Genomic DNA, 40,382 nt, shown 5'->3' on the forward strand with positions numbered 1-40,382 from the left:
CACCGCCACCACCTCCGGATCTACCCCAACAACGTCCCGAGCCGCTCCAGGCCCTCGGCGAGGAGCGCCTCGGCGCGGTCCTGGCTGTCGGCCTCGACGTAGAGGCGGCATTCGGGGGCGTTGCCGGAGGGGCGCAGGTGGAGGATCGTGGTGTCGGCGAGGGTCATGCGCAGGCCGTCGGTCTCGTCGAGGCCGGTCTCTTCCCCGGCAAAGGCGAGGAAGGCGGCGCGGGCGGCGGGGTCGGCGCGGAGCGTCTCTATCGCGGCCCGGGAGCGCTCGGTGGGGATGCCCTGGAGCCGGTCGGCGGCGGTGAAGCGGGGCGGCTCGGCGGCGACGAGGGCGGCGAGCCCGGCGGTGCCGGCGGCGGCGAGGGGGGCGAGGATCGGCAGGAACGCGTCGCGGGTGGCGAGCGGGGGCAGGGGGCCGGCGGAGCCCTGGGCGGGGAAGCCGAGCAGGAAGCCGCCGTTGGCCTCGTAGCCGGCCACGTCGCCGCCGGCGTCTTCCATCGCGGCGATCACGTAGGGCGAGCCGATGCGGGTGTGGATCACTTCGCCGAAGCCCTTCGCCGTCACCCCCGAATTGGACGAGATCGGCGTCACCACCACCGACGCCTCGAGCGCGGCGGCGGTGATCTGGCCGAGCACGTCGCCGGGGATCACCCGGCCGGTCTCGTCGGTGAGCATCGGGCGGTCGCTGTCGCCGTCGGTGGAGGCGATGGCGTCGAGCCGGTGCTCGGCGGCCCAGGCGGCGAGGCGGGTGCGGGTGGCGGGGTCGACGGCCTCGGTGTCGACGGGGATGAAGTCCTCGGAGCGGGCGAGCTCCACCACCTCGGCGCCGCAGCCCGACAGCACCCCGGCGAGCAGGTCGCGCCCGACGGCGGAGTGGCTGTAGACCCCGACGCGCCGCCCGGCGAGCGCGCCGCGATAGGCGGTGACGTAGCGCGCGCCGAAGCGGGCGGCGGCCTCCGGATCCGTCTCTGATTCACCCGAAGCGCCCTCGGGCGCGGTGCCAAGGGCGGCGGTGATGGCGGCCTCGTCGGCCTTGGTGATCTCGCCGGCGCGGGTGTAGAACTTGAGCCCGTTGCGGTCGGCCGGGATGTGGCTGCCGGTGACCATCACCGCGCCCGCGCCGTGGGCCTGGGCGGCGAGCGCCAGTGCCGGGGTCGGCAGGGCGCCGCACTCGATGGCGGTGGCCCCGGCGGCGCGCAGGGCGGCGACGACGGTGGCGGCGATGGCGGGCGAGGAGGGCCGCAGGTCGCGCCCGACGCAGACCCGGCCGCCGGTGTCGCAGGCCGCGAGAAACGCGGTGACGTGGTCGGCCACCAGCGCGTCGGTCATCTCCACCACGAGGCCGCGCAGCCCGCTCGTGCCGAATTTCGGTGCCATGCCGCTCTCCCCTCGCCTCGGTGGCCGTTGTGCTAACGCGGCATCGCGCCGCCGTCCATCGCACGCCCCTTGCGCCGGCGCGACGGATCGCGAAAAGAGGGCCGAACCAGCCGGCAGGAGATGTTTTCATGCGTATCGCGATGATCGGAACGGGCTATGTGGGCCTCGTCTCCGGGGTCTGTTTCTCGGATTTCGGCCATGACGTGGTCTGCGTTGACAAGGACCCGCGCAAGATCGAGCGGCTCAACAACGGCGAGGTGCCGATCTACGAGCCGGGCCTCGACGAGCTGATGGCCAGGAACGTCGCTGCCGGGCGGCTGTCGTTCACGCTCGATCTCGAGGAGGCGCTCGCGGGCGCCGAGGCGGTGTTCATCGCCGTGGGCACCCCGACCCGGCGCGGCGACGGGCATGCCGACCTGTCCTTCGTGATGGCCGCCGCCGAGGAGATCGCGAAGACGGCGACGGATTACGTGGTGGTGGTCACCAAGTCGACGGTGCCGGTCGGCACCAACCGCAAGGTCGCCGAGACCATCCGCGCCGCCAATCCCGATCTCGCCTTCGACGTCGCCTCCAACCCCGAATTCCTGCGCGAGGGCGCGGCGATCGACGATTTCATGCGCCCCGACCGGGTGGTCGTGGGGGTGCAGTCCGACCGCGCCGCCGAGGTGATGGCCGAGATCTACCGCCCGCTGTTCCTGCGCGAATTCCCGATCATCACCACCGACCTCGAGAGCGCGGAGATGATCAAGTACGCCGCCAACGCGTTCCTGGCCGTCAAGATCACCTTCATCAACGAGATCGCCGCGCTCTGCGAGAAGGTCGGCGCGGACGTGAAGGAAGTGAGCCGGGGCATGGGCCTCGACGGGCGCATCGGCAACAAGTTCCTCCATGCCGGGCCGGGCTACGGCGGCTCGTGCTTCCCCAAGGACACCAAGGCGCTGGCCCGCATCGGCCAGGAGTTCGCCGCGCCGATGCAGATCACCGAGACCGTGATCAAGGTGAACGAGGAGGTGAAGCGGCGGATGATCGACAAGCTGCTCGACCTCTGCGGCGGCAGCTTCAACGGCCGCACGGTCACGGTGCTCGGCGTGACCTTCAAGCCCAACACCGACGACATGCGCGACGCCCCGGCGCTGACCATCGTGCCCGCCCTGGTGGGCGGCGGCGCGAAGGTGCGGGTGGTCGATCCCCAGGGCCGCCACGAGGGCGAGCAGATGCTGCCCGGCGTGACCTGGCAGGACGACCCCTATGCCGCCGCCGAGGGTGCCGACCTGCTGGTGATCCTCACCGAGTGGAACGAGTTCCGCGGCCTCGACCTCGGCCGGCTGTCGGGCGCGATGGCGCGGCCCCGGATGGCCGACCTGCGCAACATCTACTCGGCGGGCGACGCCGAGAAGGGCGGGTTCGAGGCCTATGTCTCGATCGGCCGGTCGCCGTTCATGGTGATGTGAGGGGCCGGCGGGGATTGTCCGTAGGTCGGGCTTCAGCCCGGCCCCCCGACCCCCTCAGCCGGCGCGTTCGGCCCGGGCGAGGGCGGTGAACAGGGCGGCGGCGGTGCCGGACTCGAGGCCGGCGCCGGCGGCGTCGAGCAGGCGGCGCAGGGCGTCGGTCTCGGCGGCGGCGTCCTCGGCGACCGCGGCCATGCGCCAGCGGATCAGCCGCCAGCCCGCGGCGCGGTAGGCGTCGGCGAGGATCTCGCTGGGGATCAGCTCCACCAGCGCCGCCAGCAGCCGGGCGCGCAGCTCGAAATATTCCTCGGCCCCGAGCGCCGGGCGCTGGTCCAGCATCCCGCCGAAGCCGGCGAAGGTGAGCGTGGCGCGCGCCGGCAGCGGCGCCGGGCCGGCGCAGGCGGCGGCGGCGTCGAGCAGCGCCGCGGCGACGGCGATGTCATCGTCGCGCTGTTCGGGCTGCAGCCGCACCACCATCGTGCCGACCCCGGACTTCACCGTCACCATCCGCTCGTAGGCCAGCCGCTGCAGCGCCTGGCGCACCGGGGTGCGCGACACGCCGAACCGCTCGGCGAGCTCGCCCTCGTGCAGCAGCGCGCCCGCCCGCCCGGCGCAGATCTCGGCGCGGAGCGCCGTGGCGATGTCGGTACTGCTGCGGGCGCGTTGCAAGGTCAGGGACATTTCATCTTCGCTCGTCGGGAGTTCATCTGTATACAGGTACTATAGGTAACGACAGCCTGTCCAGCAGGGAGGACCGAGGTATGCCGCAGGGCGAGAGCGAGACGAGCATGGAGGCGGGGCCGCGAACGGGACCGGAGCCGGTGACATCGGTACGGGCCTCGATCCCGGCGCCGGGGGGCGGCTGGCTGGTGATGACGGGCTTTCCCGGCCTCGAGAGCGGCATCGACGGCACGCCCTACATCGACCCGGAAAGCCTCGACGCGACGCTGACCGCCGTGCGCGCCTTCGAGGCGGGCCTGCTGGTGGTGCTGGCGGAGGAGGGGGAACTGCCCGCGGGCAGCTTCGGCCACCTCGCCGTCGCCGCCGCCCGCCACGGCATCGAGCTCGCGCCCGCGCCGATCGCGGATTTCTCCACCCCCGGCCCGGCCTTCGAGGCGACCTGGGCAAGCCTCGGCGGGCGCGTCCACGGCCGGCTCGCGGAGGGCGGGGCGGTCGGGCTCTGCTGCCAGTACGGCGCCGGGCGCAGCGGGATGATCGCCGCGCGGGTGCTGATCGAGCGGGATCTGCCGGCGGACGAAGCGATTGCTGCAGTCAGGATTCGGTTCGGCGAGGCCATCGAGAACCGTCTCCAGGAGGAGTGGCTGAAGAATTTCTCGGATGCAGGGCAAAAAATCACCTCCTGATCCGGGCCGCCGGACGCGGCGGTTCTCGCCCGAGATCAGGTTTAACTATATAAAAATACATGACAAAATGCTTCTCTCGCCGGCCCGGTACGGCGCGCCTGCCCAAGGTTCGCCGCGAGTCCGGCCGGATTGGGGCCCGAGCCCGCCCCAATCGCGCCACATTTCTCCGCTGTATCTGTATACAGGTTAACCGGACCCGACCCCCGATTGCCTCACTCGAGCAGCAAACGGCCTCCAGAGCCGGAACAGGAGACAGAAGATGATCGAGACCCCCAACGCCTTCCAGACGTGCCATCCCGTTCCCCAGCGGGACAACCTGCTCCGGGCCCCCGTCGCCCTGGCAGCGGCACGCGCGCCCCGCAGCGGCGCTCCCCGGGTGGTCACGGCCAGCTTCTCGGAGGTGCGCCGGCAGTGCGGCGGGCAGCGGGTGGAGGCGATCGTCGAGATGATGATCCAGGTCCACCCGATGCTGCCGCTGCGCACCGAGCGGCTGCGGGTCAGCGCCCCGGCCCGCTCCAGCGATCCCGCCAGCCTGCGCCAGCGGCTGATCGCCAACGGCCTGCGGCTCTCGACGACGATGCTGCGCAGCGCCGCCTGACGGCCCCGTCCATTCCCGACTTCGAGGCGCCCCCCGGGGCGCCTCTTCTTCGTTCGCTCAGTTGGTGGTGGCGATGATCTGCACCTGCCGGCCGATGCCGAGCCCCGCGCCGAGCACGTTCATGATCGACTGCGCGTTCGAGAGCGGGCTCTCGGTGACGTAGACCAGGTCGCCGGGGCGGATGGCGAACTGGCCGGCCGAGAACAACCCGTCGGCGGTGGTCAGGTCGATGGTGAAGACCGTGCGCTCGTGGTCCGGGCCGCTGCGGTCGGGGCGCACGGCGCTGGCGGGGTAGGTGCGCAGCACCAGGATGCCCTCGGGATTGGCGCGGTCGTCGTCGACGCCGCCGATGATCGACAGCGCGTCGAGCGCGGTGACGTGGGCCTTGGGGAACGGGTGCAGCGATTCCGAGCCGGCCGAGCCCAGCGACAGGAAGTAGCGCTCGTCCTCCTCGACGAAGACCTTGTCGCCGCCCTCGAGGGTGGTGTCGAGCGTCGGGTTGTCGAGCAGCCGCTGGACCGAGGTGCCGTAGAGCCGCGTGCCGCGCTGCAGCCGGATCTGGGGGTTCTCGAATTCAGCGGGGATGCCGCCGCCGAGGGCGATCAGGTTCATCACGGTGAAGTCGCGGTCGGGCATCGGGTAGGTGCCGGGCGCGCGCACGCCGGAGACGAGGCTCACGGTGTTGGCGCGGCCCTCGACCATCTCGAGCTGCACCTGCGCCGAGGGGGTGACGGAGAGGTACTGCTCCTCGATGCGCGCCCGCGCCGTCTCGGGGGCCATGCCGGAGACGCGGATGGTGCCGATATAGGGCAGGAACACCGAGCCCGACGACGAGACCTGCATCTCGGGCAGCGAAGTGAAGCGCTCGCCGTTGCGGGTCAAGAGGCCGTTCTCCTCGGTCGACCAGATCGTCACCGAGATCCGGTCGCCCGGCGCCAGGATGCGGGTGTTGGGCTGGTCGACGCGCTGGATCCAGCTCAGCGCCTCCTCGCCCACGGCGGGCCAGTCGGCGAAGACGGGGAGGTTCTCGCGGATCACCGCCTCGACGGCGAACTCGGGCGGCACGCCCTCCTCCCCGGAGACCGCGAGCACCTCGCGCTGCAGCCCCGCCCCGCGCGGCAGCGGCCCGCAGGCGGCGAGCAGCGCCAGCATCCCCAACAGGGCGATCCGCATCGGCATGATCATGTGCCTCCCAGGCAGAAACCTTGCAGAAGTCTTAACCAGTGCGGCGACGGTGTGAAACCGCTCTCGTGGGCCGCACGCGCGAAGATGCCGCTCCCGTGGCCCCCGGAGCGCGCTCGGCGAGGCTCTATATCTGGTAGTAGTCGCGGTACCAGCCCACGAACTGCGCCACCCCCTCGGCCACCTTCGTCTCCGGCCCGTACCCCGTCAGCGCCCGCAGCAACGTCGAATCGGCCCAGGTGGCGGGGACGTCGCCGGGCTGCATGTCCATCAGGTTGCGGATCGCGCGGCGCCCGGTGGCGGCCTCGATGGCCTCGACGAAGTCGAGCAGCCGGACGCTCTCGGAATTGCCGATGTTGACCACCCGCCAGGGCGCCGCGTCGGACAGGGTGTCGCCGGCGATGTCGGGGCGGGGCGCCCCGGGCGGCGGCGGCGGCGTGTCGATCAGCAGCGCGATGCCGCGCACGAGGTCGTCGACGTAGGTGAAGTCGCGCCACATGTCGCCGTGGTTGTAGATGTCGATCGGCGTGCCCTCGAGGATGCCGCGGGTGAACTTGAACAGCGCCATGTCGGGCCGCCCCCAGGGCCCGTAGACCGTGAAGAAGCGGAACATCGTCACCGGGATCCGGTGCAGGTGCGCCCAGGCGTGGCCCATCGCCTCGTTCGCCTTCTTGGTGGCGGCGTAGATGGTGAGCGGGCGGTCGGCCTTGTGGGTCTCGGCGTAGGGCAGCTCGGTGTTGGCGCCGTAGACCGACGAGGTCGAGGCCATCAGCAGGTGCGCGACCCCGTGCCGCCGCGCCGCCTCCATCACGGTGAAGGTGCCCATGACGTTGGCCTCGAGGTAGGCGCGCGGGTTCTCCAGGCTGTAGCGCACCCCCGCCTGCGCGGCGAGGTGGACGATCACGTCGGGCGCGGCGGCGTCGGCGACGGCGTCGAAGCGGGCGCTGTCCTCGAGCATCCCCTCGTGGGCGGCGAAGCCCTCCGACTGCAGCAGCACCTGGTGGCGCCGCCGCTTCAGGGCGACGTCGTAATAGTCCGTCATCCCGTCATACCCGGTCACCCGCCAGCCCTCTGCCAGCAACCGCCGGGCGAGGTGGAACCCGATGAACCCGGCAGTCCCGGTGATGAGCGCATGACGCATGTACGGCCTCCCTGTCGCCGCCAGCTAGCCCGACGGACGGGGGAATGGCCAGCGATGGGGGGCTGCCGGGGAGGCGCTGTCGTCGAGCGGGGCGACCTCGTCGAAGAAGGCGGTGCTCGCGGCGTCGAACTCCAGCCAGGAGCGGGACCAGCTGACACCCTCGCGCAGGACCCGGGCCGGCGAGCCGGCGGCGGCGGTGCAGGGGGGGACGTCGCGGGTGACGACGGCGCCGGTTCCAATGATGGCGCCCTGTCCGATCCGGGTAGCGGGCATCAACGTCGCCCGACGTCCGATCCAGGCATGGCGGCCGACCAGCACGTTCTTGCGGTCGCGGTTGATGATCTCGCGGGTGGCGAGGTCGACGATGCCGTGCTGGTCGAAGCCCTGGACGAGGATCTCGTCGGACCAAAGCCCGTCGCGCCCCACGAGGATGGCGGAATTGACGGCGATGATCCGGGCCTGGTTGACGGTGGTTCCATCGCCGATCAGCAGCACGCCCTGGTGGCCGAGCCGCACGTCGAGCCGGACCTGGCCGAGCCGGCCCAGCATCACCGTGCCGGCACTGCCGATCAGGATCTGCACGTGCCCGGAGAAGTCGTCGATGGCGATGCGCACGCCGTCGATCTCGGCCTGCGGGCGCATCGAGCCGATCTGCAGCCGGGCTCGGCCGGTCTCCAGCGCCTCCCGGGCCCCCGCTCCGAGCGCGAGCGTGAAGGTCGCGCCGAACCGGCCGCCGGTCACGAGCTTCTTCCCGAGTGCCTTCTCGACGTCCCGCACCGGTCGCTCGGGAAGGGGCGGGGCCGACGGATCTTCGAGGAAGTCTCCCATGGAGGCGCCTGCCGCCGCCACGGCGGTCTCGACCCGGTCGCGCGTGAGGTTGGTGGGCGGGGCGGGGGCGTCAGCCTCGCTGCGCCAAAGCCCCAGCGCGGCGAGGCGCGCGCGGGTTCCGGCCCCGGTCTTCTCGGAGAAAGGATGGGCGACCACGACCTCCCGCGTCACCTCCTCGAGCCGGCGCGGGAAGGCATGGTGGGGCAGGACCGCGACCAGAGACGGGTCGGGGCGTGCGTGGATCGGCCGGCGCGAGGCGCGGAAAGTGGTGTCGCGGAAGGCGATCTCGTAGGGCTCCTCCACGTCCCAGCCCCCGATCGTCTCGGCGACCACCCGGTTCACCGCCTCCTGATCCTCGCCACCGTCCGTATCGAGCCGCTGCAGGACCTGGTCCATGAGGGTGCGTACCCGGGAGGTGGGGGCGAGGTAGAAGAAGCCGCAGCACAGCACGAGCCGGAGACGCTCGTGGATGTCGTACGGCCAGACGGTGCCTTGCGAGAACACCATCTCGCTGCCGCAGGCCGCGATCCGGGGCCGGGGATCGTCGAGCCAGATCGCGTCGGCATCGGAGTGGATCAGGGCCTCGCCGGCCTCCAGGATCTCCTGGCAGACCGCCATCCGGTGTTTCCAGAGCCCGGCCAGGCCGGGCTCGGGAGCCGGACGGTGCAGCACCTGCTCGACCGGGAAAGCGGTGCGGGCCCCGGAATCGAGGGTCACCACCGTCGCCTGCTCCGCGAGGCCGAGGGTGGCGAGATGCGCGAGCCAGTTGCGGGTGACCGGGACGTAGGCGGCGTTGCTGAAGGTCAGGATGCGGGGGGTCATGTCCGCCACCCGTAGCAGGTATAGTCGATCTTCTCGCCCGGAAAGACCGTGCCCCGCTCGGCGAAGAAGCGATCCACAGCCTCGGCGCAGCCTTTCCAGTGGCCGTAATCGTCGACGATGACGTAGCCGCCCGGCTCGACCAGGTCGAACATGTGCCGCAGCGCGGCGTAGGTGGGGTCGAACAGGTCGGCATCGAGCCGGAGAACGGCGATCTTCGGGGGCACGAGGCGGGGGATCGTCTCTTCTGCCGGCCCCTCGAGCAGGAACAGCCGCTCCGACGGCTGGCCTGCCGCCTCGACCCGGGCGCGCACGGCGGCGGCGGTACAGGGCGTCTGGCGGTACTTCGCGAGGTCGTAGTCACGGATCGACACGCCGTGCATGTCGACCTCGTCGGGCAGATCTCCGGCGAATCCGCTGAAGGTGTCGTAGAGGTAGAAATCGCGCGGGAAGTGTCGGGAGGCGGCAAGGGCCGCGATGACGCTGGAGTGACCGGCGGCCACCCCGACCTCGACGAAGGCGCCCTCGAGACCGCGCGCCTCCACCTCGTGCATCGCCTGCACCAGGTAGGCTGCCCGGGCACGGCCGGGCTTGCCGCCGTCGTTGGTGTAGATCGAAGGGTGGTCGACCTCGCGATACTGCGCGCCCACCCGGGACAGGATCGCATCGAGCTGCGGCTCCGGAGCCTGTCCATAGCGGGCGATGCAGTGCGTCCAGCGGCTTTGTCGTGAGGCCGCGATGCGTGCCTCGAAGCCGGCGGTATCGAGCCGGCCCTCGGCGATCCAGCGTTCGACCACTGCGTTCAGGCCGGGATTCTGGGTGTCGTCGATGCAGAGCACGTGATCCTCCCGCACCAGCGACCGCAGCATGTTCAGATCGCTCTCGATCGTCTTGTCCTTGCCGCCATCGAGGTGGACGAGGTCGTACTGCCCTCGCGGCAGGGTTGGGAGCACATCGCCCGAATAGCCCTCGACCAGGTCGAGCCGGCCGGGAAACATCGCGGCGAGGTAGTCGAAACAGGCTCTGCCATGGGCGAATTGCAGCGGATCGACGATGGTCATCCGCAAGGTGGGATTGGCCAGCAGGCAGAGCAGGGCGGAGTGCCCGGCGGCGAAGCCGATCTCGAGGCAATGGTCCGCGCGGGCGGCGAGGTGGCGCAGGTTCTCCCGTTTCCAGTGCAGCGAATGGTCTGGCCGGCCCCCGCAGGCCCCGTCGAGATCGACGTGGAACAGGTTGCCGGTGAAGCCACTCCCGGCCCGGGTCACGAGGGTCAGCAGGTCCTGCAGGTAGGGGCGCGCGCAACGCTCGAGCGCCAGAAGCTCCGGTGTCCGCTCGGGTGCGTGGAAGACCTGGAGGTTGCGGCGGTGGTTGATGTTGCGCGGGTTGCTCATGGTCCGCGCGCGCATCGTCAGGGCCGGGTCGAAGCGGCAGCCGCGGTCGGTGAATTCCCGCCGCCACTCCAGCTCCGGCCGCTCGGAGACGTGGCCGTGCCCGCCCTGGCCGGGCCGGGCGGCGGAGAACACGATCAGCCGCCCGGCACGGGAGACGAGGAAGTCGAACAGCGCTTCGTGGCGGTCACGCGGAACATGCTCGGCCACCTCGATCGACAGCACCATGTCGAACAGAGCGTCGAGCACCCGGGGGGCGGGGGCGGCGAGCACGTCGACGTTCAGCAGCGCGAGGTCGGGATGCACGTCCGAAACGATCTCGGGCTCGATGCAGTAGGACGGGGCGAGGGGCAGCCGCTCGGCAACGTAGTTGGCAAGGCCGCAGAGCCCCGACCCGAACTCCATGAAATCAGCCGGCCGGACCTGCTCGACGATGAAATCGCCCAGCCCGGTATTGAGGTTGTGCCCGTAAAGCGTTTCGTGGGCCTGGCGATCCCAGCTGCCGCCGGTGTGGCCCCGCAGGGGGGGAGCGTCCGTCATACGGGGTCCTCCCGTGTCCAGAACCGTTCCAGCACGCCGGTGGTGTCGACCGCGCGCAGCCGCGTGCAGGCCTGTTCGAAGCGCGTCCGGCTGAGCGCCAGGGTCTTGCTGACCTGCCGGGTCCGGGCGCGGTACGGATCCTTGCGCGGACGGAAGTCCGCCAGCAGACCCGCGGAAAGGTCCGTCAGCGCCTGCCGTTCGGCTGCCGACAGCCCGCCGCTCCGGGCTTCGAAGAAACGCGACACGAAACCGGGCAGGTCGTCGTAATCGAGCACGTCGGTCTGCGGCGCCGGAACGCGGGCCCATTTCTCGGCGAAGGCGAGCAGGAAGGCCGTGCGTTTCTCCAGCCAGGCGTCGAGGTGGCCGGAGGGCAGCGGGCGGAACTGCGCCTCGACGAGGGCATGCGCCCGGCGCAGCACCTCCGACTCGTGGCGGTAGTAGATCTTCTGGGGATAGATGCCTTCGGCGCGCAGCAGGTCGCCGTGGCGCTCGAGCTCGTCGAGCTCCCACCAGGAGGTCAGGATCATCAGCGGGTCGCGCAGCAGCACCAACCGGTGGAGGCCCGGGGGCGGCGGATAGGCTGGGTCGACGAGGCTGAAATCGTGCGACTTGATCATCCGGAGCACCGCGTCCTCGGGGGCGGTGCTCCCAAGGGCGAAACCGGAGAGCGCGCAGGGAAACTGCCGGCAGCAGCCGGGTTCGTTGTACCACTCGCAGAATTCGAACCGCGGCCCGAGCACGGCGGCGAAACACGCCTGGAGGAAGTGCAGCCCCGAGCGGGGCAGGGACTTGGTCTCGATCACGCGGGGCAGGTCGCGCTCCGCGTACCAGTCGTGCAGGTGACGATGGAAGAGCCGCAAGGTCGCCGGGGTGGGCGCTTCCGGGTTGAGGGCCTTGCGCCGGGCCGCAGCCTCGGTGCGGGCACGCTCCCGGGCACGCTGCAACTCGGCGAGCCGACGCGCCCGGGACCGGGCGGCGGGGCTGGTGCGGGCGAGGAGCCAGGGGCGGTCGGGATCGGCCGGCGCGGGTTCGGGCACGCAAAGGTAGCCTTCGTCCTCGAGCCGCGCCCGGATATCCGCCAGTGCCGCGGCGCCCTCGTAGAGCGGCTCCTGCCCGTCGCGCAGCAGCACTGCCTCGAACCGCTCGAGAAGCCCCGTCTCGGCGAGATTGGCCAGCACCCCGAGGCTCTCGCCCGGCGTCTCGAGGCACAGGACCCGCAGCCCGCTACTCTCCGGCGAGGCAGCAGCCAGCCCCGGCAGGGTCGCGGGCGCGAGCGGCATCGTGTGGTAGCGCGAGCGGATCCGGAGGCCGGGGAAGCGGTCGAGCAGGGCAGGGGAGGCCGGACGCAGGCTGTCGAGCGACGGAAAGTTGGTGCGCAGGAACAGGCGCGGCGTGGTATCGCCCGACACGGCAGCGTGGTGGACGGTGTAGCGTTGGTCATCGGCGAGGGCCGCCCGCCGGCGGAGAGCCCGCTGGGGATCCGCTTCGACGATCAGCACCCGGGCGGCGTCGGCGGCGGGCGCCTCGGCCACGTCGCTGGCGCCGGTGCCGACGATGTGGACCAGCATCTCGGCCGGAGCGGCCTGGGCGAGGTCCGCGAAGACACGGCGCAGGCGGTCGAGCGGCGTCGGGATCATCGGCGGGCGAGGCGGGACGGCATCGGCGTCACCCCGGGCGCTTCAGCATCGTGCGTAGCCGGCGCAGCGGCGCGGTGACACGGTAGGAGTGGGAGCCGAGGAGGTGGGCGATCTCCGCATCGCGGTCCTGCAGCGTCTCCCGGGCCTTCTTCAGCGAGGCTTTGGTCTTCTCCAGCGCCTGCCGCTGTCGATCCAGCCGCTCCTGCTTGTGGCGCAGATCGGCCTTGTCGGCATCGGTGGCGGCGGCCAGCGCCAGCGCCTGCTCGTCGAGCGCCGAGATTTGCCGGTCCCGCGCGGCGAGATCGGCCTCGAGGGTCTCGATTCGGCGCTGCAGGGCGCTCCGTTCCCGGTGCCCCTCGCCCTTGGAGGAGGCGCTGTAGGCGGCATGGACCGCCTTGGCATCGACCGCCTCGCCCGCAGGCGCGGGCATGGGCAAGGACGCGGCCTCGAGTTCTTCGAGTAGGGCGCGCGCCTCGTCAGTTCGCAGCAAATGGTCGGCCAGCAGCACCAGCACCGGGTCCGGCGCGGTGCCGGCGGGCTCGGCGGGCTGCGCGTCCGCGGCATCGGCGCCACCGAGTTGGCGAGCCAGGGCGCCAGGGCGCGCGGCCGTCGCCTCGAGCGACGCCAGCCGGATCCGCCGCCGGTCCTGGCGGTGCAATTCCAGCAGCGCGACCGTCTTCCGCCGCCAATCCTCGAGCGCTGCCTCGGGGCCTGTGTCTCTCATCGCCTGCGCGAGGGCACTGCGCGGCGCGGGATAGAGCAACAGCACGGGCTCCGGGCCCGAGACTTGCTCCTGGTCGGGCAACGGACCGCGCAGGACCCGCCCCTCGGCCGGCGCGAGCGCTGCCAGGGCCGTGTCGGCCGCGGGAGTCTCGGGGGCCCAGACGAGCCATTGGGGCGGGAAGTGAGCGTTATCGGTCATTTGCGGCCAAAAGAACGATCGGGAACATTTAGGCGTTCTACAGGCCTCCGGCAGGATCACAAGCCGCCTGTCCGAGCGCTCTTCTCTTGCAGGGGGTGTCTCTGCTAGGGACGGCCAAAAGAGCGCTGCCGCGGCCGGTGGTGCCGCCGGACAGCAGAAAGCCGAGACCCCATTCCCGTGCCTCCTCGCTCCCAAGACGCCACTCCCCCCCGCCGCCTGCTGGTCAGCGGCATCGGGCGGTCCGGCACCACGCTGATCTTCCAGCAACTCGCCAAGCTGCTGCTGCTCGAGACGGAGGCGGTGAACTTCCGCTACGAGCCCTACCTGTGGGACATCCAGAGCGCCGCCGGCACCAACAACCGCTACGGCATCGCCCAGCTGCACCATTTCGGACTGCACACCCACCGCACCGTGCCGCTGTTCCTGGATGGACCCGACCCGGTGCACGACCCGTTCCTCGACGGGTTGTTCGATGCCCCTCTTGACAGCGATCGGGAGCGCCGCCCGGACGCCTGCCTCGTCAAGGTGATCCGCGGATCGGGCCGGCTCAGAGCCTATCTGAAGCGCTTCCCCGACCTGAAGGTCGTCGTGTGCCAGCGCAATCCGCTCGATACGATCAACTCCAGCCTCGGGATGTTCTCCTTCTTCGGCGAGGAATTCCACGCCGACGACCGTGACCGCTTCGTGGCCGAGCTCACGGCTCGGGGCCGGATGGACTGGGACCTGCCGGCGGCGCGACAGGCGGTGGAGTGGTACGGTGCCTGGTGGCGGGTCTTCACCGAGGAGACCCTCGCCGTCGCGCGCGATTTTCCCGACAATGTCTTCCTGTTCTGCCACGAGGCCTTCCAGGCCGACCGCGATGGCGTGCTCGAGGCGCTGCAGGACTTCGTGGGGCTGCACAATATCGGCATCCGTGCCGGGCTCGGCCGTTCCGCCGGCCTCTCGATCAAGACCGCCAGCCTCACCAGTCACGACCTCGCCGCGCTCTCCGGGCATGCGCGCTACTACCGCCATGCGGTGCTCGAGCCGGCGCTCGGCCTGGAGGCCGCCTACAGGCTCGGGGCGGAGCAGCTGCACAAGTTCGCCGCCCGTCCCTACACGCTGCCGCTGGCGGGCTCGGACCTCGGCCAGAAGAACACGATCCAGCTGCGCGACATGATGCTGCGCGGCCGCACCAGCCCCTGGCTGCGTACGATCACCGGGCCACAGAGCCCGATCGACCTGCACGCGCTGCTCGAGGAACATGCCGGCGACGACACGCCGCTGCGCCAGCTCGCTCCCGAGACCGCGCCTGCCGCCTTGCGCCACGGCAAGCGCTACGGGGTGGTGATCACCTGCCACAACAACAAGGACACCATCGTCGGCGCGGTGCTGTCGTGCCTGTCCCAGACCCTGCCGTTCGACCGGGTGCTGGTCGTGGACGACGCGTCCAAAGACGGCTCGCGCGATCGGCTGGCGGTGCTGGCCGAGCATTTCAGCAGCCTTCAGGTGGAATATCTCGACAGCCGCGTCGGCCCGGCCGCCGCGCGCGAGATCGGGATCCGCCGTCTCGACACCGACTTCTTCACCCAGCTCGACGGCGACGACCTGTTCTGGCCCACCAAGAACGCCGAGGAGGCGCGGGTGCTGGCGGGCGACGAGACCGCGATCGCCTTCAGCGATATCCTGCTGGTGCTACCCGAGACGTCGCTGCTGCGCGACACCAGTGCCTACGAGGGGGCGGCCGGCTCCGGCCTGGCACTGCGGATGGCCTCGCGCGCGCCCCAGATCCCGCGCGACATGACCCTGTCGCGGGCGCGTTATTTCGCGGCCGGCGGCTACCACCTCGCCTCGCACCTCTACGAGGACTGGGATCTCAAGCTGCGGCTGGCGGCGCTGGAGGGGGGCGAGTGGCGCCGGTCGGCGGCGCTCGCGGGAACGGTCTACAACCGTCTCAAGCCGGGGCTGTCGGGCGCCGACCCCGGACACCACGCCCGGGCGCTGAGCATCATCCTGATGCGCAACCTGCGCCATCTCGGCCTGCCGCCCGAGCATGTCCTTGAGGCCTACAGGGCCGCACTGCAACCGTTCTCCAAGCTGCACCTCACCCGCACCACCCGCGCCTGGCTGAAGCGTCGCCTGGCGCAAGAGGACGGAACCGCCGCGGTATCCGACCTCGCGGCCGGCCGCGCCTGGCAGGCGCTGAGCAACGCCGAACTGATCGAAACGATGGAGCGGGAGATCGCCCAGGACAAGGCCGCCAGGTCCGAGGAGCGCGCATGAGCCCGACCTTCTCGATCATCACCGTGGTGCGCAACGACCCCGCCGGGGCGGTGCGCACCCTGCAGAGCGTCTTCGCCCAGACCTGCGCCGACTACGAGCTGATCGTGCAGGACGGCGCCTCCACTGACGAGACCTCCGACCTGCTGCGCCGCTTCGCCCCCTGGATCGACAGCCTGGTGATCGAGCCCGACGGCGGCATCTACGACGCGATGAACCGCGCCCTCGCCCGGGCCACCGGCGATTGGCTGCTGTTCCTGAACGCGGGCGATTTCTTCCGAGACAAGGAGGTGCTGGCCGAGGTCGCCGGGGAGATCGGCGGCGAGGGAGAGGATATCTTCGCGGGCCGGGTGAAGCGGGACGAGGACGGCAAGGTCCATGGCTTCCGCCCGCCCGACAAGTTCTGGGCGGGCAACACCTGCGATCACCAGGCGACCTTCATCGCCCGCGACTGGATGCAGCGGTTCGGTTACCGCGAGGAGTTCCGGGTCTGCGGCGACCTCGATTTCTTCACGCGGGCCCGGCAGGAGGGCGCGCGCTTCCGCTATCATCCGGTGATCGTCGCGCGGAGGCCGATGGCCGTGGGCGCGTCCTCGGGGTTCGTCGACCGGCTGCAGGACCGGTTCGCGATGCTCGAGCAGGTTTACGGGGCGGAGTACCCGGTGCGCGAGACGCTCACGCAGGAGATGGTCGTCGACACTGCCCGGGCCACCGGTTTCGAGCCGGAAGACCTTGCGCCACTGAGCCTCGAGGAGTTGTTCACCTTCCGCGAACGCTGGGAGCGGCGCGTTCAGTCGCGTCTGCCGCGCCGCTGAGGCTTTCCGGAGTTTGACACCCCCGCACCCCTGTGCTCGAAGCGGGCGACGGGGCAGCGTTTCCGGCCCCTACCGCAGGAGATTTCATGACGCGCAAGGCTCTCATCACCGGCATCACCGGCCAGGACGGCAGCTACCTCGCGGAGTTCCTGCTCGAAAAGGGCTACGAGGTGCACGGCATCAAGCGCCGGGCGTCGCAGTTCAACACGCAGCGGGTCGATCACATCTACGAGGACCCCCACGAGAGCGGGCGGCACTTCAAGCTCCATTACGGCGATCTCACCGACAGCTCCAACCTGACCCGGATCCTGTCGGAGGTGCAACCCGACGAGGTCTACAACCTCGGCGCCCAGAGCCACGTGGCGGTGAGCTTCGAGGCGCCCGAATACACCGCCGACGTCGACGCGATCGGCACCCTGCGGCTGCTCGAGGCGATCCGCTTCCTCGGCCTCGAGAAGAAGACCCGCTTCTACCAGGCCTCCACCTCCGAGCTCTACGGGCTGGTGCAGGAGGTGCCGCAGACCGAGACCACCCCGTTCCACCCGCGCAGCCCTTACGCGGTGGCCAAGATGTACGCCTACTGGATCTGCGTGAATTACCGCGAGGCCTACGGGATGTATGCCTGCAACGGGATCCTGTTCAACCACGAGTCCCCGCGCCGCGGCGAGACCTTCGTGACCCGCAAGATCACCCGCGGCCTCGCCAATATCGCGATGGGGCTGGAGCCATGTCTCTACATGGGCAACATCGACGCCCTGCGCGACTGGGGCCACGCGAAGGACTACGTGCGGATGCAGTGGATGATGCTGCAGCAGGAGCGGGCGGAGGATTTCGTCATCGCCACCGGCAAGCAATACTCGGTGCGCGAGTTCATCACCTGGAGCGCCGCCGAGCTCGGCATCACGCTCGAGTTCTCCGGCACGGGCGTCGACGAGATCGCGACCGTCGTCGAGGTCAAAGGCGAGCGGGCGCCGATGCTCAAGGCGGGCGACGTGATCCTGCGCATCGACCCGCGCTACTTCCGCCCCGCCGAGGTCGAGACCCTGCTCGGCGACCCCTCCCGCGCCAAGGCCAAGCTCGGCTGGGAGCCGCAGATCACCGCCCGCGAGATGTGCGCCGAGATGGTCGCCGAAGACTACAAGTCCGCCCGCCGCCACGCCCTGCTCAAGAGCCACGGGCTGGACGTGCCGGTGAGCGTGGAGGGGTGAGCCTGTAACATCTGAGGGATCAGACCATGCTCCTGTCGCACGCGAAGAAGTTCATCTACATCAAAACGGTCAAGACTGCGGGTACTTCGGTCGAGGTCGCTCTTCAGGAACATTGTCTTCCGCCAGATCGGCAGATCGTCTCCCACGAGCCGTACGAGAGCGACTACGGCATCGTCGGCGCGCGCGGGCAAGGCGCCCGAGCCCATACCTGGTTCAACCACATGCCGGCCCGCGCGATCCGCAAGCTGATCCCCGAGGATACGTGGGAGAGCTACACCAAGATCTGCAATATCCGAAACCCATGGGACAAGACGGTTTCCTGGTTCCACTTTGCGCAGCCGGAGATGAAATCCCGCCCTCGCAACGAGGTCATTTCCGCGTTCCGCCGGACGCTGTACGAACGTCTCGAAGCTAATCTTAATTTCGGACGGGACACGAACCTTTATTTTATCGACGGACAGCCCGTGTGTAACGAATACATCCGCTATGACCGCTTACAGGACGACTACGCTCGGATTTGCCGGAAGCTGGACATCAAAAATGCGGACCTTCCTCAGCTGAAGCGCACCGAGCGCGGCTCTGGGATCACCTACAGGGAATACTACGATAACGATCTTCGAGATCATGTCGCCGAAGCCTATTCAATGGAAATCAACGTATTTGGCTGGAGCTTCTGACATCTATACTGCTTTAGGTATGTCGCTATGATCGCATATGATCCGTCGCAGCCACTCATGTTCATCCACGTCCCAAAGACAGGCGGCACATCCGTGCGACGTGTCTTCAGGAACTGGTTTCGGGACCGGCTACTGTTGAACTACCGTGTACCAGGGGGTGATCTGCCGGTTCGAAATCCTATGGTAGACGAGCATTCCGTGGATGAGCCGGTCTGCGTGTACGGGCATTTTAATAGAGACGCCGGCTTCTCGATAAATAGTCTCTATCCCGACATTAGGCAATTTATTTGCATTCTTAGAGATCCTTTCGATACAGCGCTCTCTTACTATTTTTTCATGGAGAGAAAAGGAAAAGGTCTAGGGAGGCTCGATGAATATCTCAGCAGCACGAAGCTGAACCAGCTGTCTCATTTCCCGGAAGTCGTCACCGAAGAAAACTACATCGACCTGATCGAAAACCGCTTCATCTGGATTGGCACCACCGAGACGTTAGCTACCTCGATGGAGATCATCGCCGATCGCCTGAACAGATTCGTTCCTACTAGGCTCGACCGTTTGAACGTGAGCGACCGGAGCGTCGACGAGAAGCGGCTCGACGATTACCGGGAGGTGTTCCAGAAGAACAATCCGCTAGAGTACAAGGTCTACCGGTACGTGGCCGAGAAGAACGAAGCGTATCAGCGAAACGCTAGTGCTGGGTATTCTGCCCCGGCGTCCCCGCCATCTGTTTCCACCGACGCCAAGAAGATCACGTTCCACACTGGGCTTCCGAAAGCAGGTACGACATCGATCCAGATGGCGTTGATGGATACGGAGCAGCAGCATCGCGCCGAGGGCCTCTTCTTTCCTTTCGATAAGACGTTCTTTGGTACGAATCTTCCATCTGATAGACGGATAGACCTTCCTCCGCAGACGGATGCCCTCGCCTACCTCTATCATAACTTTCGTCCGGTCAGCTCGAGTGAGTTCGACTGGCAGAAGATCTTCGAGGACTTCCTGCAATCACCGGACCTGGATCACGCCATCATCTCGCACGAGCTCCTGTCACTGGAATCACGCAACCTTCGTCCAGGAGTGTTCAACGTGCTCGCGAGGCGCGCTCAGCTCACCTTCCTCCTCTACCTGCGCGAGCCTGCAATTTGGCTCACGTCGCTCTATGCCCAGATCATCCACGACCCTAGCGTACCTGCATCGACAGGGCGGACGTTCCGTCCATATGCGCGATACATAGATAAGGGTTTCGAGGGGGTCGTGGCGCCATTCATTCCGCACGGTCGAATAGATGTGCGAAGCTATGATCGGCTGACCTCCGAGAATAGGCTTATCGAGGATTTCTTCGAGGCCGTCGGGGCTCCGGGGCTCGCGCCGATTTCGCGCGCGCACCTGCACAATTCCCGACGCGCCGGGCGCAACTCGATTGTCTTCCTGCTCTCCCTGAAGGAAGTCGTGCCTCCCGACCACATTGCGAAACTGTTTCATAAGGTTCTGGGGCCTGCGGATCGCCTTGACATGACCCCGCGCAGCCTTTTCTCAGCCGATATGGTGCAGGCCGTTGCACAGCGGTGGGAGCGAGACCGGGAGTACTTTCGAGAAGTCCACCATGTGGATCTACCCCCCGCAACACCTTCCGAAGCCGGACCTGCGCATCTGTGTGTAGACGAGGCCTACGTCGCAGAACTGAGGGAGGAGGTACACGACGATCTCTCGGAGCTAGAGCGGACCTGGTTTGACTTGGCCGCTCGCAACGCAATCGGGGGGTGGGAAAACTCCTTTTCCTAGGACTTTGCTGACTATGTCGACTCCGAATCCTTCCGAACCGTTGCCGTCCCCAGTGGCTAACCGATGACGAGCCGGCGACCTCTCACTGCAAGCTGTGTTCGTACCATTATCGTGCCGTGCTTGGCTCGGGACCTCGCTGCTCTCCAAACGATGTTGGATATGTGGGAGGCGTTGCCGCCGCTCTTGGCAGCCGACGGTAAGCCGCGTGGGCTGCTGGTTCTAATCAACAATGCTGATGCTGCACTGCGCCAATCTTTTCTTGAGGTACTTGACGCTAGCGTTGTTGTGCAGCGAACTTTTTCGCGCGTTCGCGTGGAGAGTGCGGGCCTGAGCGGCGACAGCGATCTCTATATTCGTGGGCAGATGTCTTCCATGGGCACACAGGGTAACGTTGCGGGCCCGAACAACTTGTTTTTTAAAGCGATCGAATTGGCCAAAGACGATGGCGGCTTTGCATTTCAGTGCGAGCTAGACTGCTTCCCCTTGGTTTCAGGATGGTTGACGAAGCTTGACGAGTGCGTCTCCTCCTTCCCCCAATCTTGGGTCATCGGCTCAAACTATACGGGCTATCGGCCCATTCACCCTTCGGTGATGTTCCACATTAACGGAAACGCTCTCTACCAAGTCGGAGATCCGCAGTTTCAAGCATTTGCTCGGCAGATCTGGCGCGGCCGGATTCTCAAGATTGTCAATACTCGACCGAATATCGCCTATGATTGCTGGTGGCAAATGGAACTGGCCTCGGCTGAACCTAGCAGGAATAGCGGTTGGTTTAACTGGGTAGCGTTCAGCCACCGGTTCACAGCCCTTCCTCTGATCCTGAACCTGCTGCACAGGAACGATTTTAGGGAAGATCTCGAGATCGCAAAGCAAATCGAACTCTTGAGTGGCCGCCGGAATATCTTTCTGCATGCACACTTTCTGCGGCCCGTCATCCAAAATTACCTACGAGACGAGAACAAGATGCGCGAGGACCTGTTGACTGTGCTTGCCCGAGAGGTTCCGGACCATGCAGGCTCGCTCTCGGACGAAAGGAAATGATATGCGGGCGAGTTCTGCTCCTCAAGAAGTGCTGTCGGTGAAGGTGTGGGACAACCGTCCCGACGCGGATTACTTAGCGGACCTGCCGGGGCTCGTCGTGTGGCCGCAGGTCAATACTTATCTCGCGGATGCTCTGCATGCCGGGCTCCCTCCCGTTGCCGCTCTCAAAGAGTGGCAGACGCGAAGCGAGGCTCTGCTGACGGTGGCCGCCGAGGCGCCTCTGTCGTTGTTTCTGGCCGTCGGCGACATCGCTTGCCTGGATGAAGCACATCTTCGAGATGTCCTGTCTCATGAGTTGGGGGCAACGGTGCGTTTGGACATGAGCTCATGTCAGAGCGTGCTCCCTGGATCGCGCGCCTTGCGTGATCTCCTCGCCGTCTTCGCCGCGGCGGAAACAGGTCAAAATGCTGAGATCGAGGAGCTCAGCGGCGCTCTGGCGGCAGCGAGCATCCTCAGACCCCCGGAGGAGGTTGTGCCTCGCGAAATGGCCGTCAGGCACGCGGTGGAGGCGCTCCGGCGCGAGATTGCTGAAAAGGACGAGAAGCTGCTTCGACAGGATCTGGAGAACAGAAACCTGACAGAGACGATCGCGCAGCAGACCTTCAAGGTGTTCACCGACCGGTGGGATGCACTTTCCGTGCGAGAGGTGGAAATGCTGAAACGGGAGCGCAACGATTATCAGCAACGAGCCGTCAGACGACTAGCCGCATTGCACAGGGCGGACGAAGCTCTCGAAGCCCTACGGGGAGCGCGGAAAAAGCAAGAGGCGCGCGTGGAACAACTCCTTGCGGAGGTCGAGATGCTTCAGAATGCTGTGGCACAGCAAGACAAACGCATTGTAGGCAAGGAGGCTGCTCTGAAGACGCAACGCGAACGTCTCGCGGCCACAAATGATCAACTGGCGGCCCTGCAAGCTTCGACCTCATGGCGTATAACGGCTCCTTTGCGGATGCTCTCCCTCCGCATGAGGCACCTTCTCAAACACTAGCCCGAAAGAGCCAACAAATGAGCGGCTGGCGCTCGCCAGAAAGAGGACGAACACCGATGAAAATCCACATCGCAGGCCACAGGGGCATGGTCGGGGGCGCGATCCTGCGCAAGCTGGAGGCGCGGCGCGCGGCGGGGGAGGAGCTGGAGTTGCTCACTCGCACCCATGCCGAACTCGACCTCACCGACCAGCAGGCGGTGCGCGCTTTCATGGAGGCCGAGCGGCCCGACGCGGTGATCCTGGCCGCCGCGAAGGTGGGCGGCATCCACGCCAACAACACCTACCCGGCCGACTTCATCCACGACAACCTGCTGATCCAGGCCAACGTCATCGGCCAGGCCCATGCCGCCGGGGTGCGGCGGCTGCTGTTCCTCGGCTCGTCCTGCATCTACCCCAAGCTCGCCCCCCAGCCGATGCGCGAGGACGCGCTGCTGACCGGCACGCTCGAGCCCACCAACGAGCCCTATGCCATCGCCAAGATCGCCGGCATCAAGCTCTGCGAGAGCTTCAACCGCCAGCACGGAACCGACTACCGCTCTGTGATGCCCACCAACCTCTACGGCCCCGGCGACAACTTCCATCCCGAGAACTCCCACGTCGTCCCCGCCCTGATCCGCCGCTTCCACGAGGCGGTGCAAGGCGGCGCCGACGAGGTGGTGATCTGGGGCACCGGCACGCCCTACCGCGAGTTCCTTCACGTCGACGACATGGCCGAGGCCTCGCTGTTCGTGTTCGACCTGCCGCGCGACGTCTATAAGGCCAACACGGAGCCCATGCTGAGCCACATCAACGTCGGCACCGGGCAGGACGTCACCATCGCCGAGCTCGCCCGGGCGATCGCGAAGATCACCGGCTTCGAGGGCCGCATCACCTTCGACACCACCAAGCCCGACGGCACCCCGCGCAAGCTGATGGACGTCTCCCGCCTCGCCGCCATGGGCTGGCGCGCCAGCACCGGCCTCGAGGACGGGCTGGCCGACGCGTACAGGTGGTTCCGGGAGACGGAGACGGCGCGGGTCTGAACCGATGGACCCTGCCGCCCGCCCGCTGACGCTGTTCGTGCCGTTCTACACGCCGCGCGATCCGGAACGGGCGGCCGAGCTGCAGACCTGTCTCGAGACCAACCTCGCCAGCGGTCTCTTCGAGCGGATCGTGCTGCTGCAGGACGACGACACCCCCCGGCCCGGCGACGACCCGCGGCTGGTGCAGGTCCGGCTCGAGTCCCGCCCGACCTACCGCGACTGGCTACGCCAGGCACGCGCGCTCTGCCCGGGCGGCATCGCGGTGCTCGCCAACAGCGACATCCTCTTCGACACCACGATCCGCCGGCTGCGGGAGCTGTTCGCGGCCGACCCCGGCGCCTTCGTCGCGCTCTCCCGCCACGAGCGACGCGGGGAGGAGACGTGGCCGCACCCGAACCCCCGGCGCTCGCAGGACACCTGGGCCATGCTGCCGGAGGCGGAGGTTGACGAGACGATGGCGCACCAGCTCGAGATCCCGCTTGGCACGGTGCGGTGCGACAACAAGGTCGCCTACCTCTTCGCGATCAACGGCTTCCGGCTCCACAACCCCATGCACCAGATCCGCTCGGTGCACCTGCACGAGTCCGAGATCCGCTACTACGACCGCACCGGCGACCACACCCTCAAGGGCGGCATGGCGCTGGTTCATCCCGCGCCTGCACTCGGGGTGCCTTCGAAGGTCGAGACGGAGGTCTGGGTGGTGGACTCCGCCCAGCTCCGCCGGCCGACCCTGAACCGGGCGCTGGAAAAGTGGCGGCTCGGAGGGCGGCCGCGGGCGCCCGCCCTGTTCGCCCACGTGGACGGCTGGACCCATCCCGAACCCACCGAGGCGCACGCGCTGGCGCAGATGCGCGCGCTGATGCCCGCGGCGGGGGACCAGGTCGCCTATCTCGGCTTTCCCTGGGCGGCGCTGATCGAGCGGCGCGAGGCGGGCGGAGATCTCTCGGAGGACGAGACCGTCCTGGCTGGATTCCGCGGACTGCTCCAGCCTTGGCCCCGGCGGGTCACGGTCTGCCAGCACCCCCGAATGCGCGATCACGGCGCTCTGTTCGCCGCCGCGGGCATCACCGATATCTTCTGGAGCCACCGCCGCCCCGGCGACCCGCCCCTGCCGGAAGCTGCCAAGACGGTGGTCCGCGCGTTTCCCCGCCACCCGCGCCTGCTGGCGCCGGTGGGGCCCGAGACTGCCGACGCGCCGCGCCCGCACCTCGTCTCCGACCTCGGCGCGGGGCCGGGCGCGGCGCATCCCGCCCGGGGGCGGCTGCGGGCCTGCCTCGGAGAGGATGCCCGCGCCGTCGTCGCCACGGGGGGCGGGCGCAGGCGCAAGGCGGCGCTGCTGGCGGCGTCCGACTTCTCGATCTGCCTGCCCGAGGCGGGCGCGGGAGTGCCGCTGCGGCTGTGGGAGGCGGTGGCGGCGCTGTCGGTGCCGGTGCTGTTCGACGATCTGCGCCTGCCGGGCGATCCCGACCTGTGGCGCGCCGCGACGGTGCGGGCCGGCCGCGGCCCGGAAGCCATCGCCGCGTTGCCCGACCGGCTCGCCGCCCTCGCGGCGACGCCGGGGCTGATGCGTCGCAAGCGGAGCGCCCTGCACGTCCTCGCCGAGCGCTACGGTCCGCAGCGCTTCGTCCACGACGTCCTCGATTTCGTCAGGCGCCACGACGACCAACGTCCCCTGCCACAGGAGCCTGAGGCCCATGCCTGATCCCGCCCTCGACCTCGTCGCCCCCGGGGAGGCGCTCGCCGAAGAATTCCTCGGCCTCGACCTAGTGGCGCGCGACCGGGTCCGGCTCTGCACGGAGCCCGCGGCCTGGCGGCCCGGGTCGGCACCAGGTCCGCTGCTGCTGCTCTACGAAGATCCGGTGAGCCACGTGCTTCGCACCGGCGGGTCGGTGAGGCAGGAGGCACCGGCAAGCCTCGCCGGCTGGCGCGAGGGAGCCGAGGCGCTGGTGGCGATCCTGCGCGACCACCCGGCGCACGCGACGACGCTCGATCTCGCCGCCGCGCGCCAGGCCGCCGCCCTGCAGGCGTGCCTCGCCGGGGCCGCGCCTGGCCCGGCAGAGCCACGCGAGCCCGATCTTCACGATACCGCCCTCGCCGGCGAGGCGGCGCGGGCGCTGGCCCCGCTCTGCCGGCTGCTCGCGGAACTCGAGGCGCACGGGCCGTTGCGTCCACCGGCCGGCACCGCCCCGCTCGAGGAACGGATCCGCTGGCTCGAGACTGCGCTCGCCGACAGCCTCGCCGCCGAGGCCCGCTGTGCCGATCGCCTCGCCGCCTGCGAGGCAAGGCTGCAGGGCCTCCACGCCTCCACCTCCTGGAAGCTCACCCGCCCGGTGCGCGGACTGCGTCGGCTGTTTGCCCGCGACTAACCCCGCGTTGCCATCCCCCCCCGATTGCGGCACATCGCGGGGGGACGGGACGAGGCGAGGATCATCCGTGCTGCAACGTAGCTATCTCTTCCTGCGCGCCGCCGCGCTGCGGCTCGGGGTGCGGCCCGAGATCTACCAGGGCGCGGGGCGGATGTTGCGCTCGGTGTCGGGGCTGTCGGAGACGCTGGTCGAGGACGTGCGGAGCGCCGACGATCGCCGCTTCGCCGCGCGCTTCCTCGCGCCGTGGCAGGACGAGGGGCCCGGAACGGAAGCGGAGAGCCGGGCCGCGCTCGCGGCGGCGCTGGCCGAGCGGCCGGCGGGGCAGCTTGCCGACCGGCTGGTGCGCGGGCTGCGGCGCATCGATTCGCGCCCCGAGCTGCGCTTCGCCCGGTTCCTCGCCGGCTCCGAGACGCCCGCGCTGGCCCAGGCGGGGCGGCTGCTGCTCGCCGACCGGGCGATCTTCTGGCGCGATTTCCACACCGCCGAGGCCGAGGCCGAGGCCTACCTCGCCGATCCCGACAGCGCCACCGAGGCCGGCACCGATATGGCGCTCGGCCTGCTGGTCTCCGCCAAGCGCCGGCTCGGCAAGCTCGACGAGGCGCTCGCCCTCAACCGCACCCAGATGCAGCGCGCGCCCCTCGACAAGGAGCACCTGGTACGCCGCGCCCGGATGCTGGCGCTCGAGGACCCGAGCGAGATGCTGCGCCTGCTCAAGCGCTGCGACGCCGAGTACGCCGATGCCGGCCTGTCGGGCAACACGCTCTGGTGCGCCCACCTGCTCGCGCAGGGCGAGGTCGACGAGGTCGAGCGGCTGGCGCGGGTGCTCGAGATGCGGCTGCCGGGCAACCGGCTGGCGCGGGCGCTGCTGGTCAACGCCCAGGTCCAGCGCGACGGCGAGCAGGCGGCCATCGTGCCCGTGTTCGAGACGCTCGGGCTCGAGTGCACCCGCGACGGGCCGGGCTTCGACGGGCTGCGCCTGGCGCGGCCCCACGAGGTGCCCGACGCGGGGCCGCTGGTCTCGATCGTGATGACCGCCTACAACGCGGAGGCCCATATCGGCACCGCCATCGGCGCGATCCTCGCCCAGAGCTACCGCCGCTTCGAACTGATCGTCGTCGACGATTGCTCGGGCGACGCCACCGCCGAGCGGGTGCGCGAGATCGCCGCGCGCGACGGGCGGGTGCGGCTGATGTCGACCAAGGTCAACGGCGGCACCTACCTCGCCAAGAACGCCGGCATCCGCACCGCGAAGGGCGCCTTCGTCACCCTGTGCGACAGCGACGACATGTGGACGACCGACCACCTCGCCGCCCACCTCGCCGCGATGCAGGCCGACGCGGGGCGGACGGTGTCGACCTCCGACTGGCTGCGGCTGTTCGACGATTGCCGCGTCGACATCAACCCGACCGGCACCATCGTCGAGGTCTGCCCGCACTCGACCTTCTTCCGCCGCGAGGTGTTCGACCGGGTCGGCCTGTTCGACAGCGTCCGCTTCGGCGCCGACCGCGAGTTCATCGCCCGCATCACCCTCGAATGGGGCCAGCCGGCGGTCCACCACATCCCCCGGGTGCTGACAATCGGCCGCCGCCACGACGCCTCGCTCACCACCTCGGGGGCGGGGATGCTGGGGCCGGACCAGAAGTCCGACACAAGGCTCGAATACTGGCGGATCTGGAACGCCTGGCACGCCGCGCGGGTGGCCGAGGCGGCTCCGCTGTACAATTCCGGTACCCCCGACGAGCGGCCCTACGAGGTGCCCGCCGAGATGATTGGGACGCGGTGAGGGACCGGGAGTCGTAGGCCGGGCTTCAGCCCGGCTGCCTCGGCTGGCCTTTGCGGCCGTAGACATGCGCATAAATCGTTTCATGGATAGATCGTCGAGCGATGCCTGCCGAGTTCGGCCGCGATCTTCGTCACCGGTAGCTTTGCGCTCAACATCTCCTCGTTGGTGCGCCTCTCGCAAATCCAGCTCTATATGGGCCACTGTCCATTCTCCCTGCTTTCCAGGGAATTGTCGCAGCCCAGTTAGGCTCAGGACCATTGATTGCAGCGGAGGGGCATGATTCACCGCACGAAAACAGAGCGGTGAGTCATGTCTGATCTCTTCTGGCTGAGCGATGCGCAGATGGCGCGTTTGCAGCCTTACTTCCCGAAGCCCCATGGCAAGCCGCGCGTCGACGACCGTCGCGTCTTAAGCGGGATTATCTTCGTCAATCGCAATGGGATGCGCTGGCGCGACGCGCCGAAGGAGTGAATAGCCCCGTGTCTTGTGGACGCCTTCTTCGCTAATTTTGAGGCAAGGAGGCCATGATGAGCAGCAGCAAGTTCAGCGACGAGTTCAAGCGGGATGCCGTCGCGCAGATCACCGAGCGGGGCTATCCGGTCAGGGAGGTGTCGAAGCGCCTCGGGGTCAGCCCGTATTCGCTCTACGCCTGGAATAAGAAGTTCGCGCAGGCGTCGTCCGGTGAGGCGGAGAAGGACACCGAGATCCGGCGCCTGAAGAAGGAGCTGGCGCGGGTCTCGGAGGAGCGTGACATCCTAAAAAAGGGTCGCCATTGGTGCGCCATTGGTCCGAGCGACAATGGCGACGCGTATTTCGCCAGGGATGCAAAGTGAGATACGCGTTCGTGGCCGAGCATCGCGGGCAGTTCTCTGTCCGGGCGATGTGCCGGTGTCTGCGCATCCAACCGAGCGGCTTCTATGCGTGGTTGAAGGCGCCGGTGAGCAAGCGTGCCCAGGAAGACGCCCGCCAGACCGAACTGCTGAAGGAAGCCTGGGTCGAAAGCGGCAAGGTCTATGGGCACCGCAAGCTTCACGACGATCTTCTCGAACAGGGCGAAGACGTCTGCCTGAACCGCGTCGCGCGCCTGACCAGGCTGGCCGGGATCACGGCACAGATCGGCTACAAGCGCCGCCCAGGCAAGTATGGTGGCAAACCCTCGGTCGTGGTCGACAACACGCTCGATCGGCAGTTCGACGTGGAGGCGCCGGACAGGGTCTGGGTGACCGACATCACCTACATCCGCACCCAGGAAGGCTTCGCCTACCTCGCTGTGGTCATCGACCTGTTCTCTCGGCGCGTGGTCGGATGGTCCATGCAGTCGCGCCAGACGACCGACGTCGTGCTCCAGGCTCTGCTCATGGCCACATGGCGGAGGAAGCCGAAGGCCAAGGTGCTGATCCACTCCGATCAGGGAAGTCAGTTCACCAGCATGGACTGGGCCGCGTTCCTGAAAGCCCACGACCTCGAGCATTCCATGAGCCGTCGAGGCAACTGCCACGATAACGCCGTCGCCGAGAGCTTCTTCAACCTGCTGAAGCGCGAGAGGATCAGGCGTCGCACCTACCGCACCCGAAAGGAAGCCAGGCGAGACGTGTTCGACTACATCGAGATGTTCTACAACCCGAAGCGCAAGCACGCGCGAAACGGAATGCTGTCGCCACTCGAGTTCGTGCGGCAGCAGAAACTGAGGCACGAGGGCGTCTAAGAAACGCGGGGCTATTCAGACACCGACTGGTTCCGGGAATCTTTGAAAGACAGGGGGATACGTGCCTGCATCCCCGGACGGAAACAACGGAAGATGCCGGTGAAGTATGACAAGCGACGCTACAAACGCCGAAACCGGATCGAGATCATGTTCGGCAGGCTCAAGGACTGGCGGCGCGTTGCCACGCGCTACGACCGATCCCCAAAGGTCTTCCTCTCAGCCATCGCTCTCGCCGCTATCGTCATCTACTGGCTATGAGCCTGAGCCTAAGAATGGCCCCAGAAGGTCTGTGTCGCAGAAGTAATATTATGATAAGCGATAGCGTTACTGGCGCGTTATCTGCTGGATCGGCCTCCGGGAAACCGGGGCGGTTTCGCGAGTTGATCAGCAGGACGAGACGATCCGGCAACCGGTTCGCCACGCGGGCGGGCACGCTTGCGCAGTTCGAGAGCGCATCGCGCCCGCCCGCTCTGAACCTGGCCACCCATTTGCGGACCGTGCGGACCGAGACACCGAAGGCATCGGCCACCTCGGCGGCGGAGCGCCCGGCCGCGATGCGGGCGACGATCTGTTCTCGACTGTAGACGCTTCGGGGACCTCGGCTGGAGTTTGGCGATTGCAGCCTAACCCCGATCCGGGTGAACAACCTCCCGAGACTTCACACCTAGAGCCCCGAAAACGGGGACGAGACGAGGAGCCCGGCCATCGCGCCGGGCTTTTTCATGCGAACCGTATGGGAATACCGGGAACAGTGGGAAGCGTTTTCCCAGATCGAGGGTGGCGCGAACAACCGTGACAACCGAGCGGATTCCCACGGTTGCCGCTACGGTTGCTAAATCGGGCCTTATGAATAAGGGGTCTGAGGGCAAAACAACCGAAACACCCCAAAAAACACCCTCTCCCATAGAGTTGTCGTCCCGGGCGTTTGCCAGACCCCCTTTCAAAAACGGCTTCTCCTTTTTTCCTCCTTACAAATAAACTCTCACATCTACGGTTGTTTTGGTTGTTATGGTTGGAAGCCTTTAGGGACAAGGGGTTATCGGGCAACCGTGGTGCTACCGCCCGGTTGTCTCGGTTACTAAATTAGGTAAACCCTTGTGTCCTATCCTGATCGCAGGGAAATAACGGGAATAGCGGTAAAAAATAGGTGATGTATCCCAATACCCTAGCAAAAATCCGCAGCACCGGGGCTCAGCGCACCCCCCAGGCGGTAATAACGGTAACGGGGGACCCGAGCGGCACGGTAGTGGGTCGTCGGGAGTGCAGGAGGGCTGCAAAGTAGGAACCTCTCGTAGCCCGCCACCTTCGAGCGCGGGGACTAAATCTCGCGGGCGCGAAGCTTGGCATCAGCGATGCATCCCCCTCGAATCAGTAGCCAAACCGTGGCGGCGTGATGTCTACTCGCCTCGATGGGGGCAGGAATGTTCAGAAACGCTCATCGCCGCACCGGCCGCTCGGGGCCGGGGGCGGGGGGTGGGGCTTCGGCGCAGCGGCCGGGGGTGCGGGCGATCACGCCCCTGTTAGACAATACCACATCAAGTTCACGAGCGCGTTATCGCTTAGCGGCGGCGCAAGACGCGTCATCCGAGGTGACCCGGCGTCCAACAGGCCGGCACATTTCCATCAGGGAGAATACCGTTGAAAAGACAATACTTTGACCGGGGCGTCCTTGCGTCCTTCCTGGCGCTCGCCGCCAGCGGCGTGCTGGCCCAGGAGGCCGCGACCCTGCCCGTGGGCACGGTGATGCAGGCCGACGGCTCGGCGGTGCTGCCCGACGGGCGCGCGCTGACGCCGGCGGGCGCCGAGACCGGCGTCTGGTACGGCAACGACGTCGCCACCTGTCCCACCGGCCCGACCGTCGGGCGCATCACCCTCGGCTTCCCCGAGCACGTCGCCGCCAACCCCGAGGAGCGCCACTACGCCGATTATTGCGCGGTGTTCTCCAACGGCGAGACCTACTCGGGCGGCGCCTACCGGAGCACCGCGCTCCAGGCGCACGAGGACGCGCGGCTCGATTGCGAGGCGGCGGTCGAGGAAAGCTCGATGGGCTTCGACGGGCTCGAGATCCCCTGCCACCGGGTGCAGGTGGCCGAGTACGTGGCCGTCGCCTCCGGCCCCGACATGCTCGCCTGCGGCACCGGCCCCGAGGGCGGCGGCGGCGGCTTCGGCGAGGGCCCGGTGCCGACCAACTCCCACGGCGACGTCCATATCTTCACCCCCGACGGGCTCGCCTACGACTTCCAGGAGGGCGGCGAGTACCTGCTGGTGCGGTCCGCCGACCAGCGCATCGTGGTGCAGACCCGCCAGCGCATCCACCCCGACAACCCGGCGGTCTCGTCGAATTCCGGCGCGGCGATGCGGATCGGCGACGATGTGCTCGAGGTCTACACCGACCCCGAGGACGGCGCCCGCCTCTACATCAACGGCACGCTGACGGACCTGCCCGGCGCGGCGCTCCAGCTCCCGGGCGGCGGCGAGATCGCGCCCGACCCGGACGCCGGCGACCGGCCCTTCTTCCTGATCGGCTGGCCCGACGGCAGCTTCACCGCGCGGATCAACCTCTACGAGGGCTTCCTCAACGTGGGCGTCGCGGCGATGGAGGCCGGCTCGGGGACGGCCTATACCGGCCTGATCGGCAACCTCGACGGCAACCCCAACAACGACATGCTGGTGCGGGGCGGCGAGCTGATCTGCCCGGTCGCGTCGCAGGAGGAGATCGTCGCCTTCGGCAACAGCTGGCGCGTCGAGGCGGAGGCGTCGCTGTTCACCTCCGAAGCGATGGAGATGACCGAGGTCACCGCGACCGGCACCGGCACCATCGCGATGGAGGAGGAGTCGGCCGGCTCCGTGGTCTCGGTCGAGACCGGCGAGAGCGTCGCCATCGAGACCGCGATCCTGACCGTGGTGAGCGAGTTCGTCGAGATGCAGACCGTCGAGACGCTCAGCGTCTCCGCCGTGGTCGAGGTGCTCATCTCCGAGTACCAGATCGAGTCCGGCGAGATGGTGATCGAGGCGCTCGGCGAGGTGTTCGCCGGCCAGGAGGCGTTCGTCACCGGCTCGGCCACGCTCGAGGTCAGCGAGCTGTCGGAGATCGTCACCAGCTACGAGCAGCGCACCATGACCAGCACCTCCACCACCGTCTCGGTGCTCGAGACGCTCGACGTGGAGACCCGCGCGCTGGCGCAGCAGGCCTGCACGGGCGGCGGCGTCACCGAGGAGCTGGCGCTGGTGAACTGCATCACCGACTACGCCGCGACGGGCAATGCCAGCTACGTCGAGAGCGCCGTCACCTTCCAGGAGACGACCGCGATCTACTACGAGGAGGTCACCGTCGCCTCGGCGATGCTGGCGACCTACGAGGAGTACATCCTCACCGAGGAGCAGGTCACCAGCGTGCTGATGACCTCCGAGGAGGTGGAGACGACCGAGGAGGCCGCGCTCACCGGCGGGCCGACGATGATCGGCATCCGCTGGAGCCGCGACCTGCCCTGCGAGGGCGACGTCGACCTCGACCTCCACGTGCGCGAGGGCGCCAGCGCCCAGTGGCTCTACTGGAACCTCGACGAGGACGCGAGCGGCAACCAGGTGACGCCGCAGGGCCGCTACGGCGGCGACGTGCTGACGGCCGAGACCTTCGCCGAGAGCGTCGACAAGCTCGAGAAGGTCGACATGTTCGACGTCGGCAACCTCGGCGAGCTGGAGATCCTGGTCAACCTCTACAGCGGCGAGTGCAGCGGCCCGGTCTCCGGCACCGTGCGCGCGATCCTCGGTGGCCAGGTCTACCAGGACACCTTCACCGTCGAGGCCACCACCGGCAACGAGGGCGCGGAGCGCGGCAACGCCGCCAACTCCCCGGCCTGGGCGGTGATCTCGCCCGAGGCGCTGTTCAACCTCGAGTGACGGCCCCGGCCCCGGCGGACCTCTCCGCCGGGGCCCCTTCCCCCCGTTTCCCCTTTTACAGACACTGAACGGAGGCCCTCCATGCGCCTGCTCCCCCTCGCCCTGCCCGCCGCCCTCCCGGTCGTGCTGGCCCTGCCCCTCGCCGCCGCCGCCGAGACCTATTGCGGCTGGATCGACAACCCCGTCCCGGGCTCGGAATACCTCACCGACCGCTTCGGCTCGCTGGTGCTCAGCGAACAGGGCCTCGACATCCCCAACAACTGGGCCAACACCGCGCCCGCCCTCGAGGGCGCCGTCGACGCCTACGGCATCCACTACAGCTGCGGCTGCGTCACCGGCACCGCCGACTTCGACGCCGGCGTGATGCTCTGGATCGAGAGCGCCAGCGCCCAGCCCCTCTCCGCCTGCGAGAACGACCCCAACCTCCCCGGCCGCTGAGGCACGCAACGCCCGCTGCCGCAACCGCGCCTCAACCGGGGCGCGGTTAGGGTCGCGGCTCCGCCAGATGGAGCCCGCGCCCATGACCCAGACCGACCGATCCGACCGCCTCGCCCTGCCCTACCTGCTGCCGGCGCAGGCGCAGAAGCACGTCACCCACAACGAGGCGCTGGAGGCGCTCGACGTGCTGGTGCAGCTCGCCGTCGAGGCGGTGGGCACCAGCGCGCCGCCCGCCAGCCCCGCCGCCGGCGAGGCGCACGTGGTGGGCGCCGGCGCGGGCGGGGCCTGGGCCGGGCAGGACGGGCGGGTGGCGGCCTGGAGCGGGTCGGGCTGGGTGTTCCACGCGCCCCGGCCCGGCTGGCGCGCCTGGGACAAGGCGACGGCGACGCTGATGATCTGGTCGGGCAGCGCCTGGCTCGCCGCCGCCGGGGCCGCGCCCGAGGCCGGCACGCTCGGCGTCAACACCAGCGCCGACGCCACCAACCGCCTCGCCGTCGCCGCCCCCGCGACGCTGCTGACCCACGAGGGCGCGGGCCACCGGCTCACGATCAACAAGGCGGCGGCGGGCGACACCGCGAGCCTGCTGTTCCAGTCCGGCTGGTCGGGGCGCGCCGAGATCGGCCTCGCCGGCACCGACGCGCTCTCGCTCAAGGTCTCCGCCGACGGCAGCGCCTGGACCACCGCCCTCGCCTTCGACCCCGCCTCCGGCGCCCTGCTCCCCGCCACGCACCCCGCCGCCGCCCTGCCCCCCGCCGCCACCGCCGGCGCGGGCGCGTGGATCCACGTCGACGGCATCGGCCCCGCCTGGAGCGACGGCACCGCCTGGCGCAGGATGACCGACAACACCGCCCTCTGAGCACCGCCCAGGTCTCTGTTCTTCAAATATCCCCGCCGGAGGCTCCCCGGCCGCCCTCAGGCGCGCGCCCGGACCCAGCCGAGGAACGCCTTGTCGGGCGCCGTGAGCCGGGTGCGGCCGCGGGCCTCCCAGACGCCGCGCCATTCGGCGGCGAGCGCGTGGACGTCGGCGCCGGGCATCAGCGCGCGCGCCGCGTCGAGCGCCTCGGGCGACAGCACCGGCCCGCTCGCGGCGCGCGGGCGGCGGGGCTGGACGGCGATCATGTCGCCGCTCTCCTCGGCGAGGCTGTAGTCGGGCAGGTGGTTCTCGGCGATCATCCGGCGCAGGGCGGCGCGAAACACCCGCACGGGGGCGGTGGAGCCCGACTTCTTGTGCAGCACCGCCACCGAGACCCGCCACAGCGGCTGGCGACCGCAATGCTTGCGCGCCAGCTCGTAGATGCGCCGCTCGAGCGGCTTCCTGAGGCGGAAATAGTCCCGGCTCAGCGTCAGCACCGATTTCGCCAGCACCGCCCGGAACAGCCATTCCGAGAGCGTCACCGTCACGCTCACCATGCGCCCGCCGCGGCTCTTCCTCACGATCTCCCAGCTCTCGATCAGCCCGAAGCCGCGGGTGGTCTCGACGTCGCCGGTGGCGAGGTTGGTGGTGATGCGGGTGCCGGCCAGCCGCTCGAAGGCCTCGCGCAGGCGCGCGTAGGCATCCCCCGACGTGTCGCGGTTGGTGGCGACGAGCAGGTCGTGGGCCTTGATCTGCAGCCGGCGCGAGATCGCGCGGCCGGCGTTGACCGCCGCCATCAGCTGGCTGATGCAGTAGATCAGGATGTCCTTGTCGTGGATCGTCGCGCGGCCCTTCACCGAGGGGATCACCTCGATGTCGGTGCCGTTGTGGCTGTAGGCGAGCACCCGGCGGTCGGGGCGCGTGGAGAGCGAGAAGATCGGGTGCTCCATGGAGCCGAGATCGTCCTTGGGCGCCGCGTCGAAGAGATCGCAGACGAAGAAGTCCCCCGTCGGGTGGCGTTCGGGCAAGAGCCCGCCTCCGCCGCTGGTCGCTACCGTGCTCATCGTCCTGCCTGCCTGGCCTGCCTGCCGCCCCCGTTTCGGGGTTTCAGTGACACCCTAGTTTTATCCACAGGGCCGGGTCCAGTTCCGAGTCATGGATCGGAGTCGCGCCAGCGTGGCATCGGAGTCGGTCTATCGGGGGATCGGAGTCGGGCCCCCTGCCCCGGACCCCAGCGTGGCATGGCCGAAACCGGGCTCGGCGGGGGCCGTAACATACTACTAACGGAATATAACAGCACCGGCCCGGGCAGACAGGCGCGCCGCGCCCCGATATGCAGGGGTACACCCGGCCCCAGCCCCCGAATCTGCTGGGGAATGGCGCCCGTGTTGCGGTTTTCCTTCCATGTTCGACGTTTTGCGGTAGTCTGGCGAAAACGGCGAACATCACGAGAGGCCCCGTCCATGAGCAGCGACGCCCTGCCCCCCTACCTGCGCCTCGATCCCGACCAGGCCGCCGCCCAGCTCGGCGCGCCGGCGACCACCGCGGGCTTCGGCGCCATCGCGCGGGCCTGCGCGGCGGGGCGCGCCGATCTCGCCAGCCGCGGGCTCGAGGACGACGGCGGGCGGCGGCTGCGGCTGTTCTCCACCTGGGAGATCTGCCGCTACCTGATCCCCGTCGCCCAGGGCCACTTCCGCCGGGTGCTCAAGCAGAACCCCGACCTGCCCCAGGGCAAGAGCGAGACCGAGGGCGGCGCCAAGTGGTTCACCCTCGACGAGGTGCTGCGGCTGCGCGCCCATTTCGGTGCCGAGGGCAGCCGCGCCAAGAAATACCTCCCCTACCGTCCCGAGGGGCTGCCGGCCAAGCTCGTGGCGGTGGCCAACTTCAAGGGCGGCGTCGGCAAGACCTCGACCTGCGCCCACCTGGCGATGTCGGCGGCGCTCGACGGCTACCGGGTGCTGGTGATCGACCTCGACAGCCAGGGCTCGATGACCAGCGTCTTCGGCGGCAAGGTCGAGGACGAGTGGGAGACGGTGTTCCCGCTCATCGCGCGCCATTACGGCGAGCACCTGCGCCTCGAGAACCGCCGCCGCGCCGACCGGGGCGAGGCGCCCCAGCCGCTCGACGACACGCTCGGCGACGCGATGGAGATCTCGGCGCGCGACCTCATCAAGACGACCCACTGGCCCAACATCGACCTGATCGGCGCCCAGCTGAACCTCTACTGGGCGGAGTTCCAGATCCCGGTCTGGCGCATGGCGGCGCGCGGCTGGAAGCTCTGGGACGCGCTCACCGACCGGCTCGCGGCCGACGGAGTGCTCGACGAGTACGACATCGTCTTCCTCGATACGCCCCCCGCCCTCGGCTACCTCACGATCAACGGGCTGGCGGCGGCCGACATCCTGCTGGTGCCGCTCGGCGCGTCGTTCCTCGAGTTCGACTCCACCGGCCGCTTCTTCGACATGCTGCACGCCACCTTCGGCTCGATCGAGGAGGGCGAGAACATGGCCGCCCGCGCGCTCGGGCGCGAGCAGCTCGCCTTCGAGTGGGACGCGGTGCGCGCCGTCGTCACCCGCTTCGACGCCACCCAGCAGGCCGAGCTCGCCTCGCTGATGCAGGCCTATCTCGGCCAGACCCTGAGCCCGCACCGGCAGGACTTCACCGCGCTGATCGGCCAGGCCGGCGAGCAGGTGCAGGGCATCTACGAGGCCGATTACCGCGATTTCAACCGCGAGACCTATGCCCGCGGCCGCGAAACGTTCGACGCGACCTACGCCGCCTTCAAGACGCTCCTCGTGGGGGCCTGGCGGCGCGACGAGACGGCGCGCCGCCAGGCGGCGGAATGAGGAGACGAGGATGGCCAAGAGAAAACGTCTGAGCCCCGCGCGGGGCTGGGAGGAGGCCGACGCGGCCGCCGGGCTCGAGACCAAGGCGATGCCCTTCAGCGCCCCCGCGCCGATCGCCTCGGTGGCCTCCGACGCCTCCGCCTCGGCGGCGCTCTCCGAGCTGACCGACGAGCTCGCCCGCGCCCGCGCCGAGGGGCGGATGGTGCTCGAGCTGCCCCTCGAGCGGGTCGTCGCGCGCTACCTGGTGCGCGACCGCATCGCCGTCGACGCCGACGAGATGGCGGCCCTCGTCGAGAGCATCCGCGACCGCGGACAGCAGACCCCGATCGAGGTCGCCCGGATCGAGGACGGGGTCTACGGGCTGATCTCCGGCTGGCGGCGGCTGCAGGCGCTCGAGGAGCTGCACCGCGAGACCGGCGAGGACCGTTTCGCCACCGTGCGCGCCTTCCTGCGCAGCCCCGAAGAGGCCTCCGACGCCTACCTCGCGATGGTCGAGGAGAACGAGGTCCGGGTCGGGCTGAGCTACTACGAGCGTGCCCGCATCGTCGCCAAGGCGGTCGAGCACGGGGCCTATCCCAGTCACAAGAAGGCGTTGCAGAGCCTGTTCCGCTCCGCCTCGCGCGCCAAGCGCAGCAAGATCGGCTCCTACCTCGTCATCGTCGGCGCGCTCGATGCGGTGCTGCGCTACCCGCAGGGGATCGGCGAGCGGCTCGGGCTGCGGCTCGCCAAGGCGCTCGAGGCCGACCCGCGCCTCGGCGCGCGCATCGCCGAGGCGTTGCGCGCGCGCCCCGCCGGGAGCGCCGAGGCCGAGGCCGCCCGCCTTGCCGCTGCCCTCGCCCCCCCTGCCCCGGCGCCCGCGCCCGCGCGCGGCATCGGCCCCGGCGAGCGCTGCCGGCTCGCGGGCGACGTCGAACTCGCCGTCGCCGCCGACGGCTCGGTGACGCTCTCGGGCGCCGGCGTCGATGCCGCCTTCCGCGCCCGCCTGCTGCGCACCTTCGGCGTCGCCGACGACGCCGCGCCCGACGCGCCCGCGTCTACGCCACCAGGCCCGCGCGCTCGCGTTCTGTGACCGCCACCAGCGCCGGGCGCGCCGCGCACCGCGCGATCCACGCCTGCAGCTTCGGCTGTCGCGGCATCGCGTCGGGCAGCCACTGGAACGGGCTCGACAGCAGCAGGTCGACCGCCGAGTATTCCGCGCCGAGCAGGTAGGGCCCCGCCTCCAGCGCCTCCGACAGACGCGCGAAGACGGCGTCGCGGTCGCGGAACGTCGCCTGCAGGATCGGGTGTTCGAGCCCGGCCCGGTCGAGCACGAGAACAGGCTCCATCACGCCCTGATAGTAGAACAGCCAGCTCAGGAACGCCCCCCGCTGCGGATGCCCGACGGGCCGGCCGAGGCCGGCCTCGGGGAACATGTCCGTCAGGTAGGCGATGATCGCCCCGCGCTCGCGCACGTGATCGGCGCCGTGGGTCAGGTAGGGCACCTTGCCCTCGGGATGGGGATTGCGCGCGTCCGCGCCGCCGCTGCCGTCGGGGCGGGCGACGCCGACCTCGCGCAGGTCGATCCGGTCGGCGACGCCCAACTCCTCGATCAGGGCGAGGATCGACGTCGAGCGGGAAAAGGGGGCGTGGTAGAGGGTCGGCATGGCTCTGGCTCCTGCGTTGTGATGATGCGCCTTGCCCTAGCCGCCCCCTGCTGACAGATCCCGTCAGCATGGCCCGCACCGACCGCCTCATGCGCCTGATGGACGCGCTGCGCCGCCTGCCCGCCCCGGTCACCGCCGCGCGGCTGGCGGCGGAGACGGGCGTGTCGCGCCGCCAGCTCTACCGCGACGTCGCCACCCTGCGCGCGGGCGGCGCACTGATCGACGGCGAGGCCGGGGTCGGCTACCGGCTGACCGAGGACCCGGCGCTGCCGCCGCAGAGCTTCTCGCGGCTCGAGATCGAGGCGCTCGTGCTCGCCGTGGGCGAGCTGCGCCAGACCGGCGACGCCGCGCTCGAGGACGCCGGCGGCGCCGCCCTCGCCCGCATCATCGCCACCCTCCCCGACGCGCAGTCGCGCCAGGCCCTGCACACCGTCCTGCGCAGCTTCCGCCCGCCGCGCCCCGCCAGCGCCCGTGTCAGGGTCGATATGGCGCTCCTGCGCCATGCCTGCTGGGAGGAGCTGGCGCTCGACATCCGCTACCGCGACCGCGCCGACCGGCTCACGGAGCGCGAGATCTGGCCGCTCGGGATCAGCTACTCCGAGCGCGCGCCGATGCTGCTCGCCTGGTGCTGCCTGCGCCGGGACTGGCGCGTCTTCCACGCGTCGCGCATCGCGCGGGCGAGCCTCAACGGGCGCAGCTTCCGCCCCCGCCGCGTCCCGCTCCTGCGCGACTACGCGGCCCGGCGCTGAAGCCGGATGTTTCGCGCGCGAAACATTTCCGCCGGGTTTGACAGCCCCCGCGATCCGGGCGACAGGACCGCGACGCGGGACGGGAGAGCGCACGTGACGACAGGACAGGGGCGGCTGGCCGCCATCGTGGTGACCCACAACCGGCTCGAGAAACTGCAGGCCACCCTGGCGCGGCTCCTCGCCGAGCCGGCCGAGCGGCTGCACCACGTCGTCGTCGTCGACAACGCCTCCACCGACGCCACCCCCGACTGGCTCGCCGTCCAGAAGGATCCGCGCCTCGAGGTGCTGCGGCTGGCGAAGAACGGCGGCGGCGCGGGCGGCTTCGAGGCCGGGATGCGCCACGTGGCGGAGCGGTTCGACCCGGACTGGACGCTGGTGATGGACGACGACGCCCGCCCCGCCGAGGGCGCGCTCGCCGCCTTCCACGGCGCGCCGCGCGACGGCCGCGAGGCCTGGGCGGCGGCGGTCTACTATCCCGACGGGCGGATCTGCGAGATGAACCAGCCCTGGATCAACCCGTTCTGGCACCGCGAGGCGTTCCTGCGCACGCTCCGCGCGGGCCGCGGCGGCTTCCATCTCGGCGCCGAGGCCTACGACGCGCCCGCCCCCACCGAGATCGACGGCGGCTCCTTCGTCGGCCTGTTCCTGTCGCGCCGCGCCCTGGCGCTCGCGGGCTACCCCGACGGGCGGCTGTTCATCTACGGCGACGACGTGCTCTACACGCTCGGCCTGACCGCCGCGGGCGGGCGCATCGCGTTCGACCCCGAAATCCGCTTCGAGCACGATTGCGCCACCCTCGGCACCGGCCCGCAGGTGTTCCGGCCGCTGTGGAAGACCTACTACCATCACCGCAACCTGACGATGGTCTACAAGCGCGCCGCCGGTCTCTGGTACTGGCCCGCGACGATGGTGTTCCTGCCGAAATGGGTCTCGAAGGTGCGCCACCACGAGGGCAGCCGCGCCGCCTACCTCCGCCTCCTCGCCCGGGCCGTGCGCGACGGCCTCACCGGCCGCCTCGACCTGACCCACGACGAGGTCGTCGCCCTCGCCGAGCGGTA

The 40,382-nt window shown here is 69.0% G+C and carries 33 protein-coding genes and 3 pseudogenes; 24 read left to right on the plus strand and 12 right to left on the minus strand.

Annotation, left to right across the window (positions count from 1 at the left end; translation table 11 throughout):
* Positions 1–20: 20 nt before the first annotated feature.
* Positions 21–1,385, minus strand: a complete 1,365-nt coding sequence (locus tag OG2516_RS18595; protein WP_007257267.1) for a phosphomannomutase — start codon at positions 1,383–1,385, stop codon at positions 21–23.
* Positions 1,386–1,513: 128 nt separating this feature from the next.
* On the opposite strand from OG2516_RS18595, the gene OG2516_RS18600 reads away from it, so the two are divergent.
* Entirely contained in the window at positions 1,514–2,836 is a 1,323-nt protein-coding gene (locus OG2516_RS18600; protein ID WP_007257268.1) for a UDP-glucose dehydrogenase family protein, read from the plus strand.
* 54 nt (positions 2,837–2,890) lie between these two features.
* On the opposite strand, the gene OG2516_RS19210 is transcribed toward OG2516_RS18600, so the two are convergent.
* Positions 2,891–3,514 carry a GntR family transcriptional regulator gene (locus OG2516_RS19210; RefSeq protein ID WP_007257269.1) on the minus strand — a complete coding sequence of 208 codons (624 nt, stop codon included), beginning with the start codon at positions 3,512–3,514 and terminating at the stop codon, positions 2,891–2,893.
* A gap of 140 nt (positions 3,515–3,654) precedes the next feature.
* Between OG2516_RS19210 and OG2516_RS19215 the strand changes: the two genes are divergently transcribed.
* The gene (locus OG2516_RS19215) at positions 3,655–4,197 is read left to right on the plus strand and encodes a protein-tyrosine phosphatase family protein (protein WP_156799452.1); all 543 of its coding nucleotides are present in this window, start codon (positions 3,655–3,657) and stop codon (positions 4,195–4,197) included.
* A 259-nt stretch (positions 4,198–4,456) separates the two neighbouring features.
* Positions 4,457–4,795, plus strand: coding sequence for a hypothetical protein (locus OG2516_RS18615; RefSeq protein ID WP_007257271.1), 339 nt, complete (start codon positions 4,457–4,459; stop codon positions 4,793–4,795).
* Between the two features lie 57 nt (positions 4,796–4,852).
* On the opposite strand, the gene OG2516_RS18620 is transcribed toward OG2516_RS18615, so the two are convergent.
* The 6 genes from OG2516_RS18620 to OG2516_RS18645 form a co-directional block, all read right to left on the minus strand.
* Positions 4,853–5,974: a polysaccharide biosynthesis/export family protein gene (locus OG2516_RS18620; RefSeq protein WP_245544345.1), complete on the minus strand. Its 1,122-nt coding sequence runs from the start codon at positions 5,972–5,974 to the stop codon at positions 4,853–4,855.
* A gap of 130 nt (positions 5,975–6,104) precedes the next feature.
* Positions 6,105–7,118 (minus strand): NAD-dependent epimerase/dehydratase family protein, encoded by a 1,014-nt coding sequence (locus OG2516_RS18625; RefSeq protein WP_007257273.1) that lies wholly within the window; start codon positions 7,116–7,118, stop codon positions 6,105–6,107.
* A 24-nt stretch (positions 7,119–7,142) separates the two neighbouring features.
* The gene (locus OG2516_RS18630) at positions 7,143–8,768 is read right to left on the minus strand and encodes a putative nucleotide-diphospho-sugar transferase (RefSeq protein WP_156799453.1); all 1,626 of its coding nucleotides are present in this window, start codon (positions 8,766–8,768) and stop codon (positions 7,143–7,145) included.
* Positions 8,765–10,693, minus strand: a complete 1,929-nt coding sequence (locus OG2516_RS18635) for a class I SAM-dependent methyltransferase (RefSeq protein ID WP_007257275.1) — start codon at positions 10,691–10,693, stop codon at positions 8,765–8,767. The genes OG2516_RS18630 and OG2516_RS18635 overlap by 4 nt, the downstream gene beginning before the upstream one ends.
* A complete protein-coding gene (locus tag OG2516_RS20500) occupies positions 10,690–12,330 on the minus strand; it encodes a hypothetical protein (protein ID WP_007257276.1) in 1,641 nt (546 codons plus the stop codon). Before OG2516_RS20500 ends, OG2516_RS18635 begins: the two co-directional genes overlap by 4 nt.
* 28 nt (positions 12,331–12,358) lie before the next feature.
* Positions 12,359–13,312 carry a hypothetical protein gene (locus OG2516_RS18645; RefSeq protein ID WP_156799454.1) on the minus strand — a complete coding sequence of 318 codons (954 nt, stop codon included), beginning with the start codon at positions 13,310–13,312 and terminating at the stop codon, positions 12,359–12,361.
* Between the two features lie 117 nt (positions 13,313–13,429).
* Here OG2516_RS18645 and OG2516_RS19220 point away from each other — a divergent pair, with 117 nt between their 5' ends.
* The 11 genes from OG2516_RS19220 (at position 13,430) to OG2516_RS19230 (ending at position 27,190) form a co-directional block, all read left to right on the plus strand.
* On the plus strand, positions 13,430–15,514 hold the full coding sequence (locus OG2516_RS19220; RefSeq protein ID WP_007257278.1) for a glycosyltransferase: 2,085 nt from the start codon (positions 13,430–13,432) through the stop codon (positions 15,512–15,514).
* Positions 15,511–16,326: a glycosyltransferase family 2 protein gene (locus OG2516_RS19225; RefSeq protein WP_007257279.1), complete on the plus strand. Its 816-nt coding sequence runs from the start codon at positions 15,511–15,513 to the stop codon at positions 16,324–16,326. The genes OG2516_RS19220 and OG2516_RS19225 overlap by 4 nt, the downstream gene beginning before the upstream one ends.
* Positions 16,327–16,412: 86 nt before the next feature.
* On the plus strand, positions 16,413–17,534 hold the full coding sequence (gmd, locus tag OG2516_RS18660) for a GDP-mannose 4,6-dehydratase (RefSeq protein ID WP_007257280.1): 1,122 nt from the start codon (positions 16,413–16,415) through the stop codon (positions 17,532–17,534).
* Positions 17,535–17,560: 26 nt separating this feature from the next.
* Positions 17,561–18,211 carry a hypothetical protein gene (locus OG2516_RS18665; protein ID WP_007257281.1) on the plus strand — a complete coding sequence of 217 codons (651 nt, stop codon included), beginning with the start codon at positions 17,561–17,563 and terminating at the stop codon, positions 18,209–18,211.
* Positions 18,212–18,409: 198 nt separating this feature from the next.
* The gene (locus OG2516_RS18670; RefSeq protein ID WP_156799455.1) at positions 18,410–19,990 is read left to right on the plus strand and encodes a hypothetical protein; all 1,581 of its coding nucleotides are present in this window, start codon (positions 18,410–18,412) and stop codon (positions 19,988–19,990) included.
* Positions 19,991–20,149: 159 nt separating this feature from the next.
* Positions 20,150–21,031, plus strand: a complete 882-nt coding sequence (locus OG2516_RS20115) for a hypothetical protein (protein ID WP_156799456.1) — start codon at positions 20,150–20,152, stop codon at positions 21,029–21,031.
* Position 21,032: 1 nt separating this feature from the next.
* Entirely contained in the window at positions 21,033–22,019 is a 987-nt protein-coding gene (locus OG2516_RS20120) for a hypothetical protein (RefSeq protein ID WP_156799457.1), read from the plus strand.
* Between the two features lie 56 nt (positions 22,020–22,075).
* On the plus strand, positions 22,076–23,041 hold the full coding sequence (gene fcl / locus OG2516_RS18685; protein ID WP_040616459.1) for a GDP-L-fucose synthase: 966 nt from the start codon (positions 22,076–22,078) through the stop codon (positions 23,039–23,041).
* Between the two features lie 4 nt (positions 23,042–23,045).
* Positions 23,046–24,743 carry a hypothetical protein gene (locus OG2516_RS18690; protein WP_007257287.1) on the plus strand — a complete coding sequence of 566 codons (1,698 nt, stop codon included), beginning with the start codon at positions 23,046–23,048 and terminating at the stop codon, positions 24,741–24,743.
* Positions 24,736–25,407 (plus strand): hypothetical protein, encoded by a 672-nt coding sequence (locus OG2516_RS18695; RefSeq protein WP_007257288.1) that lies wholly within the window; start codon positions 24,736–24,738, stop codon positions 25,405–25,407. The genes OG2516_RS18690 and OG2516_RS18695 overlap by 8 nt, the downstream gene beginning before the upstream one ends.
* Positions 25,408–25,474: 67 nt before the next feature.
* Positions 25,475–27,190: a glycosyltransferase family 2 protein gene (locus OG2516_RS19230; RefSeq protein ID WP_007257289.1), complete on the plus strand. Its 1,716-nt coding sequence runs from the start codon at positions 25,475–25,477 to the stop codon at positions 27,188–27,190.
* Positions 27,191–27,276: 86 nt separating this feature from the next.
* Here OG2516_RS19230 and OG2516_RS21025 read toward each other — a convergent pair.
* Positions 27,277–27,391 (minus strand): annotated as a pseudogene (locus OG2516_RS21025) (helix-turn-helix domain-containing protein); the annotation flags it as partial.
* A gap of 108 nt (positions 27,392–27,499) precedes the next feature.
* Here OG2516_RS21025 and OG2516_RS18705 point away from each other — a divergent pair.
* The 3 genes and pseudogenes from OG2516_RS18705 to OG2516_RS18720 form a co-directional block, all read left to right on the plus strand.
* Positions 27,500–27,658 (plus strand): annotated as a pseudogene (locus OG2516_RS18705) (transposase); the annotation flags it as partial.
* 56 nt (positions 27,659–27,714) lie between these two features.
* A protein-coding gene (locus tag OG2516_RS18715; RefSeq protein WP_156799458.1) for an IS3-like element ISOgr1 family transposase occupies positions 27,715–28,895 on the plus strand; the annotation gives its coding sequence in 2 pieces (ribosomal slippage) (positions 27,715–27,946 and positions 27,946–28,895; 1,182 coding nt in all).
* A gap of 6 nt (positions 28,896–28,901) precedes the next feature.
* Positions 28,902–29,153: pseudogene (locus tag OG2516_RS18720) on the plus strand (IS5/IS1182 family transposase); the annotation flags it as partial.
* Here OG2516_RS18720 and OG2516_RS21030 read toward each other — a convergent pair.
* Complete coding sequence (locus tag OG2516_RS21030; RefSeq protein ID WP_083788656.1) at positions 29,137–29,541, minus strand: helix-turn-helix domain-containing protein; 405 nt, start codon at positions 29,539–29,541, stop codon at positions 29,137–29,139. The pseudogene OG2516_RS18720 and the gene OG2516_RS21030 overlap by 17 nt on opposite strands.
* 992 nt (positions 29,542–30,533) lie before the next feature.
* Between OG2516_RS21030 and OG2516_RS18725 the strand changes: the two genes are divergently transcribed.
* From OG2516_RS18725 to OG2516_RS18735, 3 genes are all read left to right on the plus strand, one after another.
* Positions 30,534–32,795 carry a hypothetical protein gene (locus OG2516_RS18725; protein ID WP_007257294.1) on the plus strand — a complete coding sequence of 754 codons (2,262 nt, stop codon included), beginning with the start codon at positions 30,534–30,536 and terminating at the stop codon, positions 32,793–32,795.
* A gap of 81 nt (positions 32,796–32,876) precedes the next feature.
* Positions 32,877–33,233: a DUF4087 domain-containing protein gene (locus OG2516_RS18730; RefSeq protein WP_007257295.1), complete on the plus strand. Its 357-nt coding sequence runs from the start codon at positions 32,877–32,879 to the stop codon at positions 33,231–33,233.
* A gap of 82 nt (positions 33,234–33,315) precedes the next feature.
* A complete protein-coding gene (locus tag OG2516_RS18735; RefSeq protein WP_007257296.1) occupies positions 33,316–34,089 on the plus strand; it encodes a DUF2793 domain-containing protein in 774 nt (257 codons plus the stop codon).
* Between the two features lie 56 nt (positions 34,090–34,145).
* Here the strand turns inward: OG2516_RS18735 and OG2516_RS18740 are convergent, their stop codons facing one another.
* On the minus strand, positions 34,146–35,150 hold the full coding sequence (locus OG2516_RS18740; RefSeq protein ID WP_040616463.1) for a replication initiator protein A: 1,005 nt from the start codon (positions 35,148–35,150) through the stop codon (positions 34,146–34,148).
* A gap of 399 nt (positions 35,151–35,549) precedes the next feature.
* On the opposite strand from OG2516_RS18740, the gene OG2516_RS18745 reads away from it, so the two are divergent.
* Together OG2516_RS18745 and OG2516_RS18750 are read left to right on the plus strand one after the other, a co-directional pair.
* Positions 35,550–36,932 carry an AAA family ATPase gene (locus tag OG2516_RS18745; RefSeq protein WP_007257299.1) on the plus strand — a complete coding sequence of 461 codons (1,383 nt, stop codon included), beginning with the start codon at positions 35,550–35,552 and terminating at the stop codon, positions 36,930–36,932.
* Positions 36,933–36,942: 10 nt separating this feature from the next.
* A complete protein-coding gene (locus OG2516_RS18750; RefSeq protein ID WP_007257300.1) occupies positions 36,943–38,001 on the plus strand; it encodes a ParB/RepB/Spo0J family partition protein in 1,059 nt (352 codons plus the stop codon).
* Here OG2516_RS18750 and OG2516_RS18755 read toward each other — a convergent pair.
* Positions 37,967–38,575 (minus strand): glutathione S-transferase family protein, encoded by a 609-nt coding sequence (locus tag OG2516_RS18755; protein ID WP_007257301.1) that lies wholly within the window; start codon positions 38,573–38,575, stop codon positions 37,967–37,969. The two genes, OG2516_RS18750 and OG2516_RS18755, sit on opposite strands and share 35 nt — an antisense overlap.
* A gap of 68 nt (positions 38,576–38,643) precedes the next feature.
* On the opposite strand from OG2516_RS18755, the gene OG2516_RS18760 reads away from it, so the two are divergent.
* Entirely contained in the window at positions 38,644–39,324 is a 681-nt protein-coding gene (locus OG2516_RS18760; protein WP_007257302.1) for a helix-turn-helix transcriptional regulator, read from the plus strand.
* A gap of 93 nt (positions 39,325–39,417) precedes the next feature.
* Positions 39,418–40,382 (plus strand): glycosyltransferase (locus OG2516_RS18765; protein WP_007257303.1); only part of this gene is annotated, 965 nt, incomplete at its 3' end.

The organism is Oceanicola granulosus HTCC2516 (genome assembly GCF_000153305.1).
Classification (GTDB): domain Bacteria; phylum Pseudomonadota; class Alphaproteobacteria; order Rhodobacterales; family Rhodobacteraceae; genus Oceanicola; species Oceanicola granulosus.

Coding starts and splice junctions, on each gene's coding strand:
- OG2516_RS18735 (WP_007257296.1), top strand. CDS start 33,316: ATGACCCAGACCGACCGATCCGACCGCCTCGCCCTGCCCTACCTGCTG.
- OG2516_RS19225 (WP_007257279.1), top strand. CDS start 15,511: ATGAGCCCGACCTTCTCGATCATCACCGTGGTGCGCAACGACCCCGCC.
- OG2516_RS18665 (WP_007257281.1), top strand. CDS start 17,561: ATGCTCCTGTCGCACGCGAAGAAGTTCATCTACATCAAAACGGTCAAG.
- OG2516_RS18740 (WP_040616463.1), bottom strand. CDS start 35,150: ATGAGCACGGTAGCGACCAGCGGCGGAGGCGGGCTCTTGCCCGAACGC.
- fcl (WP_040616459.1), top strand. CDS start 22,076: ATGAAAATCCACATCGCAGGCCACAGGGGCATGGTCGGGGGCGCGATC.
- gmd (WP_007257280.1), top strand. CDS start 16,413: ATGACGCGCAAGGCTCTCATCACCGGCATCACCGGCCAGGACGGCAGC.
- OG2516_RS18695 (WP_007257288.1), top strand. CDS start 24,736: ATGCCTGATCCCGCCCTCGACCTCGTCGCCCCCGGGGAGGCGCTCGCC.
- OG2516_RS18625 (WP_007257273.1), bottom strand. CDS start 7,118: ATGCGTCATGCGCTCATCACCGGGACTGCCGGGTTCATCGGGTTCCAC.
- OG2516_RS18760 (WP_007257302.1), top strand. CDS start 38,644: ATGGCCCGCACCGACCGCCTCATGCGCCTGATGGACGCGCTGCGCCGC.
- OG2516_RS18745 (WP_007257299.1), top strand. CDS start 35,550: ATGAGCAGCGACGCCCTGCCCCCCTACCTGCGCCTCGATCCCGACCAG.
- OG2516_RS18595 (WP_007257267.1), bottom strand. CDS start 1,385: ATGGCACCGAAATTCGGCACGAGCGGGCTGCGCGGCCTCGTGGTGGAG.
- OG2516_RS18690 (WP_007257287.1), top strand. CDS start 23,046: ATGGACCCTGCCGCCCGCCCGCTGACGCTGTTCGTGCCGTTCTACACG.
- OG2516_RS20500 (WP_007257276.1), bottom strand. CDS start 12,330: ATGATCCCGACGCCGCTCGACCGCCTGCGCCGTGTCTTCGCGGACCTC.
- OG2516_RS18730 (WP_007257295.1), top strand. CDS start 32,877: ATGCGCCTGCTCCCCCTCGCCCTGCCCGCCGCCCTCCCGGTCGTGCTG.
- OG2516_RS18630 (WP_156799453.1), bottom strand. CDS start 8,768: ATGACCCCCCGCATCCTGACCTTCAGCAACGCCGCCTACGTCCCGGTC.
- OG2516_RS18600 (WP_007257268.1), top strand. CDS start 1,514: ATGCGTATCGCGATGATCGGAACGGGCTATGTGGGCCTCGTCTCCGGG.
- OG2516_RS20115 (WP_156799456.1), top strand. CDS start 20,150: ATGTGGGAGGCGTTGCCGCCGCTCTTGGCAGCCGACGGTAAGCCGCGT.
- OG2516_RS18635 (WP_007257275.1), bottom strand. CDS start 10,693: ATGACGGACGCTCCCCCCCTGCGGGGCCACACCGGCGGCAGCTGGGAT.
- OG2516_RS18750 (WP_007257300.1), top strand. CDS start 36,943: ATGGCCAAGAGAAAACGTCTGAGCCCCGCGCGGGGCTGGGAGGAGGCC.
- OG2516_RS18755 (WP_007257301.1), bottom strand. CDS start 38,575: ATGCCGACCCTCTACCACGCCCCCTTTTCCCGCTCGACGTCGATCCTC.
- OG2516_RS19210 (WP_007257269.1), bottom strand. CDS start 3,514: ATGTCCCTGACCTTGCAACGCGCCCGCAGCAGTACCGACATCGCCACG.
- OG2516_RS18615 (WP_007257271.1), top strand. CDS start 4,457: ATGATCGAGACCCCCAACGCCTTCCAGACGTGCCATCCCGTTCCCCAG.
- OG2516_RS20120 (WP_156799457.1), top strand. CDS start 21,033: ATGCGGGCGAGTTCTGCTCCTCAAGAAGTGCTGTCGGTGAAGGTGTGG.
- OG2516_RS18620 (WP_245544345.1), bottom strand. CDS start 5,974: ATGCCGATGCGGATCGCCCTGTTGGGGATGCTGGCGCTGCTCGCCGCC.